The 57,671-nt window shown below is 54.6% G+C and carries 49 protein-coding genes and 2 pseudogenes (1 of these 51 cut by a window edge); 34 read left to right on the top strand and 17 right to left on the bottom strand.

The genetic code is table 11. The features are described 5' to 3' along the window. The 5 genes from WBG83_RS12455 to WBG83_RS12435 form a co-directional block, all read left to right on the top strand. Nucleotides 1–1,411: the 3' portion of an extracellular solute-binding protein gene (locus WBG83_RS12455; RefSeq protein ID WP_336745379.1), read on the top strand. Its footprint begins 101 nt before the window's first position; only the last 1,411 of its 1,512 coding nucleotides appear in the window; its start codon lies beyond the left edge, outside the window; the stop codon is at nucleotides 1,409–1,411. A 33-nt stretch (nucleotides 1,412–1,444) separates the two neighbouring features. Next, a complete protein-coding gene (locus WBG83_RS12450) occupies nucleotides 1,445–3,424 on the top strand; it encodes a hypothetical protein (protein ID WP_336745378.1) in 1,980 nt (659 codons plus the stop codon). Between the two features lie 453 nt (nucleotides 3,425–3,877). Further along, nucleotides 3,878–5,470, top strand: a complete 1,593-nt coding sequence (locus WBG83_RS12445) for a helix-turn-helix domain-containing protein (protein ID WP_336745377.1) — start codon at nucleotides 3,878–3,880, stop codon at nucleotides 5,468–5,470. A 317-nt stretch (nucleotides 5,471–5,787) separates the two neighbouring features. Further along, on the top strand, nucleotides 5,788–7,332 hold the full coding sequence (locus WBG83_RS22630) for a pectinesterase family protein (RefSeq protein WP_442955833.1): 1,545 nt from the start codon (nucleotides 5,788–5,790) through the stop codon (nucleotides 7,330–7,332). Nucleotides 7,333–7,654: 322 nt separating this feature from the next. Further along, nucleotides 7,655–8,374, top strand: a complete 720-nt coding sequence (locus tag WBG83_RS12435; RefSeq protein WP_336745435.1) for a YHYH domain-containing protein — start codon at nucleotides 7,655–7,657, stop codon at nucleotides 8,372–8,374. A gap of 342 nt (nucleotides 8,375–8,716) precedes the next feature. On the opposite strand, the gene WBG83_RS12430 is transcribed toward WBG83_RS12435, so the two are convergent. From WBG83_RS12430 to WBG83_RS12415, 4 genes are all read right to left on the bottom strand, one after another. Beyond that, nucleotides 8,717–9,334, bottom strand: a complete 618-nt coding sequence (locus tag WBG83_RS12430) for a LysE family translocator (RefSeq protein ID WP_336745376.1) — start codon at nucleotides 9,332–9,334, stop codon at nucleotides 8,717–8,719. A 122-nt stretch (nucleotides 9,335–9,456) separates the two neighbouring features. Then, nucleotides 9,457–10,173 (bottom strand): DUF6882 domain-containing protein, encoded by a 717-nt coding sequence (locus WBG83_RS12425; protein WP_336745375.1) that lies wholly within the window; start codon nucleotides 10,171–10,173, stop codon nucleotides 9,457–9,459. A gap of 214 nt (nucleotides 10,174–10,387) precedes the next feature. Continuing rightward, nucleotides 10,388–11,674 carry a UDP-N-acetylglucosamine 1-carboxyvinyltransferase gene (murA, locus tag WBG83_RS12420; RefSeq protein WP_336745374.1) on the bottom strand — a complete coding sequence of 429 codons (1,287 nt, stop codon included), beginning with the start codon at nucleotides 11,672–11,674 and terminating at the stop codon, nucleotides 10,388–10,390. Continuing rightward, nucleotides 11,671–12,405, bottom strand: a complete 735-nt coding sequence (locus WBG83_RS12415; RefSeq protein WP_336745373.1) for an FHA domain-containing protein — start codon at nucleotides 12,403–12,405, stop codon at nucleotides 11,671–11,673. The genes murA and WBG83_RS12415 overlap by 4 nt, the downstream gene beginning before the upstream one ends. Nucleotides 12,406–12,697: 292 nt before the next feature. Here WBG83_RS12415 and WBG83_RS12410 point away from each other — a divergent pair, with 292 nt between their 5' ends. The 4 genes and pseudogenes from WBG83_RS12410 to WBG83_RS12400 all read left to right on the top strand — a co-directional run bounded on the left by WBG83_RS12410 (nucleotide 12,698) and on the right by WBG83_RS12400 (nucleotide 14,589). Further along, on the top strand, nucleotides 12,698–13,336 hold the full coding sequence (locus WBG83_RS12410; protein ID WP_336745372.1) for a GDSL-type esterase/lipase family protein: 639 nt from the start codon (nucleotides 12,698–12,700) through the stop codon (nucleotides 13,334–13,336). 272 nt (nucleotides 13,337–13,608) lie between these two features. Then, a pseudogene (locus tag WBG83_RS12405) lies at nucleotides 13,609–13,872 on the top strand (AMP-binding protein); the annotation flags it as partial. A 1-nt stretch (nucleotide 13,873) separates the two neighbouring features. Next, nucleotides 13,874–14,036: pseudogene (locus tag WBG83_RS22625) on the top strand (4Fe-4S dicluster domain-containing protein); the annotation flags it as partial. 130 nt (nucleotides 14,037–14,166) lie between these two features. Next, complete coding sequence (locus tag WBG83_RS12400; RefSeq protein ID WP_336745371.1) at nucleotides 14,167–14,589, top strand: (Fe-S)-binding protein; 423 nt, start codon at nucleotides 14,167–14,169, stop codon at nucleotides 14,587–14,589. Nucleotides 14,590–14,984: 395 nt separating this feature from the next. On the opposite strand, the gene WBG83_RS12395 is transcribed toward WBG83_RS12400, so the two are convergent. The 3 genes from WBG83_RS12395 to WBG83_RS12385 form a co-directional block, all read right to left on the bottom strand. Further along, on the bottom strand, nucleotides 14,985–15,218 hold the full coding sequence (locus tag WBG83_RS12395; protein WP_336745370.1) for a hypothetical protein: 234 nt from the start codon (nucleotides 15,216–15,218) through the stop codon (nucleotides 14,985–14,987). A 31-nt stretch (nucleotides 15,219–15,249) separates the two neighbouring features. Further along, nucleotides 15,250–16,758 carry a spore germination protein gene (locus WBG83_RS12390; RefSeq protein ID WP_336745369.1) on the bottom strand — a complete coding sequence of 503 codons (1,509 nt, stop codon included), beginning with the start codon at nucleotides 16,756–16,758 and terminating at the stop codon, nucleotides 15,250–15,252. Nucleotides 16,759–17,232: 474 nt separating this feature from the next. Further along, a complete protein-coding gene (locus tag WBG83_RS12385) occupies nucleotides 17,233–17,844 on the bottom strand; it encodes a thymidine kinase (protein ID WP_336745368.1) in 612 nt (203 codons plus the stop codon). A gap of 332 nt (nucleotides 17,845–18,176) precedes the next feature. Between WBG83_RS12385 and WBG83_RS12380 the strand changes: the two genes are divergently transcribed. After that, nucleotides 18,177–18,758, top strand: a complete 582-nt coding sequence (locus tag WBG83_RS12380; protein ID WP_336745367.1) for a thioredoxin family protein — start codon at nucleotides 18,177–18,179, stop codon at nucleotides 18,756–18,758. A gap of 182 nt (nucleotides 18,759–18,940) precedes the next feature. Here the strand turns inward: WBG83_RS12380 and WBG83_RS12375 are convergent, their stop codons facing one another. From WBG83_RS12375 to WBG83_RS12365, 3 genes are all read right to left on the bottom strand, one after another. Continuing rightward, on the bottom strand, nucleotides 18,941–19,267 hold the full coding sequence (locus tag WBG83_RS12375) for a YnfA family protein (protein WP_336745434.1): 327 nt from the start codon (nucleotides 19,265–19,267) through the stop codon (nucleotides 18,941–18,943). A gap of 218 nt (nucleotides 19,268–19,485) precedes the next feature. Beyond that, nucleotides 19,486–19,998 (bottom strand): acyl-CoA thioesterase, encoded by a 513-nt coding sequence (locus tag WBG83_RS12370; protein ID WP_336745366.1) that lies wholly within the window; start codon nucleotides 19,996–19,998, stop codon nucleotides 19,486–19,488. A 67-nt stretch (nucleotides 19,999–20,065) separates the two neighbouring features. Then, the gene (locus WBG83_RS12365; protein ID WP_336745365.1) at nucleotides 20,066–20,800 is read right to left on the bottom strand and encodes an EcsC family protein; all 735 of its coding nucleotides are present in this window, start codon (nucleotides 20,798–20,800) and stop codon (nucleotides 20,066–20,068) included. 1,101 nt (nucleotides 20,801–21,901) lie between these two features. Here WBG83_RS12365 and gltB point away from each other — a divergent pair. The 13 genes from gltB to WBG83_RS12300 all read left to right on the top strand — a co-directional run bounded on the left by gltB (nucleotide 21,902) and on the right by WBG83_RS12300 (nucleotide 41,116). Then, complete coding sequence (gene gltB, locus WBG83_RS12360; RefSeq protein WP_336745364.1) at nucleotides 21,902–26,503, top strand: glutamate synthase large subunit; 4,602 nt, start codon at nucleotides 21,902–21,904, stop codon at nucleotides 26,501–26,503. 419 nt (nucleotides 26,504–26,922) lie between these two features. Further along, on the top strand, nucleotides 26,923–28,200 hold the full coding sequence (locus WBG83_RS12355) for a DUF362 domain-containing protein (protein ID WP_336745362.1): 1,278 nt from the start codon (nucleotides 26,923–26,925) through the stop codon (nucleotides 28,198–28,200). Nucleotides 28,201–28,444: 244 nt separating this feature from the next. Then, on the top strand, nucleotides 28,445–29,761 hold the full coding sequence (locus tag WBG83_RS12350; RefSeq protein WP_336745361.1) for an ABC transporter substrate-binding protein: 1,317 nt from the start codon (nucleotides 28,445–28,447) through the stop codon (nucleotides 29,759–29,761). 187 nt (nucleotides 29,762–29,948) lie between these two features. Next, nucleotides 29,949–30,830: a carbohydrate ABC transporter permease gene (locus tag WBG83_RS12345; RefSeq protein WP_336745360.1), complete on the top strand. Its 882-nt coding sequence runs from the start codon at nucleotides 29,949–29,951 to the stop codon at nucleotides 30,828–30,830. Continuing rightward, nucleotides 30,827–31,651, top strand: a complete 825-nt coding sequence (locus WBG83_RS12340) for a carbohydrate ABC transporter permease (protein WP_336745359.1) — start codon at nucleotides 30,827–30,829, stop codon at nucleotides 31,649–31,651. The genes WBG83_RS12345 and WBG83_RS12340 overlap by 4 nt, the downstream gene beginning before the upstream one ends. A gap of 246 nt (nucleotides 31,652–31,897) precedes the next feature. After that, a complete protein-coding gene (locus WBG83_RS12335; RefSeq protein ID WP_336745358.1) occupies nucleotides 31,898–33,646 on the top strand; it encodes a sensor histidine kinase in 1,749 nt (582 codons plus the stop codon). Then, the gene (locus WBG83_RS12330) at nucleotides 33,646–35,271 is read left to right on the top strand and encodes a response regulator transcription factor (RefSeq protein WP_336745357.1); all 1,626 of its coding nucleotides are present in this window, start codon (nucleotides 33,646–33,648) and stop codon (nucleotides 35,269–35,271) included. Before WBG83_RS12335 ends, WBG83_RS12330 begins: the two co-directional genes overlap by 1 nt. 21 nt (nucleotides 35,272–35,292) lie before the next feature. Continuing rightward, on the top strand, nucleotides 35,293–36,306 hold the full coding sequence (locus WBG83_RS12325; RefSeq protein ID WP_336745356.1) for a zinc-binding alcohol dehydrogenase family protein: 1,014 nt from the start codon (nucleotides 35,293–35,295) through the stop codon (nucleotides 36,304–36,306). Between the two features lie 292 nt (nucleotides 36,307–36,598). Then, a complete protein-coding gene (locus WBG83_RS12320) occupies nucleotides 36,599–37,285 on the top strand; it encodes a Crp/Fnr family transcriptional regulator (RefSeq protein ID WP_336745354.1) in 687 nt (228 codons plus the stop codon). A 162-nt stretch (nucleotides 37,286–37,447) separates the two neighbouring features. Next, on the top strand, nucleotides 37,448–38,386 hold the full coding sequence (locus tag WBG83_RS12315; RefSeq protein WP_336745353.1) for an MBL fold metallo-hydrolase: 939 nt from the start codon (nucleotides 37,448–37,450) through the stop codon (nucleotides 38,384–38,386). A 96-nt stretch (nucleotides 38,387–38,482) separates the two neighbouring features. Then, the gene (locus WBG83_RS12310; protein ID WP_336745352.1) at nucleotides 38,483–39,322 is read left to right on the top strand and encodes an ABC transporter ATP-binding protein; all 840 of its coding nucleotides are present in this window, start codon (nucleotides 38,483–38,485) and stop codon (nucleotides 39,320–39,322) included. Next, the gene (locus WBG83_RS12305; RefSeq protein ID WP_336745351.1) at nucleotides 39,255–40,019 is read left to right on the top strand and encodes an ABC transporter permease; all 765 of its coding nucleotides are present in this window, start codon (nucleotides 39,255–39,257) and stop codon (nucleotides 40,017–40,019) included. Before WBG83_RS12310 ends, WBG83_RS12305 begins: the two co-directional genes overlap by 68 nt. Nucleotides 40,020–40,048: 29 nt before the next feature. Continuing rightward, entirely contained in the window at nucleotides 40,049–41,116 is a 1,068-nt protein-coding gene (locus tag WBG83_RS12300) for an ABC transporter substrate-binding protein (protein WP_336745350.1), read from the top strand. Between the two features lie 213 nt (nucleotides 41,117–41,329). Here the strand turns inward: WBG83_RS12300 and WBG83_RS12295 are convergent, their stop codons facing one another. Continuing rightward, nucleotides 41,330–41,536, bottom strand: a complete 207-nt coding sequence (locus tag WBG83_RS12295) for a DUF1657 domain-containing protein (protein WP_336745349.1) — start codon at nucleotides 41,534–41,536, stop codon at nucleotides 41,330–41,332. Nucleotides 41,537–41,658: 122 nt separating this feature from the next. On the opposite strand from WBG83_RS12295, the gene WBG83_RS12290 reads away from it, so the two are divergent. Both WBG83_RS12290 and cls read left to right on the top strand, forming a co-directional pair. Further along, entirely contained in the window at nucleotides 41,659–42,519 is an 861-nt protein-coding gene (locus WBG83_RS12290; RefSeq protein ID WP_336745347.1) for a DUF421 domain-containing protein, read from the top strand. Nucleotides 42,520–42,578: 59 nt separating this feature from the next. Further along, on the top strand, nucleotides 42,579–44,009 hold the full coding sequence (gene cls, locus WBG83_RS12285) for a cardiolipin synthase (RefSeq protein WP_336745433.1): 1,431 nt from the start codon (nucleotides 42,579–42,581) through the stop codon (nucleotides 44,007–44,009). 185 nt (nucleotides 44,010–44,194) lie between these two features. Here the strand turns inward: cls and WBG83_RS12280 are convergent, their stop codons facing one another. The 3 genes from WBG83_RS12280 to WBG83_RS12270 form a co-directional block, all read right to left on the bottom strand. Then, nucleotides 44,195–44,833 (bottom strand): hypothetical protein, encoded by a 639-nt coding sequence (locus WBG83_RS12280; protein ID WP_336745346.1) that lies wholly within the window; start codon nucleotides 44,831–44,833, stop codon nucleotides 44,195–44,197. Between the two features lie 116 nt (nucleotides 44,834–44,949). Beyond that, entirely contained in the window at nucleotides 44,950–46,830 is a 1,881-nt protein-coding gene (locus WBG83_RS12275; RefSeq protein ID WP_336745345.1) for an ATP-binding cassette domain-containing protein, read from the bottom strand. Beyond that, nucleotides 46,821–47,678 carry an ATP-binding cassette domain-containing protein gene (locus WBG83_RS12270; RefSeq protein WP_336745344.1) on the bottom strand — a complete coding sequence of 286 codons (858 nt, stop codon included), beginning with the start codon at nucleotides 47,676–47,678 and terminating at the stop codon, nucleotides 46,821–46,823. The genes WBG83_RS12275 and WBG83_RS12270 overlap by 10 nt, the downstream gene beginning before the upstream one ends. A gap of 109 nt (nucleotides 47,679–47,787) precedes the next feature. Between WBG83_RS12270 and WBG83_RS12265 the strand changes: the two genes are divergently transcribed. Beyond that, nucleotides 47,788–48,396, top strand: a complete 609-nt coding sequence (locus WBG83_RS12265; protein WP_336745343.1) for a biotin transporter BioY — start codon at nucleotides 47,788–47,790, stop codon at nucleotides 48,394–48,396. A 61-nt stretch (nucleotides 48,397–48,457) separates the two neighbouring features. Here the strand turns inward: WBG83_RS12265 and ligD are convergent, their stop codons facing one another. The 3 genes from ligD to ku form a co-directional block, all read right to left on the bottom strand. Beyond that, nucleotides 48,458–49,354, bottom strand: coding sequence for a non-homologous end-joining DNA ligase (gene ligD, locus WBG83_RS12260; RefSeq protein ID WP_336745342.1), 897 nt, complete (start codon nucleotides 49,352–49,354; stop codon nucleotides 48,458–48,460). 106 nt (nucleotides 49,355–49,460) lie between these two features. After that, entirely contained in the window at nucleotides 49,461–50,423 is a 963-nt protein-coding gene (locus WBG83_RS12255; protein ID WP_336745341.1) for an ATP-dependent DNA ligase, read from the bottom strand. A gap of 390 nt (nucleotides 50,424–50,813) precedes the next feature. Next, nucleotides 50,814–51,734: a non-homologous end joining protein Ku gene (gene ku / locus WBG83_RS12250; protein WP_336745340.1), complete on the bottom strand. Its 921-nt coding sequence runs from the start codon at nucleotides 51,732–51,734 to the stop codon at nucleotides 50,814–50,816. Between the two features lie 203 nt (nucleotides 51,735–51,937). Here ku and WBG83_RS12245 point away from each other — a divergent pair, with 203 nt between their 5' ends. The 8 genes from WBG83_RS12245 to WBG83_RS12210 all read left to right on the top strand — a co-directional run. Further along, a complete protein-coding gene (locus WBG83_RS12245) occupies nucleotides 51,938–52,120 on the top strand; it encodes a hypothetical protein (protein WP_336745338.1) in 183 nt (60 codons plus the stop codon). A 98-nt stretch (nucleotides 52,121–52,218) separates the two neighbouring features. Beyond that, on the top strand, nucleotides 52,219–52,419 hold the full coding sequence (locus tag WBG83_RS12240; protein ID WP_336745337.1) for an H-type small acid-soluble spore protein: 201 nt from the start codon (nucleotides 52,219–52,221) through the stop codon (nucleotides 52,417–52,419). A 229-nt stretch (nucleotides 52,420–52,648) separates the two neighbouring features. Beyond that, nucleotides 52,649–53,992 carry a hemolysin family protein gene (locus WBG83_RS12235; protein ID WP_336745336.1) on the top strand — a complete coding sequence of 448 codons (1,344 nt, stop codon included), beginning with the start codon at nucleotides 52,649–52,651 and terminating at the stop codon, nucleotides 53,990–53,992. Between the two features lie 132 nt (nucleotides 53,993–54,124). Next, nucleotides 54,125–55,330, top strand: coding sequence for a thiamine-phosphate kinase (thiL, locus tag WBG83_RS12230; RefSeq protein ID WP_336745431.1), 1,206 nt, complete (start codon nucleotides 54,125–54,127; stop codon nucleotides 55,328–55,330). Beyond that, entirely contained in the window at nucleotides 55,327–55,797 is a 471-nt protein-coding gene (gene tsaE / locus WBG83_RS12225) for a tRNA (adenosine(37)-N6)-threonylcarbamoyltransferase complex ATPase subunit type 1 TsaE (RefSeq protein ID WP_336745335.1), read from the top strand. The genes thiL and tsaE overlap by 4 nt, the downstream gene beginning before the upstream one ends. Next, entirely contained in the window at nucleotides 55,794–56,681 is an 888-nt protein-coding gene (gene tsaB / locus WBG83_RS12220; RefSeq protein ID WP_336745334.1) for a tRNA (adenosine(37)-N6)-threonylcarbamoyltransferase complex dimerization subunit type 1 TsaB, read from the top strand. Before tsaE ends, tsaB begins: the two co-directional genes overlap by 4 nt. A 25-nt stretch (nucleotides 56,682–56,706) precedes the next feature. Then, on the top strand, nucleotides 56,707–57,174 hold the full coding sequence (gene rimI, locus WBG83_RS12215; RefSeq protein ID WP_336745430.1) for a ribosomal protein S18-alanine N-acetyltransferase: 468 nt from the start codon (nucleotides 56,707–56,709) through the stop codon (nucleotides 57,172–57,174). After that, a partial coding sequence (locus WBG83_RS12210) for a tRNA (adenosine(37)-N6)-threonylcarbamoyltransferase complex transferase subunit TsaD (RefSeq protein WP_442955832.1) occupies nucleotides 57,171–57,671 on the top strand: 501 nt, incomplete at its 3' end. The genes rimI and WBG83_RS12210, both read left to right, overlap by 4 nt.

The raw sequence follows: 57,671 nt of genomic DNA, 5'->3' as shown, positions 1-57,671 counted from the left end.
TACGGCCGAAACAGAGAAGAAGCCGCCGGTGTTTAAAGTATTATTTGATTACAATGTGGATACGAAGGGAATGTCACTGACGGACAACGAATACATCACGTATTTGCAGGATAAAACCGGGGTCCGGGTCGAGCTGGAGTCGCCGGGGTCAGCCGGGTATTTGGACAAGCTGAATATTTTGATGGCTTCGGGAGAATATCCCGCCGCGTTTGCTGTAAGCGACAAGGATAAAAGCAAGCTGCTGCAGTTTGCGAGTGACGGGCTTCTGACCGACCTGGCTCCCTATCTGGACAAGTATCCGAATTTGAAAAATGTGATGCCGAAGGAAGCCTGGCTCCCGATTACCCAGGAGGGCAAAATATGGGCGGTGCCTTACAACCGGCACGACGGCTTCAATCAGGTTGTATATATTAATAAGAAATGGCTGGATACGCTGGGGCTGAAGGTTCCCCGCACGATCGATGAGTTTTACCAGGTGATGAAAGCGTTCACGGAGCAGGACCCGGATCGCAACGGCAAGAACGATACCTTCGGCTTGATTGGCCTGAACGATTTGTCCTACGGGGGCCGGATGTTCCAGGCGGCTTTTGACGCTGAATCGTACAAGTTCAGAAACAACGAGCTGCTTCCGCCGGAGATGACGGAGGAATACAAAAATTATCTGAGCTTTATGAGCAAGCTCGTCTCCGAAAAAATTCTCGACCCGGAATGGCCGACTACGACAGGCACCATCTTCCGGCAAAAAATTAATACCGGCAAGTATGGCGTGTTCAACGGGTTCTGGCATTTCGCCAGCGGGAAGGAGTTTGCGCCGGGGGTCATGGATTCGTATATCGCCATCGATTTGCCGCTGCATCAGGACGGATCGCCGTCCGTGTTTACGTATAGCTCCACGAACCGGCATTATATCGCCATTCCGAAGGAAACGAAGCAGGTGGAGGATCTGCTGAAATTCCTGGACTGGGGGCTTTCGGAGGAAGGCACGAAGTTTAATTTCCTTGGTATCGAAGGCAAGCATTATAATGTCGTCAACGGCAAATATGAGAAGACGGCGGAAGAGCGCGCGTCGCTGCACTGGGCGTTCTCATTGGTGAAGCACGGACACCTGAGCGAGCCGGTGAAGCAGTACATGGCAACCGAGTATACCCAGAATGTCATCGACAATCTCACGCTGGCTGCCAAAATCGGTACATTGGATAAGCTCGCGGCCTCACTGCCTTACAATCCGGAGCTGGCCGCTTACAATTTGAACAAGCTTACCCAGGAATACCGGGCCAAAACGGTCTTGGGCAACCAGAAGGTGGATGCGAGCTGGGATGATTTCGTGAAGCGCTATCGCTCCTCCGGCGGCGACAAGGCGATTCAACAGTGGACCGAGTGGTATCAGAAGGAAGGCAATAAGCTGAAATAACTCTGCTTAACCCAGGAAGGGAGCTACCTGCTCATGCTTACACTTCTTCACGACCAATTTACACAATTCTCCATTGGACCGTTTCCTTACGATCCGAAGCATTCCGCGCTTGGCGAATACCATTACTACCCGACTGAGGGCAACCTCGGGGGCTGGTACGACCCGGTCGTCTATTTCGGATGGCTGGGACCAACCTGGATTGTGACCGAGGACCGGGGCAAGAAGTTCATGGAGCAGACACGCCCCCAGGCCGCAATTACACCACACTGGCCGCTCTTGGTAAAAGGGGAAGATACTTGGCGGGATTATACCTATGAGGCAACGGTCCGTCCGCTATCCACGCATTCCAATACCGGCATTGTATTCCGTTACCAGCATGGCCGCCGGTATTACTTCCTTGGCTTTGAGGGCGGAAGCCTCGTTCTTCTGAAACGGGATCAGGACCAGATCCTTACACTGGCATCGGCAAGCCTGTCGTATGATTGTGACAGCTACTACCGGCTGCGCGTGTCCTGCTCCGGCTCCACGCTGCGGGCTTTCGTGGATGGTGCCGAGCTGCTGCAGGCCCAGGACGATTCGTATGCATATGGCAAAATCGGGCTGTCCTCTCGCATGCCTGCCCAGTACACCGACATCCAGGTGACGATGACCGATGAACAGCACCGGGCGTGGCAGGAGCAGGCGGTCAGCTCCAGCTTGAATCTGGCCCAGCTGCGCAGCGAGTATCCGCAGCCCCGCTTGTGGAAGGTAATCGACTTCAAGAACTTCGGTACGGCGCGCCAGATCCGCTTCGGCCATCTGACGGGAACGGATGAGCTGCAGCTGGTGCTGGCACAGCACCAGAAACGGGGACACAAGGATGCTTATGCTCACATCAGCTGCCTGACGGCTATTACGCTGGAAGGGGAAGTGCTGTGGCAGCTTGGCGAGCCGAGTACGCTGCTTGATCATGCGCTGCTGTCGGCGGATTTGCCTTTCCAGGTGTGCGACATCGACGGCGACGGGTTTGACGAGGTGGTCGTGGCCCGCAACTTCGAGCTGATGATCCTCGACGGCCGGACAGGTCAGGTAAAGAACTCGATCCGGACTCCGTTCACCTCGGAATCGCCGGGGCCGCTGTACAGCCTGCCCTATAATCAATATGCGTTTGACCGGATTAACGTGGACTCGATTCGTATCGCCAACTTCTCCGGCAGCGCACAGCCCACCGACATTCTAATTAAAGACCGCTACAGCCGGGTATGGGTATACAACAATGAGCTGCAGCCGCTGTGGTCGTTCCATGAAGGCATCACCGGTCATTTCCCGTACACGACCGATGTGGACGGCGACGGCAGGGATGAGATGTTTATCGGATACCATTTGGTGGACCATGACGGCAAGCTTCTGTGGACACTTCCGGTTCCGACCGATCATACCGATGAAATCCTTATCGGCAGCTGGGATCCGGAGGGCCTGGAGCCGCAAATTGCCATCGCTTCCGGCAACGAAGGCTTTATGATTGCCGATTTGCAGGGGCGCATCCTGCATAAGCACATGATTGGCCATGCCCAGCGCGTCAGCGTCGGCAACTACCGTCCGGATTTGCCTGGACTGGAGCTGTGCGTCAGCACGTTCTGGGGCGAGCAGGGCATCGTCTATTTCTTCGATGGCGCGGGTAAGCTGCTGCATCAGTTCGAGCCGACATGCAACGGCAACGTCATTACGCCGGTTAACTGGACGGGGGACGGAAGGGACCTGGTGCTGCTTAACGGCAATACGCAGCATGGCGGCCTCGTTGATGGTCACGGACGGCGCGTGGTGCTCTTCCCGCAGGACGGACATCCGGACCTGTGCGCGGAGGTGCTGGATGTAACCGGGGACGGCGTGGATAACATTTTGCTGTGGGATACGCAGCGGATGTACATTTACAGCCCCGACCATTCTGTGGCCGGCCCTGTAACGGTGCCGGATAAGTACCCGCATTACAATTCATCGAATTATCGCGGAGAGTTTAACTATCCGAGGAAGTAGCTTATCTGCATACACAAGCCGAACAGCGGGCCGACGAGGTCCGCCGTTTTTTTGTGAAAGTCCATGCTTTCATACCGGGGATGCGGCGATGAAGCCATGACGGTTTGAGTTGTTTGCCGCCGGTCCAAAACCATGCAGACCTGTGTATCAGGCCCATTATCGAAGGGACGGGAATCTACTTTTCATTATAAAAAGGAATAAATAGGTAATAAAAGGACAAAATTGCATCAGATTTGCCTCAGAAAAGCAAGAAAAGAAAATTTATTTGTGCTCCGGTGTACTATAATTAGTTTCATATCAATGTCATTTTATGGAAATATATGGATAGATATTATAGATAGAACAGTGCTTCTTACACTAAAATGAAAGCGGTTCCTATAGCGGATTTGGAAAAAATTTAAATAAAATAAACGCGCTATGATGTGCTGCCTTCTGAAGGGAGACTTGAACGGTATGCCCAAATATTGGCTTCGGCTGCTTAGCTACAGCCTGATGCTCGGCGCCATTCCGGTCATCATTATCGGGATTATGACCATCTACAACGCATGGGTCTATGTATACACCGCCCCGAATCGGGAGCTGGCACAGCAAACACAAAGCATGGTCTGGGTCACGGCTGCTTCCTGCGCGCTGCTTGCAGCCTTCGCTCTGGTGGGGGCTTACTACGGCAGCCGTAAAATGTATCTTCCGGTCCAGAGGCTGTTCGAAATGACGAAGAAGCTGAGCCCGGATACTTCGATGGGCAGCGGCGTTACAAGAGGAGAGGACGAGCTCCGCTATATCGAGGACCGGCTGCAGCTTCTGACCAGCACGGGCCGGCAGCTGCAGCAGCAAATGCGCGTTCAAGTGACACAGCTCAAAGAATACGCCATGTTCCGCTTAATTAATGGGCAAATGCCCAAGCAGGAGTTCGACTACAGGGCTCGGGAGTACGATTTTCCTTCCGACTGGCGCTATCTTGGCGTGCTGACGCTGCAAATCGATACACTTCACGGGACGCGCTACCGGGAGCATGACAAGGATTTGCTGCTGTTTGCGATCAACAATATCGTCAGCGACCTGCTGCCTCTAACCCGGTTCAGCCCTATTGTGATGGAGCAGTCCCAGGTGACAGTGCTTGCTTCGGATACCTTAGACGGCCATGAGCTGCTATCCCGATGGTGGCGTATGGCGGAGCGGATTCAGAGCAAGGTGAAGAAGTATTTGCAGCTGTCTGTCAGCATAGGAATCAGCAAACCCTATGAATGTATTTCCGGAACGGCGAAGGCCCACGAGGAGAGCCTGGGGGCGCTTCGCTCCCGTGTCGGGCTCGGACAAGACATTATTGTGCAGTATGGGGACACAAGCAGCCAAACGGAGATGGAAGCGATGCTATACGAGCAGCTGATGCAGATGGAGGAGAGGCTGCTGCATGCTCTTCGTACCGGCGAGCCGGACAAGGCCGCGATGCTGTTTAGCGAATACTTGTCAGTGATCGTGGGCAGGGAGGCTTATTTCAGCGAGTATTCGGAGCTGATGATTGCATTCATTTCGAAAATATATCAAATGATCCACGAACAGGGCGTCCCGTTGAAAAAGGTCATCGGACCTCAGGCATCGGTTGCGCAGTTTATGAAGCTGAACACGATTCCGGATATTACGGACTGGTTTCAGCGGCAGCTGTTTGTGCCGGTTACGGTTTTTTTGGCCGAGCAGGCGGAAGCACAGTACGAGAATATTGCGGATCAGATGGTAAGGCTCATTCACCAGCATTATGAACGCGACTTCACGCTGGAGGAATGCGCGCAGACGATGAGCTTCCATCCGGTTTATTTAAGCCGGGTGTTCAAGAAGGAAACCGGCGTATCGTTTAGCAATTATTTGATGGAGTGCCGGATGAACAAGGCCAAGCAGCTGCTTGAAACGACGGACATGAAGGTTTCGGAAATCAGCGAGCGGCTGCAGTACAAAAACATTAGCGCCTTTATCCGCTCCTTCCGCAAAACCTTCGGCATGACCCCGGGCAATTACCGGGAAAAGAGCGATAAGCAGATTAGTGGCGGGTAATATGTGAAGGAAGCTCTTCCGGCTTGCAGCTTCAATACTCGACGGGAGAAGGCCGAGGCTTGCTTGTCTGCAGGCAAGACTCCGCTGGAAGCCGGCCGTTCGGCGGCAGCGTCGTACACATCCGGTCTCGTCTCAGCCCAATGAATGAAAGGAGGTGGTGCGGGATAACCGCAGCAGGTGCAGTCAGTTTGTAACCAATCATAAGCCGGGAGGGATGATTCGCAAGGTAGGAAGGGACCCTGGCCTGCAGCTTCGATTTGGGCGGGGGACGTTATGCTTACGAATAACAAGGATACGTCAGAGGAGCTGAAGTATGGATGAAATCACGGTCTTTATTTCGCATGGTTCTCGTTTTGACGGGAATGCTGATCGCGGCTGTCCCGGCCGGAAGTGCCTTGGCAGACACTACGCTGGCAGATGTCAATTTCAACAGTACCGCAACCGGGTCACAGCCTTCCGGCTTTACCCTATCTGAGGCTGGAGGGACTGTCCGGGCTGTCGCTGTTCCAAGCTCCTCCAACCGCAGCGTGTACCTGAATGACACGAGCACCTCCGGGCTGGTCAGCCTGAAAAAGACCTTTACCGCCCAGACCGGCAAGATCGATGCGGAATTTAAATTCATGCAGCCTTCGCTTGTCAACAGCACCAAGGTGTTTCGTCTGCTGAGCGGCGCAACGCCTGCGGTGTCCATCGAAACTATAGGAGGAAGCTTGTCCTACCGCAATTCCGGGGATACGTATGTAACGCTGCTGAGCGGCTACGCGGCTAACACCTGGTACAGTATCCGCATCGTAGCCGATCCGTCCACGGATACAGCCGATGTGTACGTAAATGGAGTAAAAAAGGCCAGTGGCGTGGCCTTCTACAGTGCGGTTGCCTCCATTGACGGCTTCGATTCTTTTACGCCGAACAGCAGCGCCGGTTCGCATTATTTGGATGATATTTTGGTCAAGGCGGTTTCGTCCTCTATTCCGTCCGGCGCACTCGTCGTTAGCGCAAGCGGAGGAACCGGCGTCTATACCACCGTCCAGGCCGCTGTTGATGCCATTCCCGTCAACAACACCAGCCCTGTCACGATTTATGTCAAGAACGGCACCTATCCTGAGAAAATTACATTTCCCGCTAACAAGCCATATATCACACTGATTGGGGAGAGCGCGGAAGGGACGATTCTGACGTACGCGGATACATCCAGCTCCTCCGGCAGCACAACGAACAGCGCCAGTGTGTTTGTGAGAGGGAACGATTTCACCGCACACAATATTACGTTCCGCAATACGGCTGGACCGACTGCGGGGCAGGCGGTGGCTTTATACGTGTCCGGGGATCGCGCCGCCTTTCGCAATGTGCGGGTGCTTGGCAATCAGGATTCGCTGTATGCCACAGGCTCCGGGAGGCAGTACTACCGGGACTCGTATATTGAGGGGACTGTAGATTATATTTTCGGCTCGGCTACGGCTGTATTTGAAAGCTGTGAAATGAAGAGCCTTAATAACGGCTATGTGACAGCCGCTTCCACAGCTCAGGCGACTCCTTATGGCTACGTGTTTATTACGAGCAGTCTGACCCGTTCCGGTTCGCTGAATGATGTGGTGGCGCTCGGCCGACCATGGCAGCCGTACAGCTCGGTGACGTACCTGTATACGTGGATGGATACCCACATTAAGCCGGCAGGCTGGGATAACTGGGGCGACACCTCCAAGGAGAGCACCTCCCGTTACGCCGAATACGGCAATACCGGGCCGGGCGCAGCCACCTCCGGACGGGTGAGCTGGGGTGATCAGCTGACCGCATCCCAAGCGGCAGCAATCAATACGCAGACGGTTCTGGCGGGAAGCGACGGCTGGGACCCGGCGCACTGATTTCACGCCCGGCATCCTTCCTACAGCGAAGCCTCGCGTTTTTTCAGCGGACGTATAGAACGGCTTGCGGTATTGCCGAGGTACCGGCAGGGGCCGGGAATAAATGGCCAGCAGTCTTTATCCGGTATATGCCGGATGAGGACTGCTTTGTTATTTTCAGTACGATTCATTTTTTGGTGCTGCTTGTGTTTTCGAATGAATGAAGGAGGGGGGATTCGGCGGACGGAGAGGGTAGTCACGATCTTGTTAATATAGTAAAATTATCCCAAACTATGGTGTTAGATTTTTAGATTTGGGAGGTTTTTTTGTGAGAAGGACAGTTATGCTGGCGGCTGTTTTCGCTGCTTCCTTGTCGGCGGCAACGATTGCGGACGCCCATCCGGGTCGTACAGATGCCAAAGGCGGACATACGTGCCGTACCAACTGCGAGAAATGGGGCCTGGAATACGGGGAGTATCATTATCATAATGGCGGCGGCTCTTCTAGCGATTCCTCAAGCAGCTCCTCTTCGGACAGCGGCTCCTCAAGCAGCAGCACGGGGACGTCCTCCGGCACGGCCGGATCTGCGTCGGTGCCTAAGGAAACAGTTCCGCCTGGGACCGTTCAAGTGAGTCTGCCCGCTTACTCAGTGTATGTGAATGGGGAACAGATTATGAGCCAGACCGGCTATCCCGTATTTGAATATAAGGGGATTACTTATTTTCCGATGACCTGGAGTTATACACAGGCGCTGGGACTGGAGACAGCGTGGAGCACGGAAACCGGGTTCTCGATCCGCAGCAGCTCTCAGCCGGCAGCGGCTCTGGAGCAGGAGCCGGGCACACCACCGGCCAAGCTATTTGCGGCGCAGCCTGATTTCAACGTTTTCGTCAATGACAGTTGGGTAGACAACAGCAAGGAAGAGTACCCTGTGCTCGTATTAAATGATGTTACATATTTTCCGATGACTTGGAGGTATTCAGTCGAAGAGCTGGGCTTGACCACACGGTTTGAAAATAACGCCTTCTACATTTCGAAGGAGACTCCGGCCGAGGCTGAGTAGGCGGTGTCCTTCCATGGCGCTGCGGCTTTATTTTACCTGAAATGGTACTGCTTGGCCCCAGGTCACAAGCCCCTTCTGAAGCAAGCGTAAAGTATGTAATCCGGTAGAAGGCAGGACCAGAAGCACCGCCGTCACTGCACCGGGCGTGTACGTCCGGAGGAGCGAGGTATTCATGGCCGGAAAACAGGAATAGTCGGCCCCATTCTGCGGCCAGCAGGACGACCGGAACGAATACAATGAATTCCAGAAGCACCGCTACGGCAAACTGGGGGCTGGTTATGTTCAGCATTCCGGATGCTTTTGCTTAAAACAAGCAAGCCTTCCTCCATAGGGCTTCGCCCCTTATCGGAGCCAGTGCGCTGCAACATTAATCACCGATACAGCCCCCAGGACGACCAGGCCCAGCCCGGCTATGCGGTTGACCCAGTGCAGCATTCCCTGGCTCATCCACCGCTTGATTAGTTCCATGCCGGTTGTCAGCAGCATCCACCAAAGCAGAGAGCCGGTGAATACTCCGCTGACCAGCAGCACGGCTGCGAGTCCTCCTTTGCCGCTCATCCCGACGCCGGCAAAAATCCCGATAAATGACCATATCGTGAGCGGGTTAGCCGCTGTGAGCAGAAAGGCGCTGATATAGGAGGACAGCAATCCCCCTGCCAGCCTGTCTTCTCCAGGCTCTGCCGGACGGGAACGCATGAAATGGATACCGAGAATAAGCAGGAAAACCCCGCCGAGCAGCTGAATCCAGCCTCTGTGGGCCAAAAGAAACGGGGCGATCATCGTAAAGCCGAATGCAGCGGCCCCGCCATACAGTGTATCTGCCGTAGCCGCTCCTAAGCCGGATACGAATCCGAATCGTCTTCCCTGCAGGAGTGAACGCCGGATGCACAGCAGTCCGACCGGCCCGACCGGCGCTGCGATGGAAAACCCGATGACCACACTTTTGATAAACAGCTCCATCGTATCCTCCCAAGTGAACCTGTATGAATTTACCCCATTCTATGGAAGTCTGTCCCTTAATGTCAATTTGTTTTCACACAGAATGAATTCCGCCGCCGTATCCGTACAGCAGTACGTTTCACTTACGAGCTATATTCAATATCTTTTAACGTTTTGTTTTTATGAAAGGACACCTTCAAATACGGCTCGCTGAGATGGACGATGATATCCCCGCTACGCTCCTCGTATTCGAATTCTGTAAAAGCCAAGTACTGTTTCATGGCGGCATAATGGTCGTTTACTTTGAAGCTTTCGGTAAATTTCCAGAAGTAATCGAAATATGCCGACGCATACAGGTCCTGCTTGTCCTCTTCCTCCCGAATCGAATAATTATGCTTTTCTACCAGAAAAACGACGGTATTGTGCTCCTGCTTGCCCAAATAAAAGCCGTTGGCTTCCGTCAGGCCGGAGGCCGTCAAGGCCAAATGCCACTCGCTCAGCTCATTATTGATAAGGAAGCGGGGCGTGGTTAGCTCCTGTACGCCGTTTTGGATTCCGTAGGCTTTGAGCGCGCGGGCGGCTTCCAGCAGCCGTTCCGGAATGTTGGATTTTTCATTGGCCCAGGACCAGAGCCAGGTATGATCCCGGTAGGAATGCGTTCCGATAATCTGAACCTCAAAACGGTGGATTTCCTGCTGACGATCATCCAGGAACGACAAGGTCCCGTTCTCCATGTCAAACAACCAGTCGTAGTTCTCAACCATGCCGGCCAGCACCATTTGTTTAAAATAGGACGAAGCTCCGTGCTGCGTAAAGAGCTCATCCCAGGGAGATTTTCTTTTGAAAAACGAGGAAAACAAGGAAGGGCGCTCCTTTCCCTTAAGCAGCTTTATTGTTAATGGAATGTAAATGTAGCACAATGTATTGCATATATCGGAATACCATCTAGGAAATTCCATATTAAATGAAAAGCCCGGCCATTTCTTTTGGAAAAAAGCCAGGCGTAATATGACCAATAAATGGTTTATATTCCTGTATCTCCTGATTGTGCCGGGGTTCAGGCTAATCGTATGTTTACGCCTGTGCGGCTGAAGGCAGTGTTTCCTCGGACCAGCGGATTCGGGCCCCGATGCTTTGGAAAGCGCCGATAATGTCGGCATAGCCGCGTTCCATATGCAAGGTGTCTGTTATGGTCGTGATGCCTTCAGCTGCAAGGCCGGCCAGCACCAGGCTCGTTCCCGCCCGCACATCGGTGGCATGAACGCGTCCGCCGATTAACGGCCGGCCGCCGTCAATATAGGCGGTATCGCCCCGCATTTGAATGGAGGCCCCCAGCCGGATGAGCTGGGGGACATGATTAAACCGCATCGGATACACGCGGTCGGTTACAGCGCTTTGCCCATGGGCACGGGTGAGCAGGGCGGTCATCGGCTGCTGCAGGTCTGTCGCGAACTCGGGGTACATGCCTGTCCGCAGCCGGACTGGCTTGATGGAGCCGATGCTGTAGGCTGTAATCCGCTCCTCTCCGCATTCTATCTCGATGCCGGTCTCACGGAGCTTGGCGATACAGGAGCCGAGATGCTCCGGAATGACACCGGTGACCTCCACCTGACCGCCGTTAATGCCCGCAGCCATAAGAAACGCTCCTGCAATGAGCCTGTCCGGAATAACCCCGTATATGCCTCCCTCCAAATAAGGCACGCCCTCAATACGTATGACCGGACTGCCGGCACCGCTGATCCGGGCGCCCAGCCGATTAAGGAATTGTGCTGTATCGACTACCTCCGGATCGCCGGCGGCGTTGTACAGCCGTGTTGTTCCGCGCGCCCGGACAGCCGCCAGCATGGCGTTAATCGTAGCGCCGGAGGTCAGCATGTCGAAGTAAATATCGGCCCCCCGCAGCTCTTCCGCTTCAACGGTGTAGTAGTCGTTATGCATGGTCAGCTTTGCGCCCAGTGCATGGAACGCTTTGATATGCTGGTCAATCGGCCGGGAGTTGAAATCATCTCCGCCCGGATACCCGATGGTAACCCGGCCGAACTTCGCCAGCAGAGCGCCGGCATAGTAATAGGACGCCCGGTACGCGGACGCCTTGCCCGGGTCAATAGTCGCGCTGTGAATCCATCGCGGGTCAAGATGCACATCGCCGGATACAGCATCGCGCATCAGCGTGAAGCCGATATCCCGGCCAATACCGGAAATGATTTTGACATCGTAAATATCGGGAATGCCCTGCAGTGTCACCGGCGTATCTGCCAGGCAGGCGGCGGCCAGCAAGGCTAATGAGCTGTTTTTGGAGCCGGGAACGAGAACGCTACCTGTCAGCGGCCCGGACGGTTCGACGATTATGTTTTTGGTCATCTGGATGAATGCCCGCCTTCGGATGGAGTTTCTGCTGTCTCCGTTTCCAGCATGATTCCGCTGCCCCGCACAGTGTTCAGGCAAAACGTGTCTTTGCCGTACTTTTTGCGGATACGGTATACGAGCGCGTTCAGCTCGTCAATCGTCACATCCGGGATGCCGTCCTGATCCCGCGCACGCTCGGACCAGACATTCCTTTTAATTTCCTCATTCGGGACAAGCCGGTTTGGATGATCATGCAGCAGACGCAGCAGCAGATACTCCTTTTCCGACATGGGGATACGCTTGCCTTGTATAAGACATTCCCTTTTTTCCCAGTTAACGGTGGTCCGGTCCTGCTCGGACAGGTCCCACTGGCGGGTATAGCTGAGCGGTTCGAATTCGATGGTTTGATCGGCATACGCATGGGAGAAATGGAGCACAACCATGCCCTTGGCGAGCCGGATAATATCAAACGAACGCAATGTATAGGGGGTGTGAGGCGCCAGGCGAACCCCGTTAATTTCGGTGCCGTGCCTGCTGCCGAGGTCAACCAGCACGACCTGGTCCAGCTCCCGGCGCAGCAGCAGATGCTTGCGGGATACGAAAGCGTTCGTAAAGGCGACCTCAGGCGTATTTTCCTTGGACAACCGGCCCACAATGAGCGAATCATCAGACAAGCTGACGCAGGTGCCCGGCCGGAACGGTTCTCCCCGGACGATGTACAAGCTGCCGTATGTTTCCACTGACATTCCCTCCTGCGGTATTGATTTTGTATGAATAAAGCGGTCTGCATCCAGCGGATTCAATGGTATTTAGCGGTATTCAGCAAAAATAGTAAAGAAGCCCTTTATCCATCTTACCGTATTTCGGCGCGGGGGGGAAATGGCGGGTGTCTGACAGCCGGGTTATTGTTGACTGATGAACTGCAGGGTGCAAGAGAATTGTTGGTTCACAGTCGCTGCCGGATTTCCAGGCACGGGTGTGCCCAAATGTCATAGCAGGTGAATACACTACAACAGAAGCGGTGAGGAGGGTGCGGGCATGAAGGAAATCAGGTATGTGGCGATGGGGGATTCTTTGACCGCTGGAGTAGGGGCTCCTGTCGGATTGGGGCTTACCGATCTGGTCCGTGTGCTTCTGGTTCAAGCGTCGTCCGGCAAGCGGGTAGCACTGACGAATAACGGAATCAGCGGACTGAAAACCGGGGAGCTGCTGGAGAAGCTGAAGCGCGAAACGCCGCTGCGCGCCGATGTGGAGCGCGCGGATTTTATAACGGTCACCACGGGCGGCAACGATATGCTGGCGGCGGCGAAGCTATATTTCAGCGATCCGGATCAGATGATTCTGCGAGAGGCGCTGCGCCGGTGCCAGAATCAGCTTCAGCAGCTTACCGATTTGATCCAACAGCTGAAGAAATCGTCAGTCCGGCCCTATGCGGTCCGTCTTACTGATTTGTACAATCCGCTGCCCCAAATCCCGGAGGCGGCTTTCTGGGTAGGACGGTTTAACAAAATGCTGCGCAGGTTCGAGTCCCGGAATCTTCTGGTGGTTGACGTGTACCATGGCTTTGTCGGCAAGGAAAAGGAGCTGCTTAGCGATGATCAGGTTCACCCGAATGCGGAGGGCTACACTGTGATGGCCAAGGCGGTGCATCAAGCCGGGTATGCGCCGTTGTTTTAGGCCGCTTGCCGGCCTTGGCGCTTCTTTGCATGGAGAGTCCGGGATCGGGACAGGATGGCCGCAACGATTGCTGGAATGATGGGCAAGCTCACACCCATACACATAGATCATAGCAGGTCGCACATCCGGAACAATGAGGAGGCGGATGGGGATGAAATGGATTGTATGCATGAAGCAGACGTTCGATACGGAAGAGCGCCTTGTGGTGGAGCAGGGACAAGTTGCCGAGGACGGCATGAAGTGGGTACCGCAGGCTGCTCCAGCTCAGCTACCGGTTTGCAAACGCTCTCACGGAACTTGGTCTGGCAAAGGGCGACCGTGTGGCTCTAATGTTCCCGAATTGCCCCCAGTATGTCATTGGTTATTACGGGACTTTGTCCGCAGGCGGCATTGTTGTGCAGACGAATCCACTTTATACCGAGCGGGAGCTGAACGCTCATTTCAACGATTGCGGAGCGGAGTTTTTACTGTGTCTGGATAGGGTATTCCCCAAAGTCCAGCGGCTGCAGCATGATGTGCCCCTGAGACGGGTCATTGCGCATTGAGCGGCTGCGCCGGGATCAGCTGCTGGATTTGTATGCCTGCGTGGAATGCGGCCGCTGTACAAGCGTCTGCCCGGCCTCGTCCACCGGCAAGCTTCTCTCGCCGATGCATCTAATTGTGAAGCTTCGGGATCATTTGACGGACAAAGGGACAGCGATAACCTCGCGATCCCCTTGGGCGCCTTCCTTGCAGGCTTTTAGATCCCGACGGGTCTCCACATTTCCGGCGGCTTCCGCATCATCTGCCGAGATGAGTATCCGGATCTGGGACTGTCCCCCGATATTCAGGTGTATCATCACACGCAGTTAATTGCCCGCTGGCTGCGAGAGGGGCGCCTGCATCCGAAGCAGGAACGAAAGGAAACGGTGGTTTACCACGATTCCTGTTACTTGGGGCGCTATAACGGAGAATATGCGGGTCCCCGCCAAATAGTAAGCGCTCTGCCCGGCTTGACGCTTGTTGAAGCGGCGCAGTCACGTTCGGAAAGCATGTGCTGCGGGGCGGGGGGCGGACGGATGTGGATGGAGGAGCAGGAAGGAACGCGAATCAACGAAGCGCGGACCGGCCAGCTGCTTGCAGCGCAGCCTGCGGTCATCGCCACTGTTTGCCCTTACTGCATGACGATGATTGCGGACGTCCTGAAGCAGTGTGAAGCGGATGCACGGGTCCAGGCGCTCGATATCGCCGAATTGGTGGCTCGGAGCCTATAGCGCCGATGAACAGCCTGCCGCTTCGTTCAGGTGCTTCTGGGGACAGGGGATAGTTGGCAGGCGGTACAATCGCGGTCATACGGCGGACCTCCGTACGCTCCGATCCTGCATGCCCGCCTAGAGTGTTATCCTTCGTCCCATTTGCGTCTGCCCGGCATTTTTACTGATGTCATTAGTATAGTGGTATAGTGTTCCGTCATTAACGAAATAACGTTTCGACGCCACTTGCAGCTTACTGGCTGTTCTTCCCGCGGTCCGGAAATGGACGTTGCTTCAGGTTTGATCTACTGGAGACGACCGGAACAGCGCTGCCAATCCATACAGCGACTACAGCATGAACCAATTGCCGGGGCTGACACAGCCCTTGTGCAAAGAGATCTTCCTCCTGGCATGGTTTATTGAAGCAGCTCGGTGAACATATCGCTGACCGGCTTGAATAGCCAGATCACAGCGTCGATCGGATTCGGCAGTGCTACATGCGCCGCCTGCAGGATGCTGAGGATAGCGCCGCAAAGCAGGAGGAAGCTGAAAACGGCGAAATCCCGGTAATATTGTTTGCGCCACAGGGACGGTCCCTCCATGACGGCGATTCCAATCGTTACGGTTACGATCCCGAGAATGGGCCACATGCCGAACGCTCCTTCCGCTTTAAGCTGTTCATTATGATTTGGACCTGGGCTTCCGAACGGTACGAATCCGGTTCTTGCTGAGCATCTTGGGGCGAAAGCGCTGAAAAGGGCGCGGCAGCCGCAAAATGGCGTCCTCCTGCTCGCTCAGATTGAGCGGGGCCATCGGCGACATAAAGGGCACACCGAAGGAGCGCAGGCTGCACAGGTGCAAAATGAGCGCGATAAGGCCTATCGCAATGCCGAATAAGCCAAAGGAGGCGCCCAGCATCATCAGGAAAAAACGCATCATCCGAACAGGGATCGACATATTGTAATTCGGTACGACGAAGCTGGAAATTGCCGTTATCGCCACGACGATAACCATTGCCGCCGATACAATGCCGGCCTCGACGGCCGCTTGTCCGATAACCAGCGTGCCGACGATGGAAACCGCTTGCCCGACGGCGCGCGGCATTCGAATGCCGGCCTCACGGAGAATTTCAAACGTAATTTCCATCATCAGCGCTTCGATAAACGCCGGAAAAGGAACCCCTTCCCGCTGGGCCGCCAGACTGATCAGCAGCATTGTCGGCAGCATTTCCTGATGGAAGGTAGTAATGGCGATGTACATGGAGGGCGCGAGCAGGGCAATGGCTAACCCGATGTACCGGAGCACCCGTACGAGACTGCTGAATCCCGCGCGCTGATAGTAGTCCTCGGGGGACTGCAGGAACTGAATGAACAGCGAGGGGACGATAAGCGCGTGCGGCGTCCCGTCGATAAGAATGGCGACCCGTCCCTCCAGCAAAGCGGCGGCTACGGCGTCCGGGCGCTCGGTGTTCTGAATAGTGGGGAACGGGGAATAGTGGGAATCCTCCATGAATTCCTCGATATAGCCGCTCTCCAAAATACTATCCGTATCAATCTGGGCCAGCCGCTTGTGCACTTCCTCCACAACATCCTTCATGACGATGCCTTCGATGTACATGATGCTGACGTCCGTTTTGGTGACCCTTCCGATTTTTGTGTTCTCCAGGCGCAAGCGCCGATCCCTGATTTTGCGGCGTACCATGGCGGTATTGGTTCGTATTGTCTCCGTAAACGATTCCTTCGGGCCCCGGATGACCGCTTGATCGGACGGCTCGGTGATGCTGCGTTCCTTCCAGCCCTGCACGGCCACATGCAAGCCTTGCACACAGCCGTCGAACAGCACAGCGGCATTGCCGGCCAAAATGCATTCCAGCACCTGTTCGAACCGTTGTAGCAAGCAGATTTCGCCAACGCTCAAAATAGCCTGTTTCAACACCTCCGGCACCTGTTCGACCGGCGTGCCGGGCTCCAGAATATGCTGCTGCATCATAGCGCCCAAAACATACTGCTGCACCGTCGTCGAATCGGCCAGCCCCTCAAAAAACAGCACGGCGGTTTTGCGCCGGTCCTGGCCAATCACCAGCTGCCGGATGACCAGGTCACTGTTATTGCCCAGCAGCCCGCCCAGGTGATCCAGATTTTGATCCAATCCGGCATATAGAAGCTCGCGTAAGCTAGTTGACGTGTCCATAACGTTCTCCTGTATGCATGATGTGGTCATCCCCCTGACGTGCTAATTATTTCCTGAAACGTGCCAAACCATGCAGGCAAGCGCCGGAGGGACAGGCTCCCTATTGCAGGGCGGTATCGCAGGTGGGCTCCGGCGCTCCCCTCGCGCGGTGCGGCGTCTCATGACGGAGAATAGCACTCGCAGCCACGGTATTGCCTCAGCGGAGAGTTAGCAGCCGCTCGCAGCGATCGGCGCAGCTATTCGGAGTAAGCCCTTCGGCTGTAGGAATGGCAGGGGACAGCATCCCCGCCGGGGCGTTCGTGAAAAAAAAGAACCTTCCCGGCCATCAGCGATGGAAAGGAGGGTTCTTTTTCAACGGGTGTATCTTGAGGCAGCACCAGGTAAAGGGGGAAGGCCGGCTGCCGAAAACCGCGGATTTGCACCAGCAAAAAGCGCTTGGGCAAACGGTAAGGGCGCTGCCCCCTGGCTGAGCGGCTAACGAAGTCCGGCAGGGTTCCCTTCCGGATGGGAATCGCGGAGGAGCAGCTTTTTCCGGGCCGAGTAGCACCTGCGGCATACGGGCAAATAGCTTTCATTGCCGCCGATTTGAATTTGCTCGCCTTCAAACACCGGCATGCCGTTTTTTAGCCGCATATTCATAATCGCTTTTTTCTCACAGTACCAGCAGACGGTGCGGACTTCCTCTATCTCGTCGGCAAGTGCCAGCAGCTCCCGGCTTCCTGGAAATAACTGTCCCTGGAAATCTGCCCGCAGCCCATACGCAAACACCGAAATACCTAGTGTATCCACTATCTCGCTCAGCTGCAGGACGTGGTCCTTTTTCAAAAATTGGGCCTCGTCCACCAGCACGCACGATGGTATTTCGCTCCGTACGATGTCCAGCAGGTCCGTATGTTCCTCCACCCGGATGGCCGGCTTGCGCAGCCCGACCCGGGAGCCGACGACTCCGCTGCCGTACCGGTCATCCACCGCGGGAGAAAACAGCAGCACCTTTTTGTCCTGCTCCTCGTAGTTGTGCGCCATTTTGAGCAGATCCATCGACTTGCCGCTGTTCATCGTCCCGTAACGAAAATACAATTGTGCCAAAGGATGTCTTCCTCTCCGTTGTCAAAATGAGCGATCATTTCAACCTGATATTGTGAAACTGGAATGCCCTAAACGGTCAATGCAGTGAATGTTTCATGGCGTCAATCCTTAGCTGCGGGTCCGTTCATTTATTGAAGCGTTTCTGATCATAACATGAATCGTACCGGATGAAAACAGCCGAATCGCACGGCAAAAATACTCAAATTACGGTAAACCTGCTTGAAGGCCAGGTATAGTAAGCTATAATGAAAAGGTATTTACCGGTTAGACGGGGATGCTCTTTTCTCAGATGTGTCCCCTGCTTTAACACTATACTTAGGGAGGGATTTACGATGGCATTTACACTTTCAATCGGTGACAGCGCTCCGGATTTCCAATTAAAGGGAACAGATGGAAGGCTGTACGGCTTGGGGGATTTTCGGGAGGCGAAGACGCTTGTTGTATTCTTCACCTGCAATCACTGCCCGTACGTTATCGGTTCGGACGAGGTTACTCGCCAGACCGCCGAGAAATACATTCCGCACGGCGTGGCGTTTGTCGGGATTAACTCGAACAGCGTTAACACCAACGCCGATGATTCCTATGAGAAAATGGTAGAGCGCATGAATGAGCACCGCTTCCCATGGACCTATCTGCACGATGAAACACAGGAGATCGCCAAAGCTTACGGTGGTCTGCGTACGCCGCATTTCTACGTGTTCGATGAAAGCCGCAAGCTCGTTTACACCGGAAGGGGAGTAGATTCGCCCCGGGATACAAGCAAAATGACTATCAATGATTTGGACAACGCCTTGGGCGATATCGTAGCCGGCCGCCCGGTTGCGGTGCCGCTGACGAATCCGATCGGCTGCAACGTGAAATGGGAAGGCCAGGACAAGCATTGGATGCCGGCGGATGCTTGCGATTTAGTGTAAGCCTTGTTATAGCATATACAAAATAAAAGAGAGATGTGCTTCCTGGCGAAGCGCAGCTCTCTTCTATTTGTTTCTTCGACGCATTTTACAGCTTACGCCCTCAGATGCTGCTGCCAACGATGTGTCTTCGGGGCTTGTACAGCGCTGCAAGCCCGTCCGGTCCGGGAGCTGCCGCCTGTTCTTTACTGACGGGGGGCCCACAGCATGACAGCGACCCCGGTCAGGCATATGGCGGCGCCAAGCCAGTCGTACAAGTCGGGCGTCTTTTTATCCACCCACCAGCCCCACAGCACAGCCAGCGCAACAAATATGCCCCCGTAAGCGGCGTACACCCGGCCGAAGGATGGAAAGCTCTGGAGGGTAGGGATGACCCCGTACGCAATCAAAATCAAAGCGCCCGCCAGCCCGTACCACATCGGCTTGGCTTCCTTCAGCCACAGCCAGATGAGGTAGCCGCCGCCGATTTCTGCCAGACCGGCAAGCAGGAACAGCACCATGGAAAGGCCCATCTGCATCCGGCACACCTCCTGTTCATCCATATTTTGGACGATAGAAAGCGGTTTCTGGAGCCCGGTCCGGCCATTGCCATACCATACGAATAAGCGTGTCCGGTCTCCCGGTACTGCCGCTGCTTCTTGTGAAATCTGTTCCAGAGCGATAACCGGACCGGATAACATGCCGCGTATACGCGCCAATCACCATGCAAGAAAAGAGCAGGCACGAACGCCTACTCCCACGGATATTTGGCGGTGATGAATTCGGCCAGCTTCTTGCTCTCCTGACGCCGCTGGCGGCGCATCTCGGCACGCAAGGGGGCGCTCTCGTGGAGCTTGATTTCCTCCTCGGTTTCCGGGATAACCTGCGGCACCTGCACGGTTTGCTTCTTCTCATCGAGCGCCACGAAAGTGAGGAAGGCTGTGGCTGCGATGGTCCGTCTGCCGCTCAGCAAATTTTCGGCAATCACCTTGACGAAGATTTCCATAGAGCTTTTGCCGGTCCAGGTCACGAAGGACTCCAGCGACACGGAATCAGTCGGGTGAATCGGCTGCAGGAAGTCCACGGAATCCGTTGAGGCGGTGACAGAGGTCTGCCGACAGTGCTTGGATGCGGAAATGGAGGCGATATCATCAATATACGCCATCAGCTTGCCCCCGAACAGCGTGTTGTGGTTGTTGACGTCGGTAGGGAAGATTCGGTTCGTTTTGACGCAGCGGGACTCCCGCACAAAACGAGGCTCCATAGGTTGACACTCCTCTCATGCAGGGCGGCGTACCGTAGGGTACTTGTCCTGAATGCATTTGATTTCCTTATTGTAGCCGGATTAGCCGCATTCGAAAACAGTTTTTTGCAGTCCCGCCGAGCTCCTCCAGCAGCCCGTAATTTGCCCAGGCACCGACAACAGCTCCGATGCCCGGGACGAGCTGCAGCATTTTGCGGAAGTCGATGCAGTCGCGGTATTCGCGCTGAAACTGCTCCCAGTCGATGGCGGTCCAGTTCGTCTCGCCCTGCGGACGCTCGTGCGCCCGCTCGTCCCAATGCCGGATCGCGTCAAGCAGCCGGGGACGGACACCAGGGCTCGAAAAAGCGAGCTGGAACACCTGAAGCACAAACAGCCGCTCATCCGGAACACGTGTGGAGAAGCCGTACAGATGCGACAGCTCAAACAGAAAACGCATTTTAATCGCGAGGAGCGCCGGGAAATCAACCAGGCCAAGCATGATTCCGCCCGCGCCTGTGCCTGCCCCTTCGGCGGCGGCAATTTTTTTATAGGTGGACAGCAGCTCATCCGCCCGGGCATCCCGCTCGGCGAGCGTCAGGCCAAGCTGCGGCGGCTGCTGCGGCGCGAATTCGATACCGGCCAGCACAGTGCGCACAATGCCTTTTACCGTGGCGGTGATGGTATCGTGCACCTTTTGCGGAAGGATCTGATTGACCTTATCAGAAAATTGCTTGGAGGCGCGCTCCATCAGACCAGGCGGACGCAGCAGCTGGTTTTCCCAGCGCAGCAGCTCGCGGCGAACTTGAATTTCATATGCACTCATTGGAGCAGCTCCTTTGTTGATTTGAATTCTATTCCTGTTCGTAGTATAGTTTACATTACTTGTTAGGTTTTTGAGGCATCGAAAAATGCGGCATACCGCTATTTGCTGTCCGATAACGGTTTTGATCGCGGATTGCTGAGGCTGCATTGGTTTCGCATGGCGGCTTATCCGGCTTCCAGCTATTGTTGTTACGGATGCATTTCTTTCCGGTTGCAAATTTGGTAAAATTGGGCGAAAATCCGAATAATATTAACCAAACGTAAGTAAGCATAAGAAAAGAGGGGGTTTTCCAGCGTTTTTAACAAAATATTAAATATTCTGAATATTTACAAAATTAATTGTGCCCGCCTATAATAAGAGTACGCAGCAAGCCTTACCAGCATTACATAACACCGGTAAGCACAAAGGCCCACAAGCCCGGCTGCGGATAGGGAAACCCAAGGCGACCTTCGAGACAGCCCCGAAAGGAGATAGTCCAATGAAGCAGGTTAGCGAAGCATGCGGGATGCGGACTGCACAAGGGAGGCAGATGGCGGATTGAGGAACACGGCGGACAAGCTCCGACACGGTTCAGCACATACGCCGGCCAGTCGACAATCCGGTGAACCGACGCCAGATCCCCATGCGGGATAAGGTTTGACGGAATCTTCGTAGAAATGCGATTTTCTGCAAAGAAAATAAAGCGTCTACGGGCAGGTTGAACTGGTGCGTGACAGCTGCTTTCGCAGGATGCGGGCATGCGGGAATCCGAACATTTTTTTATCCAAACATCCCCAATGTTTGCGAAAATCGATTTTTACAGGAGGATAGCTTCTACCAAATTGAATATGGATGAAATAGGTTAGGCCCTGCTTATACGGTATATAAGCAGGGCCTAACTGTTGTTGTGACGCGGTTTTGTCCCACAACCGGCAAAATTCCTTTATCGGTTTATAAAAAACTTTAAATTGATAATCCGAAGGGGTCGGTGTTAAAATAAATTCATATTGTGTAAGGAAGCTTCACATAATTTTCAGTAGCGTATTCATGCATGGAAAGGTATAATCATTCAATACCATTATTCCGGCTCTGATAAAATTTTTGACGAAAGGTTGCACAATAATGAATTTTAATGGAATGCCCACACAACAAGGTCTATACAATCCCCAGTTTGAGCATGATGCTTGTGGTATCGGTTTTGTAGCGAATATCAAGGGCAAGAAGTCCCATCAAATTGTTCGTCATGCATTGGATGTTCTGCTTAATATCGACCATCGCGGCGGACAAGGCGCTGAATCCAATACCGGTGACGGCGCAGGGATTTTGCTGCAAATTCCGCATGACTTTCTAAAAAAGGTCACAGCTGCAATCGATATCGATCTTCCGGAAGCTGGCTATTACGGTGTCGGGATGATGTTCCTGCCGCGCACAAGTGAAGCTGCCCGCAAGCAATGCGAGGAAATTGTCGAACAGCACATCCGTGAGCTGGGTCAAACCTGTCTCGGTTGGAGAACGCTGCCGGTTGACAACTCCACTCTCGGTGAATCCGCGATTTCGGCAGAACCATATGTCCGTCAGGTTTTCATTAAACGCAGCAGCGACGTTAAGGATGCGCTGGCGTTTGAACGCAAGCTTTATGTCATTCGCAAGCTGGTCGAAAACAGCGTGCGTGCCCTGGATACGGAAGAAGCCAAGAAGTTCTATATTTCCAGCTTTTCCAGCCGCACGATTGTATATAAAGGGATGCTGACGCCAGAGCAGGTAGACGGCTACTATCAAGATTTGAAGGACCCTGACCTGCAATCGGCGATTGCCCTCGTTCACTCCCGTTTCAGCACCAACACGTTCCCAAGCTGGGAGCGCGCCCACCCGTACCGTTATATGATTCACAACGGAGAGATTAACACGCTCCGCGGCAACGTGAACTGGATGCATGCGCGTCAAGCCATGATTGAATCCAACCTGTTCGGCGACGATTTCAAGAAATTGCTGCCGCTTATCGATACTGACGGATCTGACTCTCAAATGTTCGACAACTGCATGGAGTTCCTCATGCTGTCCGGCCGTTCCCTGCCGCATGCAGCAATGATGATGGTTCCGGAGCCATGGCAGAAGCACGAAACGATGGACCCTGCAAAACGCGCGTTCTATGAATTCCACAGCACCCTGATGGAGCCATGGGACGGACCGGCCGCAATTTCTTTCACGGACGGTACCATTATCGGCGCGATGCTGGACCGCAACGGCTTGCGCCCGGCCCGCTATTATGTAACCAGCGACGACATGATTGTTTTGTCCTCGGAAGCCGGCGTTGTCGAGATCGCTCCGGACAAAATCATCAAGAAGCACCGTCTGCAGCCGGGCAAAATGCTGCTCGTCGATACTGCAGCCGGCCGTATCGTGTCGGATGAAGAAGTTAAATCCGCTATTATTCATGAACACCCTTATCAGGAGTGGGTTCAAAACAACCTGGTCAAATTGGATCAGCTGCCGCAAGCGGGCGAAGCCATCCAGGATGATCCTTTGACGCTCGTTCAGCGTCAGCAGGCATTCGGATATACGTTTGAGCAGCTTCGCAAAATATTGGAGCCGATGGGTAAAACCGGCGTCGATCCAATCGGTTCGATGGGCTATGACGCTCCGCTGGCTGTGCTGTCCGAGAAGCCGCAGCTGCTCTATAACTACTTTAAACAGCTGTTCGCTCAAGTAACGAACCCGCCGATCGACTCGAACTTCGAGGAGATTGTTACTGCACAGGTGACTACGATTGGCCCTGAGCGCAACCTGATTGACCCGCAGCCGGAAAGCTGCCGTCAGATTCAGCTTGAAACGCCGGTTATTACCAATGAAGAGCTGGCGAAAATTCGCCATATCGACCGCGAAGGCTTCAAGACGGCTACATTGCCGATCCTGTTCCGTGCGGGCGGCAGCGGCGCAGCGCTGGAGACAGCGATGCAGGAGCTGTACGCGGCAGCGGATCAGGCGATTGCGGACGGCGTCAACCTGATTATTTTGTCGGATCGCGGCGTCAATAGCGAAATGGCCGCCATTCCTGCGCTGCTGGCCGTTTCCGGCCTGCACCATCACCTGATTCGCGAGGGCTCCCGTACAAAGGTTGGCCTGATTCTGGAATCCGGCGAACCGCGTGAAGTGCATCACTTCGCGCTGCTCCTCGGCTTCGGCTGCGGCGCAATTAACCCGTACCTCGTGTACGAATCGCTTGGCGACATGATCCACCAGAATCTGCTGGTCGGCGTTGACCATGCCAAAGCGGTTTACAACTATGTGAAGGCGGCCACTAAGGGCGTAACGAAGGTTCTTGCCAAAATGGGGATTTCCACCTTCCAAAGCTACCGCGGCGCACAAATTTTCGAAGCGATCGGACTGCAAACGTCCGTTATCGATAAATACTTTACTTGGACAGCCTCCCGTATTGGCGGTATCGACATCGATACGATTGCCAAAGAAGCCGAGCTTCGCCACGGGCGCTCCTTCTCCAAAAACGAAGGCGTTGACCGCGTGCTGGATACAGGCGGCGAGCTGGCGTGGAGAAGCGGCGAGGAAGAGCACATGTACTCTCCGGAGACGATTCACTCGCTGCAAACGGCTTGCCGGAACAACGACTATAAGATGTACAAAAAATATTCCGGGCTGATCAACCGTGAGTCCGGTACGCAGTTCGCGCTGCGCGGCCTGCTTACGTTCAAGTCCGATCGAAAGCCGGTTCCGATTGAAGAAGTGGAATCTGTAGAGTCGATCTACAAACGCTTCAAAACCGGTGCGATGTCGTTTGGCTCCATCAGTAAAGAGGCGCATGAGAGCCTGGCTATCGCGATGAACCGTATCGGCGGCCGCAGCAACACAGGCGAGGGCGGCGAAGATCCGAAACGCTTCACCCCGGATGAGAACGGCGATCTGCGCCGCAGCTCGATTAAACAGGTTGCTTCCGGACGTTTCGGCGTAACGAGCCACTACCTGGTGAATGCCGATGAAATTCAAATTAAAATGGCGCAAGGCGCAAAGCCGGGCGAAGGCGGCCAGCTGCCGGGCACCAAGGTATATCCTTGGGTTGCCGAGGTTCGCGGCGTAACACCTGGGGTTGGCTTGATTTCACCGCCGCCTCACCATGATATTTACTCGATCGAGGACCTTGCCGAGCTGATTCATGATATGAAAAATGCGAATCCGAAAGCGCGCATCAGCGTGAAGCTCGTTTCGGCAGTCGGTGTCGGTACGATTGCTGCAGGTGTTGCGAAAGGGAAAGCGGATGTCGTGCTTGTCAGCGGTTATGATGGCGGTACGGGCGCATCCCCGCAAACCAGTATCCGTCATGCGGGTCTGCCATGGGAGCTTGGTCTGGCGGAAACGCATCAAACCTTGCTGCTGAACAACCTGCGCAGCCGGATCGTTGTGGAGACAGACGGTAAAATGCTGACAGGCCGCGACGTTATTGTTGCCGCGCTGCTTGGTGCGGAGGAGTTCGGTTTCTCGACTACGCCGCTTATTACCATCGGCTGCGTAATGATGCGAGTATGTCATTTGGATACATGCCCGGTCGGTATCGCTACTCAAAATCCGGACCTTCGCAAGAAATTTAATGGCGATCCGCAGCATGTTGTAAACTTCATGCGCTTTGTTGCCGAAGAGGTTCGTGAATATATGGCGGAGCTTGGCTTCCGCACGATTGATGAAATGGTTGGCCGTACGGATATTCTGGAGGCACGTGCCGCAGTCGAGCATTGGAAAGCCAAAGGCATCGACCTGTCGCCGCTTCTGCATCAGCCGGAAATTCCTGCAGGTGTCGGCACGCGCTGCATCGAGGAGCAGGATCACGGCCTCGACAAAACGATCGATATGCAGCAGCTGCTGGAGATTTGTAAGCCGGCGCTGGAGAACAAAGAGCATGTTCATGCGATCCTGCCGATTCGCAACATCAACCGTGTTGTCGGGACGATGCTGGGCAGTGAAGTGACCCGCCGTTACGGCCGTGAGGGGCTGCCGCACGATACCATTCGTCTGCACTTCCACGGTTCTGCGGGACAAAGCTTCGGCGCTTTCGTGCCGAAAGGGATCACGCTTTCTCTGGAAGGCGATGCGAACGACTACGTCGGTAAAGGTCTTTCCGGCGGCAAGATCGTAATCTTCCCGCCAAGCAATTCCAGGTTTGTGCCGGAAGAGAACATCATTCTCGGTAACACCGCGTTGTACGGGGGTACGGATGGCGAAGCCTACCTGCGTGGTATTGCGGGCGAGCGCTTTGCGGTTCGGAACTCCGGTGTGCGTGTTGTTGTCGAGGGTGTGGGCGACCATGGCTGCGAATACATGACCGGCGGACGCGTGGTCGTTCTCGGGGAAACCGGCCGCAACTTCGCGGCGGGGATGTCCGGTGGTACGGCATACGTGTTGGATGAGAATGGAACCTTCAAGGATCGCTGCAATCAAGAGATGGTTCTTCTAGAGCAATTGGAAGAAGCCTATGAAATGAACGAAGTGAAGAACATGATTCGCAACCATGCCAAGTTCACGGACAGCGGCGTTGCCCACCGGATTCTGGCAAACTGGGAACACTATGTTTGGAAATTCGTGAAGGTCATTCCGAAGGATTACAAACGGATGTTCACTGCAATTGAGCGTGCCAAATCCGATGGAATGTCCCAATCGGAAGCGGAGATGCAGGCGTTTCTGGAAAACAAACGCGATGTATCCCGCACCGGCGGCAACTAAGTGTACGTTGAATAGTTGAATAACCTTTTCTTGCCAAGCTGGCAGTGTCTATTCAGGCGCCGCCAGCTTGGTTTTTTTAGATTTACAAGGCCGGGTGAAAAAGAAAACCGGAGGACGGGATGGGAGTGGAGCAGCGCTAGCGGTCGCCTTTGCAGACGGATTTTTACGATAAATAGAGCTTACAATGAAAAAAATCGGGCTGGAACAGCGAGCGGAGCCCCATCCCGGTTGGAGGCAACTATTTTTTTACCGCACATTTAGAACATGCGGTCAAATAGAAGCCGGGGTAAAAAAATGATCCGGTGTTCTTAAATGTTTGCTATATAAAACGTTTTCACAGCCTCTTATGATTAAGGTATCAGCACGAAAAGCTGGTCCCTGACGCGTAAGGGGCATTTTGTTTGGAGGAGAGGAACGAGATGCAGTCACTGGATCTGAAGAAGTTTCCGGAGATTGTGCTGCCCCGGTTTCTGAAGGTGGAGCAGCAGTTTGAACAGGGGAAGATTGAGGACATTCCACTGACGATGAAGGAGCAGATGGAGCCGCATCTCAAGGGACTGGAAGGAAAGCGAATCGCAGTGGGGGTAGGCAGCCGGGGCATCCGCAATTTGGCTGAAATAACGAAAGCCGTCATTGATGAGCTGAAGCAGGCTGGCGCCGAGCCATTTATCATTCCAACGATGGGGAGTCATGGCGGAGCGACACCGGAAGGACAGGCTGGACTGCTGGCGTCCTTTGGAGTCACGGAAGCCGCGATGGGGGTTCCAATCGATGCCTCCATGGACGTGGAGGCGATTGGCGAAATCGAGCCGGGCGTACCCGTTTATGTATGTACCAGTGCGCTGCGGGCCGATGGCATCGTCGTCATCGCCAGGATAAAGCCGCATACTTGCTTCCGCGGACCGATCGAAAGCGGCGTATGCAAAATGCTGGTCATTGGCCTGGGCAAGCAGGTCGGGGCGGCCTCGATCCATAGTCAGGGCTTTGGGCGGTTTGCGGAGCTGATTCCGAAGTCGGCCCGGCTTATTGTGGACAAGACGAACGTGTTGTTCAGCGTGGCGCTGGTGGAGAATGCGTATGAGGAAACCGCGATTATCGAGGTCATTCCAAGGGACGAAATCGTTGCCTTGGAACGGGAAGCCCGCCTGCTCGATACAGCCCGGGAGCGGATGGGACGAATCCTGTTTCCTTCCTTTGATGTGCTGGTCATTGACGAAATTGGGAAAAACATAAGTGGGGACGGACAGGACCCGAACGTGACGGGGTTATTCTTTACGAAGCATGCCAGCGGCGGGCCTGAATATAAGAAATGCGCGATTCTGGATGTATCGGAGCCATCTCATGGCAACGCCAACGGGGTAGGGATGGCAGATGTGACCACCCGGAAGCTGTTCGATAAGATCGATTTTATCAGCATGTACACGAATGCGTTTACAAGCACAGAGGTACAGGCGGTAAAAGTACCGATGGTGGCGGCGACCTCCGAGGATGCGCTGCGTATGGCGGTGCGGATGTGCAACGGGATTGGTCCAGGGCAGCACAAAATCGTCTGGATCCGCAATACACTGGAGCTGACCGAAATCATCATCAGTGAGGCGCTGCTGGACGAGGCGGAGAGCCATCCCCGGATAAATCCGATTACGTCGCCAAGAGAACTGTGCTTTGTTCACGGGGAGCCGCAGACGGATTGGCTGTAAACGATGTAGAAGGGCTCGTAAATCCATCTCTTATCGGTAAAAAGCTATCAGGACTTAGTGCGCGGTGGGGCGTGGAGCAGCGAGCAGAGCCCTATGTAGACAGCCTTTTTTCACCACACGTCTAGCATCCAGTAAAAAAAGGATAAGGAATAGTTAAATCATTTCTATATCAACGAAGTACGGAGCCATTTATCATAAAAGTCAGGAACTACAACCAACAACCTTTGAGAGGGGTCACAAACAAATGAAGCTTGTAAAAAAAGGGATGCTGGCATGTATATCTTCGCTGCTGCTCATCACAACAGCGTGCGGCGGAGGACAAGCAGACAACAAGAAAACAGAACAAGCTGCAGGGGCCAGGCCGTTTGAAGGGAAGAAAATTACTGTTTTCGTCCAGAACCATCCGTGGACAGATACGATCAAGACTGCGCTGCCGGAGTTCGAGGCCTCCACCGGAATGAAGGTCGATATTCAAGGCTTCTCGGACGAGCAGCTTCAGCAGAAGCTGGCGGTACAATTCACCTCCGCGGCGGAGTCGCCGGATGTGTTCATGTTCCGGCCTTACATGGACAAAATTTTGTATAACAAAAACGGCTGGACGTCTCCGCTGGATGAGTATGTGAAGAAGGATGCGGAGTACGACTTCGGGGATTTCGTGAAATCCTCTATCGAAGAAAACACCATTGATAACAAGCTTACCGGCATTCCAATCTTTTCCGACCAATTCGTCATGTATTACCGCAAGGACATTCTGGAGAAGAACAGCCTGCCGGTACCGAAGACGCTGGATGAGCTGAAGGAAGCGGTCAAGAAGGTGCATGATCCGGCCAATGAAATGTATGGCTTCGTAGCCAGAGGCCAGCGCAACTCCCTGGTGGTAGGGGTTTCCTCTTACCTGTTCGCGGAGGGCGGAGACTTCATGAAGGGCGACAAAGCGGTAGTTAACACGCCGGAGGCGCTCAGCGGCTTCCAGATTTACGCGGATTTGCTGAAAAACTATGCGCCGCAGGGCGTGCTGAATATGGCTTGGCCGCAGGCGGCAGGGATTTTTGCACAAGGCAAAGCGGCCTTTTACACAGAGACTGCCGCAGTGTACCAGAACGTCACGGACCCGAAAAAATCGCTCGTCAGCGATAAGGTTGGCTTCGCGATGTTCCCTGGCGGGAAAGCCGGCATGAAGCCGTTCAACGTGGCGGCCTGGTCGCTCGGAATCAACTCCGGCACGAAAAATAAAGAAGCGGCTTGGGCCTTCATTCAGTGGGCGACCAACAAAGAAAACGTGCTGAGAGTGCAGCGTAACGGCGTACCGGGCGTACGGACCTCGGTATGGGACAAGAAGGAAGGCACGGAAACGTACCCGCAGGATTTGGCGGCAGCGATTAAAGAAACGATGAAAATCGGCGTAGGGCATAACGTGCCGCAGGTTATCAGTGTCGGTGAGGCACGTGACGCAGTAGGCAATATCGTCGTCAAGGCGGTCCTGGGTGAAGACATCAAGGCGGCGGCAGAGAAGGCCAATTCAGAGCTGCAGGCGATTATTGACAAAGACAAGCTGAAATAACGGATGACTGTGCGTTAAGCATGACCAGAACAAGCGGGCCGGGTTGCAAGCGCTGCGGGCCCGCTTCTGATTTTTAAATGCATCTGCAATGGGTACACAATCAGCAGGGCGCGGGCGGCAGGCGGCGGCGTTTCAGGACAGCGGCCGGCCAATGCGTACGCTGCCTGATTGCGAAGGAGGAATGACGATGGTTTCCGCATGGATGGACCGCAATCTCAAATGGGTATTCACGCTGCCGGCGGTCTTGTTTATATTGCTTATGGTTGCGTTTCCCATTGGCTATACGGTTCGGATTAGCCTTTACGAATGGAGCATGTCTGCTGCTACACCGCCCAAATGGGTCGGACTGGACAACTATATTCATCTGCTGAATGACCCGCGCTTCTGGGGATCGGTCGGCCGCACGTTTTATCACACCAGCGTCAGCATCGTACTGGAGACCGTGCTCGGCGTCCTGATCGCGGTCTTGATTTCCCGTAAGTTTGCCGGCCAAAAGCTAATAAAAACGTTTCTTATGCTGCCGATGGTGGCAACACCGGTTTCGATCGGTCTGGTATGGCTGCTCATCTATGAGCCATCCATTGGCCTGGCGAACCAGCTGTTGAAGCTGGCGGGCTTCAAGCCTCTAGCCTGGCTCGGATCGGTTGATCTGGTCATGCCGTCCCTGATTCTGTTGGACGTGTGGGAATGGACACCGATGATTGTACTGATTGTGGTGGCCGGGCTGATGACGCTGCCTTCGGACCCTTATGAATCGGCCAGTGTGGACGGGGCGACGTCCTTTCAGAAGTTTATCCACATTACGCTGCCGATGCTGATGCCGACGATTTTGACCGCAGTGATTCTTCGGCTGATTGACTTATTGAAGACGTTCGACACGATTTACGCCACGACACAGGGCGGCCCGAACTATGCTTCGGAAACGCTGAACCTGATGATTTTCACGGAAGCGTTCCATTACTTCAAATTTGGTTCGGCGTCTGCGCTGCTGATGTTGTTCTTCATTCTGATTATGATCGTCATTTGTGCGTTTATTGCGCTGCGGAAAAGGCTGGGTGGTATGCATTGAATACAGCAAAGTTGAATATCGGGCAGCAAGTTTACTATGCAATCATTACCCTAGTCATGATTCTGGCCTTTTCATTCCCGTTTTTGTGGATGTTCTCGGCATCCTTCAAAACACAGGTGCAGATTTTGTCCTCATCGCATTTGTTCAGCTTTCAGCCGCATTTCGACAATTACCTGATGGTGTTCCGGGAATATGATTTCATGCGCTTTATCCAGAACAGCTTCGTCATTGCGGTCTTGTCCACACTCGGCTCGCTGCTGCTCGGTCTGCCAGCAGCCTATGCGATTGCCCGGTACCGGATGAGCTATTTTTCCCTGACGATTCTGATTGCCAAAATTATTCCGGGCATTACATATCTGGTGCCCTGGTACATTCTGTTCAACAAGATTCACCTGATTGATTCCTACCCGGCGCTGGTGCTGAGCCACATGGTCATTGGCCTTCCATTTATTATGTGGGTCATGATTCCGTTCTTCGAAACCTTCCCGGTGGAGGTCGAGGAATCCTCCTGGATGGACGGCTGCTCGAAGCTGCGGACCTTCATCCAAATGGTGCTTCCGGTGTCGGTGCCCGGTATCGTGACCTCGTCCTTGCTGGCGTTTATTTTCTCCTGGAACAACTTCATGTTCTCCCTGATCTTGTCCGGCGAGAATACGAAGCCGCTGCCGCTGGCTGTGTTTAACTTTATTTCCGGCACCTCGATTGAATGGGGCGCACTGATGGCGGCGGCTTGCATCATCACCCTGCCGGTGCTGCTGATGGCCTTGCTGACGCAGCGGTACATTGTAAGCGGATTGTCGGCTGGGGCGGTCAAAGGCTAATACAGTTAAGCCGCTCAAACCATTTCCATTCGCGGTGGTGAGCCTGGTCATGCTGGTTTTCACGAAATGGAGAAAATGGCACTGATGTTCGTCGCGGCCCTGAATGGTTATCCGGATTTACAAATTTACAAACACGTCTGTTCCAGAACGGCGCGAGGCGCTGCGAATGGAAATATCCCATTATCTGGATTACCCAGGTCCGCTCTTTTGCTCTAGAATAGAGGTATTCTTGCAGCGGGAAGTGACATGATGCGAAAGCGCTGGACCACCTATAACAAAATTACCTTGCTCGTACTGCTGCTGCTTGCGCCGATCGTCGTATTGTACAGCTATTCGAACGAAACCTCGGTGGAAGTGATTGAAAAAGAAATTCAGGAAGCCAGTCTCAAACGGATGTCCTTCTTCTCGTCCCAGGTGGACAATCATGTGAAGCAGCTTTCGATTCTGGCGATTGTAGTGAGCAAGGATCAGACGATTAAGGAGCTGGCGGATTCCAATATCCCGCCTGTGGATCGTCTGCGGCAGCTGGAGCTGCAGGATTCCCTGGTTAAGAAGATGGGGCTGCTCAGCGCAACCAGCAGCTGGACGAATGGGCTGGCCATTCATTTGCCGCAGATGAATATGGACATTTCGGGGGATTATTCTTCGGTGTATAATTCGAGCACCCTGCGGGAGAACGTAACGACGAGCTGGAAATATCATCCGAAGACCGAAGGGGATGCTTATTTCTCCAAATTTGTGCTCAGTCCGCTCATTTCATACCGGAATCCGCTCGATGCGGAGTCGCTAATTGAGGTGCGGTTCTTCAAGCAAAATATCGTCACCATGCTGACGGAGTTCAAGGGGGATAATCAGGGGGAGCCGTTCCTGTATGCCTCCCGTTCGGAAGTCATTACCAGCAGCGGCGCGGACACGGACATGGTCGGCCAAATGATTGAACAGCTGGAGCAATACCCGCTGGAGCAAAGCGGCCATCTGCTGCTGAAGCTTCATGGGGAGCAGTATATGGTGAACTACACCAAGAATGACAGTCTGGGCTGGTATTTGGTCGATTATATGCCGCTTCACCAAATTTTGTCCCCGATCTTTAAGGCCCGGAATGTATTTTATATGGCGATGGGGCTGCTGCTCGTGATGAGCATGGTGGTTGCCTATTTCCTGTACAAGCAGGTCCAGTCACCCATCAAGATGCTGCTGCAGGGCGTGCAGGGCATTCAGCACGGCAAGTATTCCGTTCGTCTGAACCACAAATCCAGAAATGAATTTGACTATTTATTTTACCGCTTTAACGAAATGGCGGCTGAAATCGAACGTCTCATTGAAACGGTGTACAAGGAGAACATCCGCTTTCGCGAAGCCAAGCTGAAGCAGCTGCAATCCCAGATTAACCCCCATTTTTTGTACAACTGCCTATTCTTTGTCAAGAATATGATTGCCATCGACGACAAGGATTCAGCGACTGCCATGGTGCTGAATCTGGCTCAATATTACCGGTACATCACGAAGCTGGAAAGCACGCTGACCCCCCTTAAGGATGAAATCCGGCTGGTGACCAGCTATCTGGATATTCAAAATCTGAGGATAGAGCGCTTTCATTATGAGATTGATATTCCGTCATCAATGCTGAATATCGAGGTTCCCCGGCTGCTGATTCAGCCTATCGTGGAAAATGCGATTTTGCATGGCGTCGGCAGTATTGAGGAGTACGGCATTATTTCCATTGAAGGCAGGGAAACCGACAGCGAGTTCATGATTATGATAGATGATAATGGCACGGGGCTAAGTGAGGAAAAGAAGCAGAAGCTGCGTGAGCGTATCACACGCCCGATGGACGGGGAATCCAGCTGCGGGCTATGGAATGTGCATCAGCGGCTGCTGTTCCAATACCACAAGCAGGCGGGTCTTCAGTTTGAGAATTCTCCCTTAGGGGGACTGCGGGTCATTATATCCTGGGGCAAAACGGCTGAAGCTGCCCAAGATCGGAGGAACGGATAATGCTTTCCATCGTGCTGGTTGATGATGAAACGAATGTCGTGGAAACGTTAGCGGCGACGATCAGGTGGGCGGATTTAGGCATCGATTCCGTATACAAGGCCTTTTCTGCCAGAGAAGCGCTTGATATTTTGAGCACACATTCTGTAGATATCGTCGTGACAGACATTAACATGCCCGTGATTAACGGGCTGGAGCTGGTTGCCGCCATCCAGGAGCGCTGGAAGCGGACCAAATGCATTCTGCTCTCCGGCTATGCGGAGTTTGAGTATGCCCAAAAAGGCCTCCAGAATAACATTTCGGCCTATTTGCTCAAGCCGGTCAGCGACGAGGAGTTTATGACTTGCGTCGGACAAGTGGTGGAGCGGATTCACCGGGAGCTGGAGCAGCATGATGCGTATGAGCAGGCCCGGAAGGTGCTGCGCGATCATTTGCCCCGGCTCAAAGGGGAGTTTCTCCAGGAGCTGCTTCAGGGGAAGCGGTTATCGGAGGATAAGCTGCAGGAAAAGCTCAAGCATCTGGAGATTCCGGCTGCCTGCGGGGATGAGATGCTGATGGCGCTGGTCCGGTTCAAGGAGGACTTCAGCGAATACAATCCGTTTGAGATGTCGCTGATGGAGTTTGCCATCGGCAATATGGCGGAGGAGACGTATGCGGAGCATTTTAACGTCTGGCAGTGCAAGGACGTGCACGATTATTTGGTCCTCCTGCTTATTCCGAAGGATAAGGCAGTGCCGGCGGACAAGCAAACGGCGCGGGTGGAGAAGCTGGCGGGCGAATTCCAGAGCAATGTACAGCATTATTTGAAGAAAAGAGTCTCGGTGCTGATCGGGCAATGGGGCGCTTTCCCTCAGACGGTGGCGAGCCGCTACGATCATTTGCTGCTGGTGTTCCGCAAGCGCTTCGGGATGGACAAGGAGCTTCCGATTTACCGGCTGGCCCAGGCCGATGAGGTGAGCATCCAAACGCTGAACCGACTGTATGAGCCGCCGACGCTGATGCATCTGCTGGAGGCCGGCCACTGGGAAGCGGTGGAGAAGAAGCTGGAGTCGGCGATGGAGGAGCTGGAGCTGTACTGGGCGGAGTCGTCGGAGCATATTACCCAGGCGTTCTTCTTCATTTTCTCGTCGTTCTCCTACATTGCGCATAAGAACGGCAAGCAGCTGTCCGACATTATCGACACGGACTATGTGAAGGGCAGGGCCTTGGTCCCGGCTGGAACTGTGAAGCATTTGCGGGAGTGGGTCCGGACCGTGTTCGACAAAATCCGGACACATGCCCTGCAGGAATCGAGGACGGCCCGGGCCGGCATCGTGAAGGAAGCCCAGAAATATATGCTGGCCCATCTGTCGCAAAATATTTCGCTTCAGGAAATTGCCGATTATTTAGGGCTGCACCCGGCGTATTTATCCCGGATATTTAAGCTGGAGGCCGGAGAAAATCTGAGCGAGTATATGACCCGGCTGAAGCTGGAGAAGTCGGTCCAGATGCTGACGCTCAGCAGTATGAAGATTTATGAGATTTCACTGCAAATTGGCTATCAGAATCCGGCTTACTTCAACAAGGTGTTCAAGAAGCATTTCGGCTTGACGCCGCAGGAATACCGGACGGCGAAGGCACAATCATAAACGAATCAGGGAGTGTAGCGTGTGAAACGAATTGTATGCGAGGAACCGAACCGTTTTGGACGGGTAGAGGTGGAGGCGCCGGGTGTAAAGCCGGGAGAGGCGCTGGTCCGTATTAAGCGGATCGGCATTTGCGGCACAGATATCCATGCGTTTAAAGGCAATCAGCCGTATTTTACGTACCCGCGCGTACTGGGTCATGAGCTTGCCGGGGTCATTGAGCTTGCTCCGGACAACGAGCTTGGCATACGGGCAGGGGATCAGGTGGCGGTTATCCCCTATATGGAATGCGGGGAGTGCCTGGCCTGCCGGAGGGGCAAGACGAACTGCTGCACCCGGATGCAGGTGCTTGGCGTCCACACGGATGGAGGCATGCAGGAGCTGCTGGCCGTACCGCTTACGCATCTGCTTCCTGCCGCGGGGCTGACACTGGATGAGGCGGCGCTGCTGGAGCCGATGAGCATTGGGGCTCATGCGGTAAGGCGTTCGGGCCTTCAGGCCGGGGAGTATGCGCTCGTGATCGGCGCAGGCCCGATTGGTCTTGGCATTGCCAAATTCGCCGCGCAATCCGGGGCGAAGGTCATCATGATGGACGTGAACGAGGAACGGCTGGAATTTTGCCGCCAGTGGGCCGGAGCCGCGTATACAGTGAATGCGCTGGAACAGCCTGTGGAGCGGATTGCCGAAATCACCGGCGGGGAGTTCCCGTCTGTCGTGCTCGATGCCACTGGAAACGTCCGTTCCATGTCGCAGGCGGTGGAGTACACAGCGCATGGCGGGACGCTCGTTTACGTCGGACTCGTCAAAGCGGACATTGTATTCAGCCATCCTGAATTCCATAAGCGCGAGCTGACGCTGATGGGCAGCCGGAATGCGACGCGGGAGGATTTCGATGCTGTGCTGCGGGCAATGAAGAGCGGCAGTATCGATACAGCCTCCTATATTACCCATCGCGCCAGCTTCGAAGAAATGCCGGTGCGGTTCGAGCAATGGCTGGACCCGGCAGCGAAGGTCATCAAGGCGATGGTGGAAGTTTAATAGAAGGCGAAGGAAGCTATATCCTGAGATCGTCGCCTTCAAGCAAAAGGTACTGCTGCCTTGCGCTGGATCGCTGAACAAGGGCTGAGAAGGCGGGCAGCGGCAAGCAGTCTTCATCAAATAGCAAGTATGCTTTACAAGGGCAGAGCGGATCGCGGTGGCGATTTGCTCTGCCCTTGTGTTGTTTGAGCAAACAGCGCTTTTTTGTCGGGCAGCCGACTTTTTTGACTTTCTCCTTTTGTTATAATCTATTATATTCATAGGATAACTATGAATAATGAGGCGGGGATGAATGATGAAGCGCTTTGGGGGGCGCGGCGAGGATGCTGCACCGGAGGGGATGCACCAGGGCCAGACGGCTTATGATGCGGGCCAGATTATTTCGCATTTTTTCAGGGAGGCCGGACAACTGCGGAGCTACAGGAAGCACGAGTTTATTTTCCGGGAAGAGGATGAAGCGGCCGAAGCTTACTATGTGCAGTCGGGACTTGTCAAAATTTCGCAATCCGCTCAAGAGGGCCATCACATTACGCTGTTTCTCCGCCATGAGGGGGAGGCGTTTGGTACGGCGGAGGTACTGGCCGATCGAAGGCGTCAGCGGTATGCCCGGTGTATCTCCGATTGTGAGATTGTCTCGATACCCACAGACAGCTTCGTACGCCTTGTCCAGTCACAGCCGGAGGTGCTGTATGCCTTTGCGGTGACCGGCGCACAGCGTCTGCTTGCTACACAGCAGGCTGTAGAGGCCTTGATTTCCAGACCGGTGGCCTGGCGGCTGGCGAACTTTTTGTTGCAATTCGGAATCGAGGCGGAGGATGGCGTCCATGTTCAACTGCATGTGAGCCACGAGGAGATTTCCGGGATTATCGGATGCAGCCGGCAAACGGTCACAGAAACACTGAACAAATGGCGGGATCAAGGCTTAATTCACTATGAGAAAAAGCACGTTGTTTTATTCAACCCGCGGTTATTGTACTGAATAAGCCGTCATATCGCAGAGTGCTCATGACACAGTCGCTTATTCAGCAGATAAACGGGCCGCGTCTGTTGGATGATGACAGCAGGGCCGTGAATCTGACCTAGCAGCCGGGCTTATCCGAGCAAATCCGACAAAATAGCTCTTTATCTTGGGAGGTAAAGCATGTATATTCAATTTCAGAAGCATTTGCAGCCAGAATTCCACGGAGATTTGAAAGTCATCCTGCTTGGCACGGGTACGCCCCGCGCGTTCTATGGCCGGGCCAAGCCCGGGGTCATCGTCCTGGCAGGACATCAAGCCTTTTTGGTGGACTGCGGCGGTGGTGTTGTGGACCAGATGGTGAAGGCGGGTGTCATGCCGCAGCGGATTACCGATGTGCTGTTCACGCATCATCATTATGACCACAATGCCGGGTTTTTCGATGTGTTTATTTCAAGCTGGCGGACACATGTCACGGCGGAGAGAGTCTTCGAGGGGCGCAGCCGCCCCATGAATGTGTACGGGCCGGAAACGACCCGGGACATTATCGGGCGGATGCGGGATTCCTTCGAGTTTGATGTGAAGCTGAGGGTGAGCTACAATTTGTCCGCGGAAGAGGGGGCGAAGATTAACTATTTTGAATGCAATGAAGGTGTAATATATGACAAGGACGGGATCCGGATCACGGCCTTTGAGGTGGATCATCGGCCTGTTTACCCTGCAGTCGCGTATAAATTCGAATACAACGGGAAGTCCGTTGTCATCTCGGGAGATACGATTCCTGTAGAGAACATGGTGAAGCACAGCAGCGGAGCCAGCCTTCTGGTGCATGAAGCGTATAACAAAGCATGGCTGGATGCGTTAATTGCCCGTTACCCGGAGCAGGCGCAGGCGCTGTCCAATCCGGCCAAATATCATACGACCACCTTGGAGGCGGCGAGAATCGCCCGCGATGCCGGAGTAGAGCACCTGGTGCTGACGCATCATATTCCTGCCCCTGAGGCCGAAGAGCGGGCGGAGCAGGCGTACATTCAGGGGATGCGGGAAATTTATGACGGTCCAATTACGATGGGCCGGGATTTAATGGTGTTTGATTTGTCGGAACCGATGTCAAAAACTTGAAAATCACGCGAAAAACCGATTGACAAAATAAATAATTCCTATAAAATAGGTAGGTATAATCGGTATTAGGGAAGGGCGTATAAAGGAGATTTCGTCATGATTGATATAAATCAGGTGACCAAAACGTTTCAGCAGCGCGGACGTGAAAACTATAAAGCGCTGGATGATGTTTCATTAACGATTAAAGAAGGAGAGTTTCTCTCCCTGCTGGGCCCGTCAGGCTGCGGCAAATCGACCCTGCTTAATCTGGTGGCGGGACTGGAGCAAGCCAAGCAGGGCACGATTCAAATTCACGGAACTCCGGCCAGAACGCCGGGACCTGACCGGGTCGTCGTTTTTCAGGAGCATGCCTTGTTTCCGTGGCTCAGTGTACTGGACAATGTAGCCTTCGGGCTCAAACAGCGCGGCGTCCCGAGGAAAGAGCGCGAAGCGCTGGCCATGGAGCAGATCAAGGCGGTTCATCTCGGCAAATTCGCCGACAGGTATCCGCATGAGCTGTCGGGCGGGATGAAGCAGCGGGCGGCGATTGCCCGGGCGCTGGCGATGGACCCGCAAATTTTGCTGATGGATGAGCCGTTTGCCGCTTTGGATGAACAGACCCGCCTTATTTTGCACAAGGATTTGGAAGAAATTTGGATGCGTACCGGCAAAACGATTTTATTCGTCACCCATAATATACGGGAAGCGGTCACCTTGTCCGATAGAGTGCTGGTGATGTCGACACGCCCCGGCAAAATTAAAAAGGAATTCCTCGTTCAAGCCGCTCGGCCCCGGGACAAAGCGGACTCCATCCTCATGCATCTGGAGAATCAAATTATGGAGGCGCTTGCCGATGAGCTGGAGAAAGTGGTAAAGGAGGAAATGGGCGATGAGTACAGCCTTAAGACGAACCCTGTTCATCATTCTGCTACTGATAGCTTGGGAGGCGGGATATAGAATATTCGATTGGGGCTGGAAGTTCCCGTCCCTGCTCCAAACGCTGCAAGCATTTAAGGACGGCTTTACCGAAGGCCAGCTGCTGGAGGCGACGCTGCAGAGCATCAAGCGCTTGCTCATTTCCTTTGTTATTTCGATCTCGGCTGGAACTGTGCTCGGCTTCCTGTTTGCCCGTTCGCGTGTGCTGGATGAGACGCTGGGCTTCCTGGTGGTCGCACTGCAGACCATTCCAAGTATCGCCTGGCTGCCGTTTGCTATCATCTGGTTCGGCCTCAATGACACCTCGGTTATATTCATCACTACGCTGGGCGCGACATGGACGATGGCCATGTCCAGCCGGACCGGTATTATCAATATTCCTCCACTATACATCAAAGCCGCGCAAACAATGGGAACAGGAACGGGCTGGCGCATGTTTTCCCAGGTCATGGTTCCGGCAGCCTTCCCTCATATGATGAACGGCGTGCGGGTAGCCTGGGCTTTCGCCTGGCGGGCGCTCGTGGCCGGGGAGCTGATTGCCAAAGGCGTGGGCCTGGGGCAGCTGCTGCAGGATGGACGCAATCTGGGAGACACCGCACAAATGCTCTGTATCGTCATTATCATCGCGGTGCTCGGCACACTGTCCGACCATTTCTGCTTCAAGAAGCTGGAGGACAAGCTGCTTGTTCGCTACGGGTTAAAGAAACATGAACCATAAAAACAAAGGTTGAAAAGGGAGAGGTTCAGATGAAATCCAAATTTGCGTTTATTTTGGCGCTGCTGCTGCTTGTGACCGTTGTGCTGGCAGCCTGCGGCGGAGACAAGACACAGACCACGGCTGCGCAGGGCGGTGAGAAGGCGGCTGAGAGCAAAGGGCCGGTAACGGTGAAGCTTGGCATTTTCAAAAACGTGACCCATGCTCCGGGCTATGTCGCTCTGGAGAACGGGTATTTCCAGAAGCTGTTTGGGGAACATGTCAAAATTGAAGTAACCGCCTTCGACAACGGCTCCGATTTCTCCACGGCCATTGCTACTGAGCAAATCGATATCGGCTTCGTTGGTCCGGGGCCGTCGACGAACCAGTTTATTAAAAGTAAGAACTTCCGGGTTATTTCCGGCTCTAACAACGGGGGCGCGGTACTTGTCGCCGGGAAAGATTCCGGTATCAATTCCGTGAAGGACCTGGTTGGCAAAACGGTCGCGATTCCGACCAAGGGCAGCACGAATGAAATTTCCTTGCGCCTGCTTTTGCAGCAGGAAGGGCTGAAGGTCACTACAGACAAGAGCGGCGTACAAATTGTGGCGCGCGCTCCGGCGGATACCCTGACAACGATGCGGACGAAAGAAATTGATGCGACGCTTATTCCTGAGCCATGGGCGACCCAGATGGAGCAGGAAGGCATCGCGAAGGTTATCGTGCCATGGGATAAAGTACCGCCGAACAACGGAGACTACCCGCTGGTTATTTTGGTTGCCGGGGACAAATTCCTGAAGGAGCACCGGGATTTGGCGAAGAAAGCGATTGAAGCGAACCTGCAGGGGATCGAGTTCATTCAGCAGAACCCGGATAAGGCGTATGAGCTGGTCAACCATCAGCTGAAAAGCTTGTCCGGCAAAGGAATGGAAATTAACCTGATCAAAGCGGCTCTGACCCACTTGAAGCTGACCTCCGAAGTCAGCAAGTCGGCGATTGAAGATATGGCCAAGGTTTCCATCGACGCAGGCTATATTAAAGATCTGAAGAAGGAAGAGCTGGACCTGAGCAAATTCATCGATTTGTCCCTGCTGGAAGAAGTGAAAAAAGAACGGAAGTAATAACAGCCGGCTTTCCGGCTTTGAGAATGGTGCCACAGATGACCGGCTTATTTGAAGCCGGGTGTCTGCTTGGAAGAGCCTGCAAAAGCATCAGCAGGCCCTGAACGAGGCGGTCAAACAAAATAACCGATTCGGCCTGTGCCGAATCGGTTATTTTGTTTTTGCTTGAGAGCGGCCTCGAAGCGAGGGCTCCAAATGGAGAGAGGGCGCTGGCTAAAAGCCCTTGTACTGCGGCTCCTCATTTTCAAGCTGCTGAACGCGGCTTTCCACTTGCTGAACCACCTGCTGCGTTGTTTGGGCAGCCTGCTCGAACAAGGATTTAGCCTCTTGATTTTCTGTGCCAAGGGCGAATTGCTCCAGACTGGCCTGCGCGCTTTTTAACGAAGCCAAGCAGGTTTTGACTTGAGATCCTACGGTCATGTCCCTCACCTCCTTCAACTAACCCCTTATAATATGGCATGACCTATGTGTTCATATTCCTGCTCTTTTTGACAAATACTGAAACAGCAAACGAATTACGGTTGGAAAGAGGAGGGCTTCAAGTGCCGGAATGGACAGAGGTAGCACTACGGACACTAGCGGCGGTTTGTGTGCTTTTTGTAATGACGAAGGTGCTGGGCAAGCGGCAAATATCACAGCTATCGCTGTTTGAGTACATCACAGGGATTACCATCGGGAACCTGGCGGCTAATGTTTCGGTTCAGGTGGATTCCACCTGGTATCTGGGTGTCGTTGCTTTATCCGTATGGGTTGCTGTGTCCGTGTTATTTGAATTTCTGACGATGAAAAGCAAGAAGGTGCGGGATATTGTAGACGGCAAGGCAACCGTACTCATTCAGGACGGCAAGGTGCTGGAGGACAATGTGAAAAGTATGCGGCTGACCATTGACGAGCTCATGGAGCAGCTCCGCAAAAAAAGTGCATTCAAGCTTGCGGACGTTGAGTTCGCAGTCATGGAATCAAGCGGGGAAATTAATGTGATGCTCGTTAATGAGGCGCGTCCGCTGACGCCGAGGCATCTCGGCATCAAGGTCGCTCCCAAGACGGCCCCCCGCACGGTTATTATGGACGGGCGGCTCATGGACAGCTCTTTAGTGGAGCTGGGCCTCAGCCGGCAGTGGCTGCAAACGGAGCTGGAGAAGCAGGGCGTGCTGCTGGATAACGTATTTGTGGGGCAGGTGGATGGTTACGGACAGCTGTTCATCGATTTGTATAATGATGAGCTGCAGCTGCCGCAGCCTCAGAACAAGGAGGTACTGCAGGCCACCTTGAAAAAATGCCAGGCCGATTTGACCCTGTTCGGCTTGACGACGGAGAATGAAAAGGCCAGAACGATGTATGAGACTGCGGCTGCGCAGATGGAACAGGTGCTGGAGGATATAAAGCACCTGCTCCAAGGCTGACTAATCCGGGCCGTACGGCAGCGATATAGGCGGCATGAGCCTCTCGGGGGGTGACGAGGATCAGTTGGCTTGTGATTTTACTGCTCTTTTTTTTCTTGCAGATGGGGATTGTGCTTGTATCCGAACACAGGCATCCGGCCAAAGCGGTTGCCTGGCTGGTAATCCTGTATTTGTTTCCGTTATTTGGCTTTGCGCTGTATTATTTCATCGCCAAGCGGTACACGCAGCGGCGCAAGCTGCGCCGGCAGGGAATCCGGATGCTGGTAGAAATCCGCCGTGTAATGGCGCGCCATGTCAACCCGGTCAAGGACCCGGAGCAAATGGGCGGGAGCGGGCTGGCTTCGGTACCGAGACTGTTCAACCTGCTGAATCGCATCCCGGCGTCTCAAATTACATCGTGCAACGAGGTTAAAGTGCTGAAGGACGGCGAGGAAACCTTTGCAGCGATTCTGGCTGCAATGGAGGGCGCGCGGCGGCACATTCATCTGGCGTATTACACGATACGGGAGGACGGAATCGGCAGACGGTTTCTGGATCTGATGATGAAAAAGGCGCGTTCCGGTGTGGAGGTGCGCCTTATTTTTGATGGGGTCGGCAGCTATCAGTTCAGCTCGAAGGCTATTCAGTCTCTCCGTCAGGCCGGCGTAGAGGTGAACTGTTTTTTGCCTCCGCATATTGCGTTGTTCGATAAACGGATTAATTATCGCAATCACCGCAAAATTGTCGTCGTTGACGGAGTTACCGGCTATTTGGGCGGCATCAATATCGGAGATGAGTATTTGGGACTGAATCCGAAGCTCGGCCATTGGCGGGATACCCACCTGGAGCTGAGGGGAGACGGGGTATATTACCTGCAGCAAACGTTCCTGACCGACTGGTTTTTTGTGTGCGGCCAGCGGGTGACGGATGCGCGGTATTTCCCGGAGCACAGCTGCAAGAGAAAAGGGCATGTGCAGATTATTGCCAGCGGGCCGGATTTGCAGACTGATCCGATTTTGGAGATGGTTTTTGCCGCCGTGGCGGCGGCGAACCGGCGCGTGTGGATAACGACACCGTATTTCATACCCGATCCGGCTGTGATGACGGCTTTGAAGACGGCTGCGCTGAGCGGGGTGGACGTTCGGATTATTATTCCCGGGGTTGCCGATTCCCGGCTGGTGCTCTGGGCCTCCATGTCTTATGTAGAGGAACTGCTGCTTGCGGGGGTCCGGTTTTTCCAATACCAGCAGGGCTTTGTTCACGCCAAGGTGCTTCTTGTGGATGATGTCCTGGCTTCCGTCGGGACAGCGAATATGGATATGCGAAGCTTTTTCAGCAACTTTGAACTGAATGCGGTGCTCTTCGACCACAGGGAGATCGCGCGTCTGGAATCGGATTACAATATGGACGAGGCGAATTGCAAGGAGCTGCGGACCAATGAATTTGTGAACAGAGGGCGTGTCCAGCGTACGAAGGAGATGGTGGCCCGCCTGCTGTCGCCGCTGCTGTAACAGGCGGCAAGCAGCTCCCAGCGCGATGTTTCGCTGCAGGACGGCGGTCGGTCGACCACAAGCCGGTCCCCATTTCAAGCTTGCACAGGCCATTGCGCACGGCGAGGCTTGCCGACGAGACTCCCGCCGCTGTAACCAGCACGGCGTGCCCAAGATGCGCCAGCAACGCTTCGGTGACGCCCCTACTAGAGACCTGCTCTGCGCTGCTTCGTTTTTGCCTTTCTTTTTTGGTCATGCTGCGGTCTCCCGATGAAGCTGAAAAAAAAGACAGCCCCCGGGGTGTAACGGGGGCTAGTCGATAAGGTTGTTGGAGGGGGATGAATAGAGGTTTCCTGATAAGGGTTGTTGCGTTCAATCAGTGCTGCTAAAGCAGCGGTGGACACACACGGGTTATCGATAGAACCAGTGTTACGCAGGCGATCGCCCGGCCGCGGAATACGATGCAAATCCGTACCCGTCTCCGGCTGAGCGGGGTGATACGCAGCGGCAGGAATATACCGGCCAGGCGAAGACAGCGGCGTAAGCGGAGAGCGGATTCCAAGCGGATGGCACGAACGACGCAGAAAAAAATGATGCGGTTCAGAAGCACGGACCGAAGGAGCCGCAGCAGACGCAGAGCCGGACGGGGAGCGCCGGTAGGAATAAACCGAATACAGTAGCACAACCCCCGGCGTCGGAAACAGATACGGTTCAAGAGCGGAAATAGGGTTGTAAGCGGCGAAATTTGGCTTTTGGCGGTGCCATTGACTTTTTTTCTGGAACGGATGCTCGCTTTCGGGGCGCTTGGGAATGCCGATGGCCTCGTTAATTTCATCGCGAATCACCTCCTTTCTACACTATTAACATATGACCGAATCTAGCAGACGGCTTGGGTTATTAAGCGCGTAGAAAGGCACAAAAAATCCCGGACGGCCCAAGAAACGGGCGTATCCGGGATTGTTTATTCCAGCAGGAGGCGTAGCGATAGAAGCGCGAGCAATAGGAGGAGCCCCGTCAGCATGACTTGAACATCACGGCGCTGCAGCTGAAGCCGGAGGCTGGAGGTGCGGGGCTTGCCGGTCAGTGTATATCCCCGCGATTCCAACGCCTGTGACAAATCAGACGCCAGCTGCAGCACGGAAATCAGAAGCGGAAGGATCATGGCCGGCAGCTCCCGCCAGCTTAAACCGCCGGACTTCGTCATCCGTTTGCCGCGCGACCGGGCGATCCGGGCAAACCGCTGCGCCTCCCGGCCCAGCATAGGGATGAAGCGGATCAGCAGGGAGGCTGCCAAGGCCAAGGCGTCGACCGGAATGCGGAGCCGCCGGAAAATGCCCAGCAGCTGTTCAATCCCTTTTTGCATCCGAAATGGACTGGTTGTTGCCGGCAAAATTAGGCCCAGCATCATCACAAGCCAAATCTGGGACAGATTAAATAAGGTGGCCCAAGCAGCGGAAAAGGAGAAGGCCGGAACAAACGCGCCCCATCCGGTACCCTCATGGCCCCAATGCATTCCTGAGAAAACAAACGAAATGAGCGTGAAGAACAGCAGCGGCCTGGTGACAGGGTACCAGGCCCGGCGTGTTAGTCCCGCAACCCGGACGGAGAAGGCCGTTGCAAGCGCAGCGAGGGCTAGTCCGGGCCAAGCTGTCTGAAGCAGTGTCCCGCACGAAACCAGTACAATATAGATCCACTTGGCACGGGGATCGAGCCGGGCGGCCCAGCGGCTTTGGCTTTGACCCGGATGATTCGGGGTGAAATCCGCAGTCTTTGCATGGGCAGTCCCTGTGGTCGGGGCTGTGCCTGATGCTTTTGCATCCGGTCCCTCGGCCACAGCAGACCGCTCCCGTCCGTCATGATCCGGTAGTAATGGCCCGGGAGCGCCCGAAAGCCCGTTACCTGCCGCAGCTTCTCCGGCGTTTCGCGCGCCAGGCTGGCCTGCGAAGGAAGCCTTCTGAATCGGTCCGCCCCCGAAGGCGGGTTCTTTTCCGGCTGCTTGCTTGCCGTAGGGGGCCAGCTCATGAAGGAGGGCTGCCATTCGGGCTGCGCTATGCGGGCCTGGCGGCAGGAGGATGCCTTGTTGCCGTAAAGCTTCAGCCAGCTTCATGCCGGCAGGAAGGGCCAGGCCCGCCTTCGTCAACAGCTCCGGTTGTTCAAACAGAGCTTGAACGGTGTGCCGGGCTAAGATTTCACCGTTTGCAACCAGAATGACGGCGTCGGCCACGGGCAAAAGCATCTCCAAATCATGGGTGGCGACGACAATCCCGCCCGAAAGCCTGGCTTTCATGGCTTCCAGCCTCCGGATGAAGCTTGATGCGGAAGCCGGGTCCAGACCGGCTGTAGGCTCGTCAAGCAGCAGCCATTCCGGGCGGGCCGCCAAGGTGGAGGCCAGCGCCACCCGGCGCTTTTGGCCCCCGCTCAGATCAAAGGGGGATGCATCCAGCAGCGTCAGGGGCAGCCCGGCTTCCTGCATGGCTTGCTCTGTCCGCTGGCGCATCTCATCGCGGGACAGCTTTAACGGGCGGAGAGAGTATGTGAATTCCCCTTCCACAGTCCGGGCAAACAGCTGCTGCTCCGGGAATTGGAAGACCATCCCGATGCGGTGCAGAACAGTGGGCGACGGACGGCGGCCCTCCCACAGCGGAATACCGTCATATTCTATTCGTCCTTCAATCGCCGGATTCAATCCACCCAGCGCATTCAGCAGGGAGGACTTGCCTGCCCCGCTTGCCCCCAGCAGCAAGGTTAGCTGCCGGGCCTCAATCCGGCAGCTTGCCCGGCTTAGCAGTACCTGTGATCGGTCCTCGGAATAGACGGTCAGCTGTTGAAGGTCTAGAGACATGGCGCACCTACAGCCCGGGCCAGCTGCTCGGCCCGCAGCGGCCTGAATTCGTCCATCGGCCAGCCTAGCCGGATTAGCTGCCGGGCTACCTCAACGGCATAAGGCGGCGGAAATCCGAGCATACCGCACCAGGAGCCGTCATGGTTCTCGTTTTGCGGCGTGGCGCCGTTTCTGTCCGCTTCTTCATAAAAAAACTGCTCCGCTGTCCCGTCAAATGCCAGCCGTCCGCTCTCAAGAGCTGCTACCCGCCCCGCATAACTGAGCTCGTCCATAAGCTGAGTAATCCAGATGACCGTCTTTCCTTGCCGGTGCAGACGGGCTGCCGCCCGCAGCACGGTTTGTCTTGCCACGCCGTCCAGCATAGCTGTGACCTCGTCCAGAATGAACGCCTTGGCATCAACAGCCAGTGCGCCGGCCAGACAAAGCAGCTGCTTCTGTCCGCCTGATAAGTGAGCTGTCGGCGTATCCAGCCCGGCATGAAGCCCTGCCTCGGCTAGCGCGGCCAGCGCTCTTGCCTGCATCTGCTCCGGCGGAATACAGCGGTTTTCCATACCGAAGCACAGGTCCTCATACACGGTTTCACCGACTAGCTGGGCATCCGGATTCTGCAGCACAATCGATACGTCCCGGGATGAATCCACAGCACGGTTATATTCTCCAAGCGAAATCGGGCACAGTCCGGCCAGAACACGCCCCAGCGTGCTTTTTCCGCTGCCGTTGCGGCCGACGATGGCCAGAAACTCCCCTTGCCGGATGCGCAGGCTGCAATCATCCAGCACCACCTGGGGCCGATCGTTTCCTCGAAATGCCACGCTGACGCGGCGCAGGTCAAATAAAAGCTCGTCCACTTCGCGAAAAAATCCTTTCTATGCTGAAGGTGTTTTCTTTCATATATTTAGTATATTATACTCTATGAACCTGCAAGAGACGATACAGGTATATGAAGAGGAGTGGAGAATGATGAAATCGGGTATTACCGTGCGCGGTGTCGTATACAGCGCATTATTCGGGGCTTTGCTGGTCGCGATGAGCTTCCTGTCCGTAAGCCTTGGCTTTACGCCCGTTCCGATATCGCTGACCACGATGGGGGTGATGCTGGCGGGAGCTATTCTGGGGGCGGCATACGGCGGCTTCAGTATGCTGTTGGTCATTGCTTTAACCTTTTTGGGGCTGCCGCTCATTCATGGAGAAGGCGGTCTTGGGTATATGCTTGGGCCCAAAGGGGGATTCGCCGTGATGTTTCCACTTAGCGCCTATTTGATTGGCTGGTTTGTTTCCCGCGTTCGAGGCAACGGTAAATGGGCGTTTATTCAAATTTTTCTCATGGCGTTCGTATTCGGCTCCCTGCTCATTTATGTGACCGGTGTGCCGTGGCTGGCATACAAAGCGAACGTCTCCATCGGCAAAGCGCTGGTTATGGGGATGCTGCCGTATTTGCCCGGAGATGTTATCAAAGCGCTGGTGACGGCGATAATCGTGCTGCCTGTCCGGCGTGCCTTCCCGGTGTGGAAGCTGGTTGGCGGCAGCGGGTCGGAGGTAGTCCAGCTTCAAGACAGAACCGAGTAGAGCGAACCTGGAGTAACGTCCGTGTTCCGAACCGGGAGAAGAACAGCAACTGCGTCCGGCCTCAACGGATAGCGTCCAGTACTGCATCCAGCCGCTGCGGGGGAACCGCTGCAATCAGATCGCCTTTGTGCAGGAGCCGTTCTGTAACGGTTAACAAGTTAAATTCACGCAGGTCGGGGCGCAGCGCGACCTCGGCCCATTCCAGCGGGGTAGATACGGTCGCAAAGGGCTTGGCGCGCGGCGTATACGGGGCGGCCAGCGTTTTGCCATACCAGTGCTGCATGTAATCGAGGTAGATCAGACTGCCTCGATTTTTTGTCATACGCTCCAGCGTGAATATATGCGGATGCTTTGCCGTCAAATACCTGCATATCAATTGTCCGATGCGCCGCAGCTGTTCAAAGGTGTAGCCCTGCGTCTTGTCAAGGGGAACCCAGATTTGCACGCCGGTGGCGCCGCTCGTTTTGGCGATGGACTGAATGCCGAGACTGTCCAGCACTTCACCGACAAGCTGAGCGGCCTCCATAATGCGCGGCTCCGGGTCCACCGACGGATCGATATCAATGAGCCATTCGGCGGGCAGTGTCTCGCCGATATAATGAAGCGACGGATGGAATTCCAAGCAAGCCAGATTGCCAAGCCAAAGCAGGGTAGGGAGAGAGTCGAGCACGACGTAGTTGATTCCGTCCAGCTGGGCCGTTCGGACGAAGGCGGGAGCGGGCTCAGGGCAATTTTTTTGATAAAACGATTTGTCGCCCTCGCCGTGCGGGTACCGGATAGTAGTTAAATGCCGGTTGCGGCAGTAAGGCAGCAAATAAGGCGCGAGCAGTGCCAGCTTCTCCAAATACATCGCCTTCGTAATCCCCTGCTTCGGCCATAGCGGCTTGTCGGGATTGGTAATCGTAATTTCGTGGCCTTCTATGACAATGACGCCTTTGGTTCTGGCATAAGCTGGCATCGGCTGCACGGCTCCTTTCCGCAAGCGCGGTTTCGGTTCCCCCAGCGATTCTCGCAGGTTACTAAGCCTACCGGAATACGCTGGGAATAACGCTTAGTTAGATAGGCTACATGCTGCGTGGTTTGGGCAGCTGATCGACGGTGCATTCGGAAGGGGAAATATCCATTCTGGCCTGAAGCACCGGGTGCCGCATCGTCCCGCCGGGCGTGAACTCCAGATACTCGACCTTTACGGTCAGCTTGGGAAGAAGCCAGACGGCCTCTTTGCTGCGCTCCGGTTCGCTTGCAAAGGGTCTGGAGGCGATTGTGAGCGACGGGGCAATTCGGGTTAATTCCCGCCAATCACGCACGGTAAATTTGCCGGCCCCCGCATGGCCGATATAATTCAATCTGCCGTCCGCATCGTACAGCCCGAGCAGCAGCGCATTGACAGTGCCGCTTCGGTATGTTACCCCGCCAACCACCGCAAATAGATCATGAGTGATTTTGTATTTTTGCCAGCGGGCGTCCTTGCTGTTGATTGCATAGGTGCTGTTCAAATCCTTGCATACAATGCCTTCCATTTGATGCTGCTTCATTACGGAGAGCAGTCCCGCCGCATCGGTGAAGCTGGGCACGAGCTGCACATCCGGCTGAGGGATGATGGTTTTCTCCAGCATCGCCTGCCGCTCCTTCAGAGGCTTATCCAGCAGCCATTCCCCGTTGCAGTACAGCATGTCAAAAATCATATACGTGACCGGCGTATGCCGCATGCCCTGCAGAACGGCCTGCTGCTTCCGCAGGCTGTCTCTTTTCATGATTTCGTGGAAAGAGGGCTTGTTATTGTCGAAGGCGATGATCTCTCCGTCGAGAATGAAGGCGGAGGCCGAGCAGTATCTGGTCGGACGGGCAAACTCCGGATATTGTAAGGTCCGGTCATTCAGACGGCGGTTAACTAATCGAACGTCTTCCCCGTCACAATACAAAAGCATTCTTACGCCATCCCATTTCACCTGCGCAATCCAGTTCGGCTTCTCCGGCAGACGTTCCGTGTATACCGGCTCAAACGGAGCAACGGGCTTAAGCTTCACATCATCACCTGCCGTTTAAAAAGCATTGCTGTTCATCGTTGTTCCGCCTTGTGAGAGAAACCGGTGACGGCGGTCGGTCGACCACATGCGGAAAGTATTGTGCATAATAACAGGTCAAAAGCTGCCGTCAGGAATCGGTCGACCGCCGTCATACGGCGAAACACCGACGGCGGTCGGTTGACCACATGGGAGTTGGAAGCTGCGCCTGCGCTGCGAAATTGCTCTGCAGGAGCGGGAGCGGCAGCGGCAGCAGCATTGTTGGCAGCAGATGCCGGAAGCTTCATCATTGCGCAAATCGTCAACGTATCCGGCACAATAGAGGGTTCTTTAGCAGGATCGCCAGCCGCTCCCGTTTTTCAGCTGCCACCGGACTTTTCAGCAGTACGGCTGTTAAACCGTTTCTTTTACCTTCGAGGAGCGGCGCCGTTTTGGGGTGACCGCTGCTTCTTGACCGGGGTCGCCTTGTGCCGTTTCGTTTGTTTTTGCCGCGCCCGCAGCCGCTTCTGAGCTGCTTGGCCGGGCGGGATCGGTAACAGGAGGAACGCTGGTGCGCACGGCTTCCAGACTTGCTTGCAGAGCGGCCATCAAATCGAGAACATTCGTTTTTTGCGGCTCCGGCGCCTCTTTGATTTCTTCGCCCGCAACCTTCTTCGCAATCAGCTCCTGAACCTGTTCACGGTAATCGTCCTTGTACTTATCCGGCTCGAATGGCGTGGACAGCTGCTCGATGAGCAGCTTCGCCATGGTCAGCTCCTTTTCGCTCGCCTGAATGTTGTCCGGCAGGTTCGGCACCTGCTGTACAGGCCGAATCTCATCCGGGTAAAAAATAGTTTCCATCACTATGCAGCCTTCCATGACCCGGATGGCCGCGAGGCTGCTCTTGGAGCGGATGGAAACCTTGGCAATGCCGATTTTGCCGGTTTGGCGCATCGCCTCCAGCAGCAGCTGGTAAGCGCCGGAGCCGGTGTCTCCCGGAGACAGGTAATACGTTTTTTGGAAATAAATCGGGTCGATATCCGTCAAATGGACGAAATCCAGAATTTTAATCTCCCGGCTTGTTTCGGACAGGCTGTCGAGCTCTTCTTTTTCAAATAGAACAAACCGGCCGGGCTCATACTCATAGCCCTTCGTAATGTCTTCCCATGCGATTTCAGCTTCACAGTGCTGGCATTTGCGGACATAGGAGAGCGGTGTGCCGCAGGCTCGGTGAATATAACGCATCGCGATATCCTTATCCTCGGTAGCGGCGAACATTTTGATCGGGACATGCACCAGCCCGAAGCTGATCGCGCCTTTCCAAATGGTATGCATCCGGGTAGCCTCCTCGTAAATCCGTATTTCTCAGCAGTATTCCCCTTGAGATCGGTTTCTAAAAGCCAGGGAATCGCCCTTCTGGAACTATTCATTGTATGCATAGCCCGGAGCAAGTATGATTTGTTTTCCAGCGGGGCAATGTATAGGACAGATGCCGCAAGGCGGCACACTTCATAGTCAGACGAAGGAGGAACATACCCATGGCAGACCCGAATGAGGTATTTCAGAATGATGCCGATCACCAAGGGCGTGAAGATGCATTTATGGACATTGACCGCATGATTAATGAAGGACTTGGCGGCGGGCAGGTAACGGTGCATAACGGCTACATCGGCGATTCTACCACGGATACGATGGGCGATCCCGATACGATATCGGACTAAGCCGGTCCAGGAAGCACCGGAAGCGGCTGTTTATCGTTATCCCGGATGGACATGCGGGGAACCGCCGCAGAAGCTCTAAGGCGAGGGAGGTGTCAGGAATGGATGTGACACGGGCAAAATCAATTATTGTGTCGGCCGACCACATCAAGGTGTATTTGGACGATGAGCCGGTTTGGATTGAAAGTGTCGATTCAGGCACGCAAACAGCTACGGTTCATTTGCAAAACGGCAGTGACGAGACCCGGACAGTCAATCTGGAGCAGCTTCGGGAAAATAAGCACGCCCCGATTGACGACTAGTACGATAGGGAATAAATGGATAAGCAGCCTCGCGAAGCGGGTACGAAGCCTGGCCTCTTCGGCCGCCGCGCACGCTCAGGGAAAGCACTCTGGAACCCGTATTTGACGCGGGAACCGGGTGCTTTTTTGACGGAAATGCGCATACGATTTATAATATAGAAAGGACTATTCAAAATTTAACTGCATAAAAGGAGGTGTACCTATTGTCTCCCGTGTGAGGCGATAGGAAATGTCATTGGAAAGTGACCCCGATTTACCGATGTTATTGTTGAAGCTAGCTATTGTTCTGATTCTTGTTTTGTTGAACGGATTTTTTGTTGCAGCTGAATTTGCCTTGGTTAAAATCCGCAGCAGCCGGATTGATCATCTTGTGCAGGAAGGAAACCTCAGGGCCAAGTTTGCACAAAAGATTCTCAACAACTTGAACGGCTATTTATCCGCTTGTCAGCTTGGGATTACGCTTGCTTCACTTGGACTCGGTTGGATTGGCGAGCCTGCCATATCAGACTGGCTATCACCTTATCTCAAAGAGTTTGGATTCCCGGATGCAGTTATTCATACGATATCCTTCGTGATTGCCTTTAGTATTATAACTGCGTTCCACATTACGCTCGGCGAGCAGTTCCCGAAAACGTATGCGATCCGCAAGGCGGAAGAAGTGACGTTGTGGACCGCCGCGCCGATGGTCATTATTTACAAGCTGCTTTACCCGTTTATTTATGTGCTGAACGGTTCGTCTAACTGGATGCTCCGCAAGTCGGGTATCGAGCCGGATCATGGGCATGAAACAGCCCATACGGAAGAGGAAATCCGCCTGCTGATGCAGGAGAGCCACAAAAGCGGCCTTATCGATAACAATGAGATGGCGCTGATGGACAACATTTTTGAATTTACCGAAACAAACGCGCGTGAAATTATGATTCCCCGCACCGAGATGGTTTGTTTGTACGCGAACCTGTCCTATGAGGAAAATAAACGGATTGCCATTCAGGAGATGCTGACGCGCTATCCGGTGTGCGACCCCGACAAGGATAACATTATCGGCTTCGTGCACATCAAGGATCTCATCAAAAGCGATCCGGAGCCTCAGGATATCCGTTCTCTTGTACGCCCGCTGACGAGTGTGCCGGAATCGATGCCAATCAGCTCGCTGCTGCGGCTCATGCAGAGGAAAAAAACGCAAATGGCTTTGTTGATTGATGAATATGGCGGTACGTCCGGACTTGTCACAGTGGAAGACATCATCGAGGAAATCGTGGGTGAAATACAGGACGAGTTTGACGAGGAACGCCCTGCATTGGAAAAAATGGAAGATGATGCGTATTCGATCGACGGGCTGCTTTTAATAGATGAAATGAATACCCAGTTCGGATTTGATATTCCGACGGACGATTACGACACGATTGGCGGCTGGATTTATTCCCAGGTTGAAATTCCGCCCCGCGTGAATCAGAAAATCAAGTATAACGGCTATGAGTTCGTCATCGAGGAAGTGGACCATATGCGGATTTCCCGTATTGTCGTCCGAAAGCTGCAGCAGGAGATAGAAGAAGATTTGCCGCAAGTAGGTTAGATGGATGCCCTGCGAAGCGCAAATCATGACTGCTGTCATATCCAAAAGAAGTGCAGCGCCATTTGGCGGCTGCGCTTTTTTTGCTATAATAGGAACATTAATGAGATGCAGGAGGATTCATGGGTGGCGGGGATGGATGAATTTGCGCTCATACGCAGGCTGACGGCGCAGAGCGGCACTATAGAAAAGCCGGAGAGGGGCACTGCTGACAGTGCGGCGGGAGCTATGGCAGCCTCTGACAGCGGCGTTACGGTAGGCATCGGCGATGATGCGGCGGTGGTCCGGCACCGAAGCGGCTGGGAGCTTGTTCTTAGCTGTGACGCGATGGTAGAGACAGTGCATTTCCGGCCAGATACGATGCGGGCCGCGGATGTCGGCTTTAAAGCGATGGCCTCCAACATTAGCGATATGGCCGCGATGGGCGCTGTGCCGCGTTATGCGCTGGTGACGCTTTGCAAGCCGCCCCATATTCCTGTAGCTTGGCTTGAAGCGCTTTACAACGGCTTGTACGAATGCGCCTCGCGCTACGGAGTGGCCATTGTCGGCGGGGATACAACCTCAACGCCGGGCAGCTTCGTCGTGTCGGTAACCGTTACCGGCGAGGTGGAAGCGGGCCGGGCGCTGCTGCGGTCCGGGGCGCAGCCCGGACAGGCCGTTTTCACGACGGGCTATTTGGGCTGCTCGGCTGCCGGGCTGCACGGGCTGCTGAAGCAGGGCCGGATACTGGAGCCTGAGCTGTGGCCGGCGACCGGAGAGGAAGCAGCCGGAAGCAAGGGCCTGTCCCAAGAAGAGGCGTTGGTGGACCCAATTGGCGGAGCAGGTCCGGAGCCGGGAGAGGCGCCTGCGCCTGCGCTTCATGAGCTTATCCGTGAGCACCAGCGGCCCCTTCCGCAGGTGGAAGCGGGGCGGCTGCTGGCACAAAGCGGTCTGTGCGGCGCGCTGAACGATATTAGCGACGGATTGGCTAGCGAGGCTTGGGAGATTGCGGAAGCCTCCGGGATCGGGCTGGTGCTGGAGGAAGCCTCTTTGCCGGTTCATCCGGGTCTGGCGGCGTATGCCCTTCAAGCCGGACTCGATCCGCTGGACTGGATCTTGTACGGCGGAGAGGACTACCAGCTTGTAGGCACGGTCTTGCAGGAGCATGCCGACAAGCTCCGGGAGTTGTTCGAGGCGGCGGGCCTGCCGTTTCATTTGATTGGGCGTACAGTGGAGGGGCCGGCTGCGCTTACGCTGATCAGGTCCGACGGCCGGCGGCAGAACGTGCCCAAGCGGGGATACAATCATTTTGCCGGACCGGCGGAAGTGTACCGTCCGGCATCGAGAGGGGAGTCGGAATGACCTATCATTATATTTCGGCCGGGGAGGCCGATACCGAGCTGTTGGCTGAGCGCTTGGGCGCTTTGCTGGAGCCGGGTTCCGTCATTGTGCTCGACGGTGACCTGGGCGCGGGCAAGACCCGGTTTTCTCAGGGAATCGCCCGGGCGCTGGGTGTGAAGGGAATTGTGAATAGCCCGACCTTCACCCTGATTAAGGAATATGAGGGCCGGCAGCTTTCGTTATACCACATGGACGTCTACCGTATTGATGAGCTGGAGGCCGGGGAGCTAGGCCTGGATGAGTATTTTTATGGTGACGGGGTGTGCCTGGTGGAATGGGCGAGCCGGATCGAAGGGCTGCTGCCCGAGGCGCGGCTTCGCATTTATATTGCGCGTCGTGACGACGAAACACGGCAATTTGAAATCGAGCCGATCGGAGAGCCGTACGCAAGCTGGTGCGGCAAGCTAAAGGAGACAGGACTATTGTGACAGACATACATGATATCGATGAGCGGGAAACAAGCTTTTCTTCAGGTCCGGTGCTGGCGCTGGACACTTCTACAACCTCAATGGCGCTGGCTGTGCTGCAGCATGGTAAGCTGCTTGGCGAGAGTCATTCCGCCTCGGAACGCAATCATTCCATCCGGCTGGTGCCGATGATTAACAGCCTGCTGGACTCTTTGCAGTTCACATCCCGCGATTTGGCGGGGATAACCGTAGGGATAGGCCCGGGCTCATATACCGGTGTTCGAATCGGCATAACCGTCGCCAAAACGATGAGCTGGGCGCTGCAAAAGCCGGTTGTCGGCGTATCCAGTCTGGAAGCGCTGGCTAAGGGGGCGGACAGCATCCTCAGCGGGCAGCCGGCGGCGGGCGGCGACGAATCGGCCGGCAGCCAAGATGCTCGAAGCCTTCGGACAGAGGCGTCCCCCGGACGGTGGATTGTTCCGCTAATGGATGCCCGGCGCGGCCAAGCTTATACGGCGTTGTTTGCAGCATCCGAAAGCGGCGGCTCCTTGAAGCGGCTGGAAGCGGACGGTATCCGGCTGTTTGCGGATTGGCTTAATGTCATTGCGGAGCATGCTTTTGCGGCCGGACAGGAGCTTTGTTTTGTAGGGGAGACCGGGTTGTTCCAAGAACAAATCGGCCTGTGGGCCGGAGCCTGGAGCGGCAAGGTAACTGTTCAGGAGACCCGGATGCGCGGGATGGATGTCGGGCTGCTGGGCCTGCCTAAGCTTCAAAGCGGGGAAGGTGCGGATCCACACAGCCTGGTGCCGAATTATACGCAGCTGGCGGAAGCCGAAGCGAAGCTGAACGCGAAGCAGCAGGGAGGCGAAGACGGTGCAGCTCAGGCGCCAAAAGAGGTCCGATGAGGACTGGACGGTGACATTTCGTGCGATGCGTCTGGGAGACATCCCGGTTGTATGCGAGATTGAAAACGAGGCGTTTGCTACGCCGTGGACGGAAAATGCCTTCCACAATGAGCTGACCAATAATCATTTTGCAAACTATTTGATTATGGAGGTTGGCGGGGAAATTGCCGGGTATGGCGGCATGTGGCTTATCGTCGATGAAGCTCATGTGACGAATGTTGCGGTGCGGGCGCCGTACCGGGGCCATAAGCTGGGTTACCGTTTGATGCATGAGCTGCAGACCACCGCACTGTATCATGGGATGCTCAAAATGACGCTTGAAGTCCGGGTTTCGAATCACATTGCCCAAAGCTTATACCGCAAAATGGGCTTTTATCCGGCGGGGATCCGCCCGCAATATTATTCCGACAACAATGAAGATGCGCTCATCATGTGGGCCGACCTCCAGCATTTAGGCGGCCCGGCGGATTGGAAGGGAGGGGCAGACGCATGATCAAAACGATAGAGCAGCAAGGGCTGCAGGAACGCCCCTGTGTAATTCTGGCTGTAGAAACAAGCTGTGACGAGACTTCAGTAGCAATTGTAGAAAATGGCACGCGGATCCGGTCCAACATCGTATCCAGCCAAATTGATACCCACCGCCGTTATGGAGGGGTTGTGCCGGAAATCGCCTCGCGTCAGCATGTGGAGACCATTACGCTGATATTGGAGGAGGCGCTGCAGGAGGCGGGGGTAACGCTTGGGGACCTGTCGGCAGTAGCGGTGACACAAGGGCCGGGGCTTGTCGGCTCTTTGCTGGTTGGGGTTGTATCCGCCAAGGCATTGGCGGGAGCCTTGGACCTGCCGCTCATCGGGGTGCACCATATCGCCGGACATATTTATGCCAACAGTCTGGTAGCCGAGCTGCAGTACCCGCTGTTATCCCTCGTCGTATCCGGCGGACATACGGAGCTGGTGCTTGTAGAAGCACCGGGCCAATTCCGCATTATC

Source organism: Paenibacillus sp. y28, assembly GCF_037137075.1.
Lineage (GTDB): Bacteria > Bacillota > Bacilli > Paenibacillales > NBRC-103111 > JBBBNV01.
This window is presented reverse-complemented; position numbering and strand designations above follow the sequence as displayed.

Excerpts from the sequence above, each read along its gene's own strand:
- rimI (WP_336745430.1), top strand. The coding sequence starts at position 56,707 with ATGCGTCTGGGAGACATCCCGGTTGTATGCGAGATTGAAAACGAGGCG.
- WBG83_RS12355 (WP_336745362.1), top strand. The coding sequence starts at position 26,923 with ATGCAGTCACTGGATCTGAAGAAGTTTCCGGAGATTGTGCTGCCCCGG.
- WBG83_RS12395 (WP_336745370.1), bottom strand. The coding sequence starts at position 15,218 with ATGTGGCCCATTCTCGGGATCGTAACCGTAACGATTGGAATCGCCGTC.
- ligD (WP_336745342.1), bottom strand. The coding sequence starts at position 49,354 with ATGCCAGCTTATGCCAGAACCAAAGGCGTCATTGTCATAGAAGGCCAC.
- WBG83_RS12390 (WP_336745369.1), bottom strand. The coding sequence starts at position 16,758 with ATGGACACGTCAACTAGCTTACGCGAGCTTCTATATGCCGGATTGGAT.
- gltB (WP_336745364.1), top strand. The coding sequence starts at position 21,902 with ATGAATTTTAATGGAATGCCCACACAACAAGGTCTATACAATCCCCAG.
- WBG83_RS22630 (WP_442955833.1), top strand. The coding sequence starts at position 5,788 with ATGAAATCACGGTCTTTATTTCGCATGGTTCTCGTTTTGACGGGAATG.
- WBG83_RS12245 (WP_336745338.1), top strand. The coding sequence starts at position 51,938 with ATGGCAGACCCGAATGAGGTATTTCAGAATGATGCCGATCACCAAGGG.
- WBG83_RS12300 (WP_336745350.1), top strand. The coding sequence starts at position 40,049 with ATGAAATCCAAATTTGCGTTTATTTTGGCGCTGCTGCTGCTTGTGACC.
- WBG83_RS12235 (WP_336745336.1), top strand. The coding sequence starts at position 52,649 with ATGTCATTGGAAAGTGACCCCGATTTACCGATGTTATTGTTGAAGCTA.
- WBG83_RS12295 (WP_336745349.1), bottom strand. The coding sequence starts at position 41,536 with ATGACCGTAGGATCTCAAGTCAAAACCTGCTTGGCTTCGTTAAAAAGC.
- thiL (WP_336745431.1), top strand. The coding sequence starts at position 54,125 with ATGGATGAATTTGCGCTCATACGCAGGCTGACGGCGCAGAGCGGCACT.
- WBG83_RS12365 (WP_336745365.1), bottom strand. The coding sequence starts at position 20,800 with ATGAGTGCATATGAAATTCAAGTTCGCCGCGAGCTGCTGCGCTGGGAA.
- WBG83_RS12315 (WP_336745353.1), top strand. The coding sequence starts at position 37,448 with ATGTATATTCAATTTCAGAAGCATTTGCAGCCAGAATTCCACGGAGAT.
- WBG83_RS12345 (WP_336745360.1), top strand. The coding sequence starts at position 29,949 with ATGGTTTCCGCATGGATGGACCGCAATCTCAAATGGGTATTCACGCTG.
- WBG83_RS12370 (WP_336745366.1), bottom strand. The coding sequence starts at position 19,998 with ATGGAGCCTCGTTTTGTGCGGGAGTCCCGCTGCGTCAAAACGAACCGA.
- WBG83_RS12445 (WP_336745377.1), top strand. The coding sequence starts at position 3,878 with ATGCCCAAATATTGGCTTCGGCTGCTTAGCTACAGCCTGATGCTCGGC.
- WBG83_RS12330 (WP_336745357.1), top strand. The coding sequence starts at position 33,646 with ATGCTTTCCATCGTGCTGGTTGATGATGAAACGAATGTCGTGGAAACG.
- WBG83_RS12310 (WP_336745352.1), top strand. The coding sequence starts at position 38,483 with ATGATTGATATAAATCAGGTGACCAAAACGTTTCAGCAGCGCGGACGT.
- murA (WP_336745374.1), bottom strand. The coding sequence starts at position 11,674 with ATGACCAAAAACATAATCGTCGAACCGTCCGGGCCGCTGACAGGTAGC.
- WBG83_RS12380 (WP_336745367.1), top strand. The coding sequence starts at position 18,177 with ATGGCATTTACACTTTCAATCGGTGACAGCGCTCCGGATTTCCAATTA.
- WBG83_RS12435 (WP_336745435.1), top strand. The coding sequence starts at position 7,655 with ATGCTGGCGGCTGTTTTCGCTGCTTCCTTGTCGGCGGCAACGATTGCG.
- WBG83_RS12305 (WP_336745351.1), top strand. The coding sequence starts at position 39,255 with ATGAGTACAGCCTTAAGACGAACCCTGTTCATCATTCTGCTACTGATA.
- ku (WP_336745340.1), bottom strand. The coding sequence starts at position 51,734 with ATGCATACCATTTGGAAAGGCGCGATCAGCTTCGGGCTGGTGCATGTC.
- WBG83_RS12430 (WP_336745376.1), bottom strand. The coding sequence starts at position 9,334 with ATGGAGCTGTTTATCAAAAGTGTGGTCATCGGGTTTTCCATCGCAGCG.
- WBG83_RS12350 (WP_336745361.1), top strand. The coding sequence starts at position 28,445 with ATGAAGCTTGTAAAAAAAGGGATGCTGGCATGTATATCTTCGCTGCTG.
- WBG83_RS12240 (WP_336745337.1), top strand. The coding sequence starts at position 52,219 with ATGGATGTGACACGGGCAAAATCAATTATTGTGTCGGCCGACCACATC.
- WBG83_RS12415 (WP_336745373.1), bottom strand. The coding sequence starts at position 12,405 with ATGTCAGTGGAAACATACGGCAGCTTGTACATCGTCCGGGGAGAACCG.
- WBG83_RS12410 (WP_336745372.1), top strand. The coding sequence starts at position 12,698 with ATGAAGGAAATCAGGTATGTGGCGATGGGGGATTCTTTGACCGCTGGA.
- WBG83_RS12265 (WP_336745343.1), top strand. The coding sequence starts at position 47,788 with ATGATGAAATCGGGTATTACCGTGCGCGGTGTCGTATACAGCGCATTA.
- WBG83_RS12320 (WP_336745354.1), top strand. The coding sequence starts at position 36,599 with ATGATGAAGCGCTTTGGGGGGCGCGGCGAGGATGCTGCACCGGAGGGG.
- WBG83_RS12335 (WP_336745358.1), top strand. The coding sequence starts at position 31,898 with ATGATGCGAAAGCGCTGGACCACCTATAACAAAATTACCTTGCTCGTA.
- tsaE (WP_336745335.1), top strand. The coding sequence starts at position 55,327 with ATGACCTATCATTATATTTCGGCCGGGGAGGCCGATACCGAGCTGTTG.
- WBG83_RS12450 (WP_336745378.1), top strand. The coding sequence starts at position 1,445 with ATGCTTACACTTCTTCACGACCAATTTACACAATTCTCCATTGGACCG.
- WBG83_RS12275 (WP_336745345.1), bottom strand. The coding sequence starts at position 46,830 with ATGTCTCTAGACCTTCAACAGCTGACCGTCTATTCCGAGGACCGATCA.
- WBG83_RS12375 (WP_336745434.1), bottom strand. The coding sequence starts at position 19,267 with ATGGGCCTTTCCATGGTGCTGTTCCTGCTTGCCGGTCTGGCAGAAATC.